The sequence below is a fragment of the Phreatobacter sp. genome, from assembly GCF_022843985.1.
Taxonomy (GTDB): Bacteria; Pseudomonadota; Alphaproteobacteria; order Rhizobiales; family Phreatobacteraceae; genus Phreatobacter.
In genome coordinates this window covers 55,568-96,269 of the sequence record NZ_JALHMP010000017.1, presented here as the reverse complement: position 1 = coordinate 96,269, position 40,702 = coordinate 55,568, and the positions used below count along the sequence as shown (strand labels likewise).

The window sequence follows — 40,702 nt, the reverse complement described above, 5'->3', positions numbered from 1 at the left end:
GGCGGGCGCGACGGCCGGCCGCGAGGCGGCGGCCGAGAGGACCGTGGCGGCAACCGGCGGCGGCGCCGTCTCTGCGCGGATGACCTGACGGTGCGGCTGGGCGCTGGCGGTGACCGGCGCTGCAGCGGAGGCACCGGTGGAGGCCCCGCCGCGGGTCTGGCCGGCGGTGATGACGGCAGCGGCCATCGGCGTGATCGGCATGGGCTCGGCCACCGGCTGGCGGCGGCCCGGCACCGGAACCTGGGCGGCGACGGCGATGCGGGTTTGAGTTCGCGCCGGCTCACTGGCGCGGGCGATCATCGGTGCCGTGCGGGCGCCGGCATAGGCGCGCGGGAAGGTCGCATCGACCAGCTGGCGCATGCGCGCGTCGCGGGCGCCACCGGTGCGTCCGCCCATCACCACGGCGACGATCTGGCGCTGGCCACGACGGGCCGAGGTCAGCAGGTTGAAGCCGGAGGCGCGGATATAACCGGTCTTGATGCCGTCGACTCCCTCGACGCGTCCGAGCAACCGGTTGTGATTGCGGTGGTTCACGCCGCGATAGGCGAAGGAGTAGGTCTGGAAGTAGCGAAAATAGGTCGGGAAATGGTCCTGGATGGCGCGACCGAGGGTGGCGAGGTCGCGGGCCGTGGTTACCTGGCTGGCGTCGGGAAGGCCGGAGGCGTTGCGGAAAGTGGTGCGGCTCATGCCGATGGCGCGCGCCTTGCGGGTCATGAGCTGGCCGAACGCCTCCTCCGATCCAGCGATGTTCTCGGCGACGACAACGGCGACATCATTGGCCGATTTGGTGACGAGGGCGCGGATGGCCTCCTCGACGGTGATGGTCGAACCGGCCCGGACGCCGACCTTGGACGGCGGCTGGCGCGCCGCCTCGGCCGAGACGCGCAGCGGCGACTGCAGCGAGAAGCGACCGGAATCGATCTGCTCGAACAGCAGATAGAGCGTCATGACCTTGGTGATGGAGGCCGGAAAGCGCTGGGCGTCGGCAGCCTCGGCATGGATCGTTTCGCCCGTCTTGGCGTCGACGACGATGGCCGAATAGGCGGGAGCATAGCCGCCATGGCGGCGAGGACGGGCCTCGGCCTGCGTCACGGCGAGGAGCGACAAAGTCGCTGCCATGCCGGCTGCCACCATGAAGGTCATGCGGCTCCACACCGCGCGACCGGCGCCGTTCATCGTCGCCATAGCGCCACCCCTGAACTCATCACTAGCGGGGTCCGGGAGCCTTCTGGCGACCGGTCCGCAACCCTGTCCCTGGCGCGCCGGACGGGCTGCGTTACGACCGGTCATGACAACCGGCGGCCCCTGAGGACCGCCGGCGACGCGACACCACAATCGGCGATACGCAGCCGTACTCGGCACTGCAGCTCCTGAACCCCAGGAGCCGTTGATCAGCACGGTAAGCGGTCGCGGTTGCCAGTTGGTTAAGCCATCATTCGTCGGCGCGCTTGGCGGCCCTGCGGGGGGAAGACCTCCGCCGATCGGGTGATGCTGCAGTGCAAAAGAGTTAATTGACGCACTGCAGCATAAGCCTTATCGAGAGGGCGTCAGTGCAGGTGCTCGGCGACCCCGGCCGGGAAACGAATGCGGCGGTTTCACGCGAGGAGAGCGACCATGGCCCAGAATTTCGACGACGTGCAGAAGCTCGGCAAAGACCATCTCGACAATGCCGTCAAGGCGATGACGGTGCTCACCAAAGGCTATCAGGCGATTGCCGCCGAGATGGTCGACTATTCCAAGAAGTCCTTCGAGGACGGCTCGGCGACCATCGAGAAGATCGCCGCGGTGAAGAGCCTCGACAAGGTCATCGAGGTCCAGTCGGACTATGCGAAGGCCGCCTACGAGGCCTCGGTCGCCCGTGCGACGAAGATCGGCGAACTCTACACGGACCTCTTCAAGGAGATCTTCAAGCCCTACGAGGCCGCTTTCGGCAAGCTCGTTCCGGCGAAGTGATCGTTGCAGGCCAAAGCCTGCGATCCCGGGGCCCGGCGCATCGCGCCGGGCCTTTGTCATTCCGCTCCCCGATTGGTCGATCACTGGGTCAGGCGCAACTGGCCGATCTCGGCGGCGATGCGCTGGAAGACCGGCACCAGTTCGGCGGCCGAACGGACATCGTAATACATCGACGGCGTCGTGGCGCAGCGGCGCAGCAGGGCAGCGTCGCCGTTGATCACACGGATCGTATAGAGCCGGATGCCGTTGGCCTTGGTGTTGGTGCAGGCGAGGTCCGTGCGGGCGTCAATAGAGGTGCCGTTGGTGGTCCAGCGGTTCTGGGTGTTGTCGCCGTCGGTGAGCAGGATGATGATCCGCTCGAGGTCCGGCTCCTGAACGAGGGTGCGCGCCGTTGTCAGCGGCTGGCTGGCGGTGAGCATGTGGAGGCCCCAGACCAGACCGATGGTGACATTGGTATTGCCGGCCGGCGACATGGCGTCGACCTTGGCCTTGAGCGCCGTCCAGTCGGTCGACAGCGGCATGATCGATGTCAGGTTGGAATTGGTACAGTTGCGCGCCGGGAACAGGGTTGCCGGGTCAGCGGTATTGGGGGTGGTGTCGGTGACATCATGGCTCTGGGTCCGGTCTGCGACGCAGCCGGTCCAGGAACTCGGCGTGATGCTGGTGCCCGCATAGGTGAGCCAGCTCTCGTTCTTGTAGGTGGTGCCGAGGCGGACCTGCACATCGAACGGCACGATGCCGATTCGCACGGCATCGGGTTTGTTGGAGACGATCGCCATCGTGTCGATCAGGTTCTTGGCCGCGGTCTTCAGCGCCGTCATTTTGCCTGAGCCGGACATCGAGCCGGTATTGTCGAGGACGAGAACCAGTTCGATCTTCTTCGTGCGCCAGGTCGCGCCTGCGTTGCCACGGATCATGAGATCGCCGGCGCTCAGGATATTGGCCATCACCGGGGTCAACTGGCCGCTGCCGGTGACGAAGACCTTGGTGTTGTCCATCGAGGCATTGATGACGAGGTTCGACATCTCCGACGGATTGATGTTGCCGATGACGAAGGCGCGGGCCGCGGCGGTGAGATCGACCGGGGGCTTGCCGTCGGCGACGAGCCGGGCGACGAACAGGGCGGCGGCGTCGAGGGCCGCCTGCAGGCGCGCCTGCTGCTGTCCGTGACGGCTGAGATCCACCGCCGCACAGATCATCATGAGGATGGGATAGATGGCGACAGCGAAGGCGACAGCGATGGCGCCGCGCCGATCGTTCTTGAACCTAAGGATTTTGTTCCACATGGCGTGGCGACCCCCAATCTGCGACCGGGGACGAGATTAGGCGACACGAAATAAGCATTCGGAATCGCGCGTGAATCAATTATTAACGTGTTTTCAGGGGAAAATTAGGGTTCTGTTTACTGTGATCTGCCGGATTTCGATGCAGGCGCAGCGGAAAGACACGGTCTTCGGGCTGGCGTTACGTGAGGAGACGCCTGGTTGCTTCCGTAACGTCCATTTGGCGCATCAAACTCTCGCCGACGAGCAGGGTGCGGATGCCCACCGCGCGCAGACGGGCGACGTCCGATGAGACGAAAATCCCGCTTTCGCCGACGACGATCCGGTCCGCGGGAATGCGCGGCGCGAGGCGCTCAGCGGTTTCCAGTGTCACCTCGAAGGTCCTGAGGTTGCGGTTGTTGATGCCGATCAGGCGCGACGGCAGGGCGAGCGCCCGATCGAGCTCGGGCTCATCGTGCACCTCGATCAGTGCGTCCATGCCGTAGTCGGTGGCGGCGGCGACGAGGTCGGCCGCCAGTGCGTCGTCGACCGAGGCCATGATCACCAGGATGCAGTCGGCGCCCCAGGCGCGGGCTTCTGCCACCTGATAGGTGTCGTGCATGAAGTCCTTCCGCAGGGCGGGCAGGCTGCAGGCGCCACGCGCCGCGGTGAGGAATTCCGGGGCGCCCTGAAAGGACGGCGCATCAGTGAGCACGGAGAGGCAGGCGGCGCCGCCGGCCTCATAGGCGCGGGCCAGGGCCGGCGGGTCGAAATCGGCGCGGATGAGTCCCTTGGAGGGGCTCGCCTTCTTGATCTCGGCGATCAGGGCCGTTGCGCCGGCGGCGATCTTGTCGGTGATGGCGCCGGCAAAGGACCGCACGGGCGCTGCGGCGCGGGCCTCGGCATCGACCATGGCGAAGGGACGCGCGCGCTTGGCCGCGGCGATCTCCTCCAGCTTGTAGGCCTCGATGGTCTTCAGGATATCGGCCATGGGATCAGGCCGCGCCGGAGATGGCGACGAGGCGGTCGAGCGTCTGCGCCGCAGCACCGCTGTCGATCGCCGCCGTGGCCATGGCGAAACCATCGGGCAGGGTGGCGGCACGGCCCGAGACGACCAGCGCCGCGGCGGCATTCAGGGCGGCGACGTCGCGATAGGCATTGCGGGCGCCGGTGAGGACGGCGCGCAGCTGCATGGCGTTGTGGGCGGCATCGCCGCCCTTGAGGTCGCCGGGCTGGCAGAGGCCGAGACCGACATCCGAGGGCTGGACCGTGAAGCGGGTGATGCGGCCGCCCTTGAGTTCGGCAACGGTGCTCGGACCGGTTCCCGTCAGTTCGTCGAGGCCATCCGAGCCATGGACCACCCAGGCATGAGTGGAGCCGAGATTGGCGAGCACGGCGGCCAGCGGGTCGACCCATTGGCCGGAGAAGACGCCGACCATCTGCCGCTTCACGCCGGCGGGGTTCGACAGCGGGCCCAGCAGGTTGAAGATGGTGCGGGTGCCAAGCTCCACGCGGGTCGGGCCGACATGTTTCATGGCGGGGTGGTGGGCCGGGGCGAACATGAAGCCGATGCCGGCCTCGCGGATGCAGCGGGCGATGCCGTCGGCGGCAAGGTCGATCTTGACGCCGAGGGCCATCAGGCAGTCCGCCGCGCCCGACCGGGACGACAGGGCGCGATTGCCATGCTTGGCGACGGGCACGCCGGCGCCGGCGACGATGAGGGCGGCGCAGGTGGAGATGTTCAGGGAGTGGGAGGCATCGCCACCGGTGCCGACCACGTCGACCGCGTCGGCGGGTGCCTCGACCCGGACCATCCGGGCACGCATGGTCGCGACTGCCGCGGTGATCTCGTCCACCGTCTCGCCGCGCACCCGCAGCGCCATCAGGAAGCCGCCGATCTGCGAGGGCGTGGCATTGCCCGACATGATCTGGTCGAACGCGGTGGCGGCCTCCTCGCGCGTCAGCGGCGTCCCGGTTGCCGCCTTGGCGATCAGGCTCTTGAACGGTTCCATCAGCGGCGTCCCTGGCTGCGGTTCCAAGCGGCCGCGATGTCGAGGAAGGTGGCGATCATGCGGTGCCCGTGCTCGGAGGCGATGCTCTCGGGGTGGAACTGCACGCCGTGGACGGGCCGCGAGCGATGCATCAGGCCCTGGACGACGCCGTCCTCGGATTCGGCGGTGATCGCGAGATCGTCGGGCCAGCAGGCACGGTCGACGGTGAGCGAGTGATAGCGCGTCGCCTGGAAGGGTCCGTTGATGCCGCGGAAGACGCTGTGGCCCTCGTGCGAAATGGTCGACATCTTGCCGTGCATCGGCTTCGGCGCGCGGATCACGGTCCCGCCAAAGCTCTGGCCCATGGCCTGATGGCCGAGACAGACGCCGAACATCGGGATGCGGTCGGAGGCCTTGGCGATCAGATCGAGGCATATGCCGGCCTCATTGGGGGTGCAGGGGCCGGGAGAGAGCACGATGGCGTCGGGATCGGAGGCGATGACGGCCTCGGCGGTGGTCTTGTCGTTGCGGATGACGGCAACCTCCGGCCTGACGCCGCCGATCTCCTGGCCGCCGATATAGTGAACGAGGTTCCAGGTGAAGCTGTCGTAATTGTCGATGAGGGTGATCTTCACTGGCCCCTCCCGACGCGGGCCGCCGTCTTCACCGCCTCGTCGGCGGCATGGACGAGGGCCTTGGCCTTGTTGACGCACTCGGCCTGTTCCATGGCGTTGACGCTGTCGGCGACGATGCCGGCGCCGGCCTGGACATACATCTGTCCGTCCTTGACCACGGCGGTGCGCAGCACGATGCAGGTGTCCATTGCTCCCGTGGCGGAGAAATAGCCGACACAGCCGGCATAGAGGCCGCGTTTCTCCTTCTCGAGCTCGTCGATGATCTGCATGGCGCGCACCTTGGGCGCGCCTGACACCGTGCCGGCGGGAAAGCCGGCGGCGAGGGCGTCGATCAGGTCGTGCTTCGGGTCGAGTTCGCCTTCGACATTCGAGACGATGTGCATGACGTGGGAATAGTGCTCGAGGAAGAATTTGTCGGTGACTTCCACCGTGCCAATCTGTGCGACCCGGCCGACATCGTTGCGGCCGAGATCAAGCAGCATCAGATGTTCCGAGCGCTCCTTCGGGTCGGCGAGCAGTTCCTCGCCGAGGCGCTTGTCGTCGGCGGGTGTCGCGCCGCGCGGCCGCGTGCCGGCGATCGGACGGATGGTGACGCGGCCGTCGCGCACCCGCACGAGGATTTCCGGCGAGGAGCCGGCGACCGAGAAGCCGTCGAAGGCGAGATAGTAGAGGAAGGGCGAGGGATTGACCCGGCGCAGTGCCCGGTACAGGGAGAAGGGCGGCAGGGTGAAGGGCGTCGAGAAGCGCTGCGACAGCACGACCTGGAAAATGTCGCCGGCCGCGATGTAGTCCTTTGCCCGGTCGACCATGGCGGAATAGTCCGCCTCGGGCGTGTTGGAGACGAGGCCCGCCATTATCTCGGCATGGTCGGGCAGGGGGGTCTGCTTGTCGAGCGGCCCGTCGAGGGCGTCGAGCACGGCGCCGAGCCGGTTGACGGCCTGGTCATAGGCCTGTTTCGCGGTCTGGCCGGCCTGCGGACGTACCGGCGTGACCACGGTGATCTGGTCCTTCACCGCATCGAAGACGAGGACGACGGTCGGGCGGATGAACAGCGCGTCGGCGAGGCCGAGCGGGTCCGGTGGCACGTTCGGCAGATGCTCCATCTGCCGCACCATGTCATAGCCGAGATAGCCGAAGACGCCGGCCGCCATGGGCGGCAGCGTCTCGGGAACGGCGATGCGGCTGTCGGCCAGCAGCTTGCGCAATTCGGTCAGCGGCGCCTCGGGCAGGGGCACGAAGGCGTTGCGGTCGGCGCCGGGGCGGCGGTTGATCTCGGCCACCGACCCGCGACACCGCCAGATCAGGTCCGGCTCCATGCCGAGGATCGAATAGCGCCCCTTGATCGCGCCGCCCTCGACCGATTCGAGCAGGAAGGCATTGGTTCGCGACCCGGCGATCTTCAGATAGGCGGAAACCGGCGTCTCCAGATCGGACACCAGCGTCGTCCACACCACCTGCGGCTGTCCCGCGGCGTGGAGGGGCTGGAAGGCCTCGAAGGCCGGTTCGATCTGCATGACGTCCTCGTTGTCGCTGCCGCCTCAGCGGGCATCGGCCGTACCGCCGACCGCCCGGTTGAGCAGCGTGCGGTTGACGCTGGAGCCGAAGTCCCGCTGCAGCCGGGCGATATACTGCGCGAGGACGTCGTCCTCGATCGATTGCGAGAGCTGGTCGCGCGTCCGCTCGTCGAGCGCGGCATCCGCCGGCAGGGTGACCTCGGTCGTCACGAAGACGATGCGGTCGATGCCGTCGGCAGCAGGGGCATTGGCGCTCTGGCCCTGGGGGGTGGCGAAGAGCATCTGGATGGCGCTGGCGCCCCAGACGCCGTCGGTGGCGCTGCGCCGGATGGCCGGGGTGGTCTTCACCTCAAGGCCCGCCGCCTGGGCGAGTTCGGCCAGCGGCTTGCCCTCGCGCAGGGTCGTCGCCATGAGGTCGGCGGCCTTGCCGATGCGGATCTTCACCTCATCCTCGCGCCAGCGCGCCTCGACCTGGGGGCGCACCTCGTCGAGCGTGCGGTCGCGGGCGGGGGTGACGGCGGAGACCTCGTACCAGACCCACAGGCCGCTGGTGCGGTTGTTCACCGGCTCGTTCTCCAGCCCGACCTCGGCGCGGAAGGCGGTGGGCAGGAAATCCGCGGCACCGGGCAGGTTGAGCTGCACTTCGGCAGGATCACGGCCCTGCAGGTCCACGGCATCGACGGTTGTGACGGTGAGGCCGACCTTGGCGGCGATGTCGGTGAGCGGCAGCCCGGAGGAGCGCTCCTTCTCGATACGGTCGTGCAGGTCGTTGACGGCGTTGCGAGCCATGGTCGTGGCGATGGTCATGCGCGCCTGTTCCATCGCCTGGCCCTCGTTGAAGGGCTCGATGGCGGTCACCCGCAGCAGTACAGTGCCGAAGCGGCCGCGCACCGGCTCGCTGACCGCACCGGCGGCGAGGGCGAAGGCGACGTCGCGAACGGCCGGGTCGGCGATCTGGCTGCGGGAGAGATTGCCCAGGGTCAGGTCGGTCTCGGCGACATTGCGTTCCTTCGCGAGGTCCTCGAACGAGACGCCGCCCTTGAGGCGGTCCGCGGCGGCCTGGGCCTCCTCCGGCGTCGGGAAGGCGAGTTGCTGGACGGTGCGGCGCTCGGCGACCTCCCGCAGGCGTGCGACCTCGTCGGCGACCTGCTCGTCCGGCACCTGCTGGAAGCCGAGCTGTTCCTGCGGCGACAGGGTGAGCAGCACGAGCTTGCGGAATTCGGGGGCGCGGAACATCGCCTTGTTGGCGTCGAAATAGGCCTGCAGCGTTGCCGCATCGGGCGCGGGAACCTCGCCGGCCTGGGCTGCGCCGAGCACGACATACTGGGCCTGGCGGGTTTCGTTCTGGAACCGCGTCATGGCATCTATCAGCACGCGCGGCGTACCGAGCTTTTCTGAAACGGCGCCAGCGATCTGCTGGCGCACGGCGAGCCGGCGCTCCTGCTCGATGAAGGTCTGTTCGGTAAAGCCGAACTGGCGCAGCACCTCGGTAAAGGCGGTACGGTCGAACTGGCCGGTCGGGCCGCGGAACTGCGGCGTCGCGACGATGCGGGCGCGGATCGTCTCGTCGTCGATGCCGAGGCCGAGCTGGCGGCCACGTTCGTCGAGCGTCGCCTCGGTGATGAGCTGGTTGAGCACGCGCTGGTCGATGCCGAACTGGCGGGCCTGGTCGGGCGTGATGCCGCGGCCGACCATGCGGCCGAGGTTCTGCACCTCGCGATTATAGGCGGTCTGGAAGTTCTGGACCGTGATCTGCGTCCCGCCGACGCTGGCGACGGTCGTCGCGGTGCCGCCACGGAAGATGTCGCCGATCCCCCAGACGGCGAAGGACAGGACGAGGATGCTCATCAGGGCGATGAGGATGAATCGGGCGAAGCCCTTCTCGAAGGCGCTGCGAAGGCCGGTCAACATGCCGGGCGGGTCTCCTGCGGGCGGCGACGCGGGCCGCTTGGGGGCTGAAAAAGTCGGCGGAGCATAGTGATGGCGCCCCTGAGGGGCAAGCATGGCAGGTGGTGCTGTTCTGCGCCTTCTGCTAGGCAGCCGGCCATTCCATTTTCATCACTCTCGGGGAGTTCGTCATGGGTGTGCGCCCGCTCGTTGCCGGCAACTGGAAAATGAATGGCAGTCGCGCCGCGCTGAAGGAGCTGGTGACTCTCGCCGAAGGCTACGACGCCAGCCTGCGCGGCAAGGTCGACCTGATGATCTGCCCGCCGGCGCCGCTGGTCTTCACGGCGGCGGCAACCGCCCTTGGCTCGCGCGTCGCCATCGGCGGCCAGGACTGCCATCCCGAAGCCTCCGGCGCCTTCACCGGCGAGGTCTCCGCAGAGATGCTGGCCGATGCGGGGGCGACGGCGGTGATCGTCGGCCATTCCGAACGCCGGCAGTATTTCAAGGAAACCGACGCACTGGTGGCCGCCAAGGCCGCGGCGGCGCTGCGCGCCGGCCTCGTCGCCATCGTCTGCGTCGGCGAAACGCGCGCGGAGCGCGAGGCTGGCAAGGCGCTGGCGGTGGTCGGGCGGCAGGTGGCGCGTTCGGTGCCCGAGCATGCGACGCCGGCGACCATCATCGTCGCCTATGAGCCGGTCTGGGCCATCGGCACGGGCCTGACGCCGACGGCGGCGGACGTCGCCGAGGTCCATGCCCTGATCCGCCGCAAACTGGTCTCGCGCCACGGCAAACAAGCCGCCGGCATCCGCATCCTCTATGGCGGGTCGGTGAAGCCGGCCAATGCCAAGGAGCTGATGGCGGTCGAGAATGTCGACGGCGCGCTGGTCGGCGGCGCGAGCCTCAAGGCCGCCGACTTCCTGGCCATCGCGGCCGCCTATCGCTGAGGTTGCCCGCATGACCCAGGCCGACGGCGGAAGTTTCAGGATCCTCCTTTGGATCGTCGCCGTCGGCTTCTTCATGCAGACGCTGGATTCCACCATCGTCAACACGGCGCTGCCGTCCATGGCGCGGGCGCTGGGCGAAAGCCCGCTCAGCATGCACGCGGTGATCATCGCCTATGCGCTCACCATGGCGATGCTGATTCCGGCCTCGGGCTGGCTCGCCGACCGTTTCGGCAGCCGCAACGTCTTCCTCGCGGCCATCGTGCTGTTCACGCTGGGGTCGGTGGCCTGCGCCGCCTCCACCTCGCTGACCCAGCTGGTCCTGTCGCGCATCGTCCAAGGTGCCGGCGGCGCCATGCTGCTGCCGGTGGGCCGCCTGGTGGTGCTGCGCAACGTGCCGCGCGACCAGTTCCTCGCGGCCATGAGCTTCGTCGCCATTCCCGGCCTGATCGGTCCCCTGGTCGGCCCGACGCTCGGCGGCTGGCTGGTGCAGACGGCCTCCTGGCACTGGATCTTCCTCATCAACCTGCCGGTCGGCCTTGTCGGTGTGGTGCTGACCGTCCTCTACATGCCGGACAGCCGCAATCCCGGCGTCGGGCGGTTCGACATGCTCGGCTATCTCATGCTGTCGCTCGGCATGGTGGCGCTGTCCTTCTCGCTCGACGGGCTGACCGATTTCGGCTTCGAGCGCGCCACGGTGCTGGTTCTCCTCGTCTTCGCCTTCGCGCTGATCGTCGGCTATTTCCTCCATGCCCAGCGCCATCCCGCCCCTCTTTTTCCGCTGAGCCTGTTCCGCATCCACACCTACACAGTCGGGCTTCTCGGCAACCTTTTCGCGCGCATCGGTTCGGGGGCCATGCCCTTCCTCATCCCGCTGCTGCTGCAGGTGGGCCTGGCGCGCAGCCCGCTGGAGGCGGGCATGATGATGCTCCCGGTCGCTGCCATGGCGATGACGGCGAAACGCGCCGTCACCCGGCTCATCAATCGCTATGGCTACCGGCGGTTTCTCGTCGTCAATACCCTGGCGCTCGGCGGCCTGCAGGCGGCCTTCGCCTTCATGCCGCTCCTGTCGCTGCCGGCGATGCTCGTCCTTCTCGGCTGTTACGGCGCGGTCAATTCGTTCCAGTTCACGGCGATGAACACGGTGACGCTGCGCGATCTCGACCCCGCGGGGGCGGGGAGCGGCAACAGCCTGTTCTCGATGGTGCAGATGCTGTCCATGAGCCTCGGTGTGACGGTGGCCGGGGCGCTGCTGGCGACCTTCACCCCCCATTTCGCCGCGGGAATCGCCGGCTCGGCGGTCACCGCCTTCCAGGCCACCTTCGTGACCATCGGCCTCCTCACCAGTGCCTCGGCCTGGATCTTCTGGCATCTCGATTCCGGGGTCTCGGGCGGGGGCAGGGGAGTGCCGGCCGACGAGGCCGGTTGACGGCGCGGAGCCTCCTTCTGTTCCCACCGGCGCGGCGGGGTAGGCAAGCCCCGCCCGATCGTGTAGAGACGCCCATTCTTTCGAGCCAAGGACAATTGCGCGGCCATGCAGTCCGTCATTCTCGTCGTTCACCTGATGATCGTGCTTGCACTGATCGTCGTGGTCCTCCTGCAGCGCTCCGAAGGCGGCGGCCTCGGCATGGGCGGCGGCGGCGGCAACTTCATGTCCTCGCGCGGCTCCGGCAACGTCCTGACCCGGGCGACGGCCATCCTGGCCACAGGTTTCTTTATCACCTCGATCACGCTGGCCTATCTGGCCACCCAGGCCCGCGGGCCGCGTTCTTTGCTCGATCAGCCGGCGACCTCGGCCCCGGCAGCGCCGGGCCCTCCGGCCGCTCCCGCCACGCCGCAGGTCCCGCAGTCCGGCGGCGGACAGGGCGGTACCGGTATGCTCGAGGGCCTGCGCGGCCTGTCTCAGCCGCCTGCCGCACCCGCGGCCCCCGCGCCGCGGCCGTAAGTGCCGACGTTTAATTTGGGGACGAGCGGTAGAAGTGCGGGTCCCCCCATTGCAAGCCGGCTGTCCCGGCGGCAAGCACATCGATCCGAGACAGGGCCGGGAAACCGGCCCTTTTTTGTGGGGGACAAGACGCGGGCCGTCTGTCGCCCCGCTGTCCGAATCGGTCATTGCGCCTTAAGGAAGAAGCCCCATGACGCGGTACATTTTCATCACCGGCGGCGTGGTCTCGTCCCTGGGCAAGGGTCTGGCCTCGGCGGCCCTCGGCGCCCTCCTGCAGGCCCGCGGCTATACGGTCCGCCTGCGCAAGCTCGATCCCTATCTCAATGTTGATCCGGGCACGATGAGCCCGACCCAGCACGGCGAGGTCTTCGTTACCGACGACGGCGCCGAGACCGATCTCGACCTTGGCCATTACGAGCGCTTTACCGGTCGTCCCTGCACCCGGGCCGACAACATCACCACGGGGCGGATCTACCAGGACATCATCACCAAGGAGCGGCGCGGCGACTATCTCGGCGCCACGATCCAGGTGATCCCGCATGTGACGGACGCCATCAAGGACTTCGTGCGCACCGGCAACGAGGGCTTCGACTTCGTCCTCGTCGAGATCGGCGGCACGGTGGGCGATATCGAGGGGCTGCCTTTCTTCGAGGCCATCCGCCAGCTCGGCAACGAACTGCCCGAGGGCGACAGCATCTATGTCCATCTGACCCTGCTTCCCTACATCGCGTCGGCCGGCGAGCTGAAGACCAAGCCGACCCAGCATTCGGTGCAGGAACTGCGCTCGATCGGCATTGCGCCGGACATCCTGCTCTGCCGCTGCGATCGTCCGATACCGGAAGGCGAGCGCAAGAAGCTGGCGCTGTTCTGCAACGTTCGGCCCTCGGCGGTGGTCGAGGCGCGCGATGCCGGCTCGATCTACGATGTACCGCTGGCCTATCATCAGGCCGGCCTCGACGACGAGGTGCTTCGCGCCTTCGGCATCGAGGTTCGCGGCGAACCGGACATGCGGCGCTGGGATGACGTGTCGGCGCGGGTCCACAACCCGGAAGGCGAGGTCAATATCGCCATCGTCGGCAAATATACGGGCCTCAAGGACGCCTACAAGTCGCTGATCGAGGCGCTCGCCCATGGCGGCATCGCCAACAAGGTGAAGGTCAATCTGGAGTGGATCGAGAGCGAGGTCTTCGAGCACGAGGATCCCTCGCCCTATCTGCAGGACGTGCACGGCATCCTGGTGCCCGGCGGCTTCGGCCAGCGCGGCGCCGAGGGCAAGATCCGCGCGGCGCGCTTCGCCCGCGAGCGCAAGGTGCCCTATTTCGGCATCTGCTTCGGCATGCAGATGGCGGTGATCGAGGCGGCCCGGAACCTTGCCGGCGTTCCACAGGCCAATTCCACCGAGTTCGGCCCGACGCCGGAGCCGGTGGTCGGCCTCCTCACCGAATGGCTGAAGGGAAACGAACTGCAGAAGCGGACGGCGGGCAGTGATCTCGGCGGCACGATGCGGCTCGGCGCCTATACCGCCCATCTGAAGGCGGATTCGCGCATCGCGGCCATCTACCGGTCGGATGTGATCTCCGAACGCCACCGCCACCGCTACGAGGTCAATCTCGACTATCGCAAGCGGCTGGAGGACAAGGGCCTCGTCTTTACCGGCCTGTCGCCGGATGGCGTTCTGCCGGAGACGATCGAATATCCTGACCATCCCTGGTTCATCGGCGTGCAGTATCACCCGGAGCTGAAGAGCCGCCCCTTCGAGCCCCATCCCCTGTTCCGCTCCTTCATCGAGGCGGCCAAGGCGCAGTCGCGGCTCGTGTGATGAAACCTGTCGCGGTCGTCGGCTCGGCCCTGATCCTGACGGCCGGCGCCATCGTCGCCTATGTCATCGCCACCGGCGGCGACTGTGCGGGCGCTCCCGTCTTCCGCTCCGTCGCGGCCTGCACCGCCGGTGGCATCGACGCGGCCCGCTGCGCGGCGCTCATGGGCGAGGCCGATCGGCGTCTGTTACAGAACGGCCCCGTCTTCGACATGCGGCAGCAATGCGAGGACCGCTACCTTTCCTGCCAGCCCGCCAGCGGCGCCACCGGATTCGTGCCGCGCGCCAGCGGCTTCTGCCTCAGGCCGGGGCCACCGGAGGTGGTGGTGCCGGTCTTCGGGCGAGGCTAGCGGGCGGCCCGGACCGGGGGTAGCCTGCGGCGGCATCGGTCTGGGAGGGGCTCGTGGTCATTGCTGAATATCTGTCGGGGTTTCCGGCCTTCTTGGCGCATTATGTGCTCGCCATCCTGTTCCTGGTCATTTTCGGGGCCATCTACACGAAGATCACCCAGCACAACGAGTTCGCGCTGATCCGGCAGGGCAATACCGCGGCGGCGATCGCGCTTGCCGGCAGTCTGATCGGTTTTTCCCTGCCGCTGGCGGCCTCGGTCGAGTTTTCCGTCTCGATCCTCGACAACACGCTCTGGGCCACGGTCTCGCTGATCGTGCAGATCGCCATCTATTACCTCGCGCGGCTCATCATCGACGACCTCAGCGGGCGCATCGAGCGGCAGGAGATCTCTGCCGGGATCTGGTTGGGTGCGGTCTCGATCACCGGCGGCCAGCTCGCCGCCGCCTCGATGACGACGTGAGGAGGATCTCATGGCGGATCCCAAGCCTCCCTTCGGCAAGCGGCAGAGGCGCAATCTCCCCAAGCCGCAGGTGAGGGTGGAGGCTGCTGCGGCCCCGGCGCAGAAGCGCTCGGTGCTGCTCGGTCCCGTCGGCATCGGCGCAGCGGCCCTGCTCGGCATCGGTGCCATCACGGCCACCAACGGTTTCGGTCTCGGCGGCACCCGCCCCGACTGCACGGCGAGCCAGGTGGCGACATCCGTGGCCCAGTGCGAGGCGATTCAATCGGGACCGCAATGCGCGGCGGCTTTCGCAGGGGGTGCTCGGGCCGTCGGCCTGAGCCGCAGGGGATCGTCCGGACCCTGGTCCGTGGAGACCCTGACCGCCGGGGCGGGATCGGCCTATCTCACGGCGCTCGGCCAGCCTTTCACACCCCGCAACACCTGCCGGTCGTCGAGTTCCACCCGTTCGGTGTTCTGGGGCGGCGGCTGGTCTTCAGGGCGCAGTTCGTCCGGTACAGCCTCAAGCCAGAGCCAGGGCGTCAGCCGTTCGGGCTTCGGTTCGACGGCCCGAAGCTTCTCCAGCTCATCCAGGGGGGGATGACATGCAGCGGATCGCCATCGCCGAGCGGCCCAACTGGCAGGCGCTCGCCGACGAATATGGCTTCGCCTATGCCATGCCGGGCGGGGAGCGCTACTGGGACGAGCGGGCCCATTACCGGTTCACGCTGCGCCAGATCGAGGACGATATCGAGGCGGGCACCAGCGAGCTCGTGGCGCTCTGCGGTGAATGGGCCGGCCGCGCCGTGCGCGATGAGGAATATCTCAAGCGCCTCAACATCCCCTCGACCTACTGGGACTGGATCGCACAGAGCTGGGACCGTCACGATCCGAGCCTCTATGGCCGCTTCGATCTCGTCTATGACGGCAAGAGCCCGCCCAAGCTGCTGGAATTCAACGCCGACACGCCGACCTCGCTCTACGAGGCCTCGGTCTTCCAGTGGTACTGGCTTGAGGACCGGATCAAGGCAGGCGTGCTGCCGCAGGGCGCCGACCAGTTCAACAGCCTGCATGACAAGCTGATCGCGCGGTTTTCGGCCTGGCCGACGGCCGATCTGCTGCACATGACGGCCTTTTCCGAGGAGCTAGAGGACCGCAAGAACGTCGAGTACATGGCCGAATGCGCCGGCGGGGCCGGTCACCAGGTCGTGCTCCTCGACATTGCCTCGATCGGCCTCGACCGCATGGGGCGCTTCGTCGACGAGGACAACCGCGAGATCAAGACGCTGTTCAAGCTCTATCCGTGGGAATGGCTGATCCACGAGGAGTTCGGGGCGGCCATGCCCGGCTCGCCAACGGTGTGGATCGAACCGCCGTGGAAGATGCTGCTGTCCACCAAGGCGATCCTGCCCGAGCTGTGGAAGATGTCGCCCGGCCATCCGAACCTGCTCGAGAGCTATTACGAGGGCGATCCGGCAGCCTCCGCCATCGGCCGCGACCATGTCGCCAAGCCGATCTTCTCGCGCGAGGGCGCCAATGTGGAGATCCGCCGGGACGGCGTGACGGTGGTGGCGCCCGAGGGCCCCTACGACACCCTGCCGCGGATCATCCAGGCGCTGGCGCCGGATGTGGTTTTCGACGGCATGCGGCCGGTGATCGGTTCGTGGATCATCGACCAGGACCCGGCCGGAATCGGCATCCGCGAGGATGCCGGCCTCGTCACCGGCAATACCTCCTGCTTCATCCCGCACGCCATCGTCGATTGACGAGGAGCGGCGGTCATCCCATCTCGGGTTGATCGGCCCGGGCGGGTCTGCGAGAACCCGCCCGGGCAGACCAGCCTCGCCGATGCGGCGCGAGAAGGGACACAGTCGTGATTGCAGCTCTCGAACAGGCGACCGTCGATGTCGGCGGCGTGCGCTTCGGCAACCGCCTGCCGCTGACTCTCATCGCCGGCCCCTGCGCCATGGAAAGCCGTGATCACGCCCTGGAGGTGGCTTCGGCCCTCAAGGAGATCACGGCGCGGATCGGCATCGGCCTCGTCTACAAGTCCTCCTTCGACAAGGCGAACCGTACCTCCGGCAAGTCCTCGCGCGGCATCGGTCTGTCGGCGGCGCTGCCGATCTTCGCCGAGGTCAAGGAGCGGCTCGGCCTGCCGGTCCTCACCGACATCCACGAGATCGACCAGTGCGCGCCGGTGGCGGAGGTGGTCGACATCCTGCAGATCCCCGCCTTCCTGTGCCGGCAGACCGATCTTCTGGTGGCGGCAGCCGAGACCGGCCGCGTCGTCAACGTCAAGAAGGGCCAGTTCCTCGCCCCCTGGGACATGGCCAATGTGGCCGCAAAGATCCGCGAAGCCGGCAATTCCGGCGTCATGGTGACCGAGCGTGGCGTGTCCTTCGGCTACAACACGCTCGTCTCCGACATGCGGGCCTTGCCGATCATGGCCGAGACGACGGGCGCCCCGGTCATCTTCGACGCCACCCATTCGGTCCAGCAGCCCGGCGGCAAGGGTTCGTCTTCCGGTGGCCAGCGCGAATTCGTGCCGGTGCTGGCGCGCGCTGCGGTGGCTGTCGGCGTCGCCGGCGTCTTTATCGAGACCCATCCGGACCCGGACAAGGCGCCCTCCGACGGCCCCAACATGGTGCCGCTGAAGCAGATGGAGGGGCTTCTCGCGACACTCGTCGCCTTCGACCGGCTGGCGAAGGGCCTGGGGTGATCGGCCCGCATGGGCTTCATGCCGGTCGCAAAAGCCCTAGACTGCCGCGGATAGCCCGAATCGGACTTCACCCATGACCGAGCGCACCTGCCTCTCCATCGTGCTCGCCGCCGGCGAGGGGACGCGGATGAGGTCCGCGAAGCCGAAAGTCCTGCACGAGGTCGCGGGCCTGTCGATGGTCGGCCACGTGCTCCGCGCCGTGGCGGCGGCCGGCGGCACGGCGGCGGCGGTGGTGGTAGGGCCTGACCGCGACGACGTTGCGGCCGAGGCACGGCGGGTCAAGGCGGACGCGACGATCCATGTCCAGACCGAGCGGCTCGGCACCGCCCATGCGGTGCTGCATGCCGAGGCCGACATCGCCCGCGGCTTCGACGATGTCATCGTCGCCTTCGGCGATACGCCGCTGGTGACGCCGCAGACCTTCGGGCTGCTGCGCGCGGCGCTCGCGTCGGGCGCGGCGGTGGCGGTGCTCGGCTTCGAGGCGGCCGATCCCCTCGGCTATGGCCGGCTCGTGATGGAGGGCGGGTCCCTTGCCGCCATCGTCGAGGAGAAAGAGGCGAGCGAGGCCCAGCGCGCCATTACGCTCTGCAATGGGGGGCTGATGGCGCTCGCCGGCGGCACGGCGCTGGCCCTCCTGAAGCGCATCGGCAAGGCCAATGCGAAGGGCGAGTACTATCTGACCGATGCCGTGGCGCTCGCGCGTGCCGATGGCCTCGCCACTGCCGTCGTGCTGGCGCCGGAGGCCGAGGTGAGGGGGGTCAACGACCGCGTCCAGCTCGCCGAGGTCGAGGCCATCGCTCAAGGGCGCCTGCGCGAGACGGCGATGCGCGGCGGCGTGACCATGGTGGCTCCCGAGACGGTGTTCCTCGCCTTCGACACGGTGCTCGGCCGGGATGTCACGCTGGAGCCGCATGTGGTCTTCGGACCGGGTGTCACCATCGCCGACGATGTGACGATCCGGGCCTATTCGCATCTGGCGGGCTGCGTGGTGGACCAGGGCGCCATCCTCGGCCCCTTCGCGCGCATCCGGCCGAAGAGCCGTATCGGTGCCAAGGTCCATATCGGCAATTTCGTCGAGGTGAACCGCACCACCATCGCGGCGAAGGCCGAGGCGAACCATCTTGCCTACCTCGGCGATGCCACCATCGGCGAAGGCACCAATATCGGGGCCGGCACGATCACCTGCAATTTCGACGGTGCCGACAAGCATCCGACCATCATCGGACGCGACGTCTTCGTCGGCTCGAACTCAACGCTGGTGGCGCCGCTCGCCATCGGCGACGAGGTGCTGATCGCCGCGGGCTCGACCATCACGCTCGATGCCAGGGACGGGGCGCTGGTGTTCGGCCGGGCCAAGCAGGCCGGCCTGCCCGGCCGAGGCGCCGAGATGATCCGCGCCAACAAGGCGAGGCGCGCGGCGCGCAAGGCGCGGGAGCAGGGGAAGGGGTGAGGCCAGGTCCGCGCGCGCGGCAGACGGCACGCGTGCCGGCGCACCGCGACGGCCGCCCTTCCACGATGCAGGCTCTCCCTGTCTCACATCGTCACAGCAATTCATTCGCGACTGCGGGGGCCCGCCGTTAAACCCGCCTTGGTTTCTGCCGGCGTATAAGCGGCGGATTCGGACATCGTGCGGCGAAGCGCGGTGGCGGGACGTGGAGAACGACACGCATGTGCGGGATCATCGGCATTCTCGGCAAGGAGCCCGTGGCGGGCCAGCTCGTCGACAGCCTCAAGCGTCTCGAATACCGCGGATACGATTCAGCCGGCGTGGCGACGCTGGAGGGCGGGGTGCTCACCCGCCGCCGCGCCGAGGGCAAGCTGAAGAACCTCGAAGCCGTGCTGGCGAAGTCGCCGCTCTCCGGGACGATCGGCATCGGCCATACGCGCTGGGCGACCCATGGCGCGCCGACCGAGACCAATGCCCATCCGCACGCCTCCGAGGGGGTCGCCGTCGTCCATAACGGCATCATCGAGAATTTCCGTGAGCTCCGGCATGAACTTGAGGCCAAGGGCGTCGTCTTCTCCACCCAGACCGACACCGAGACGGTGGCCCATCTGGTCGGCCAGGGCATGAAGGAAGGCCTCAGCGCCGTCGAGGCGGTCGGCGCCGCCCTGCCGCGGCTGCGCGGCGCCTTTGCGCTCGCCTTCGTCTTCGAGGGCAACGAGAACCTTCTGATCGGCGCCCGCAAGGGCTCGCCGCTGGCGGTCGGTTACGGCGACGGCGAGATGTATCTCGGCTCCGACGCCATCGCGCTCGCTCCCTTCACCTCGGCGGTGGCCTATCTTGAGGAGGGCGACTGGGCCATCCTCGACCGCAATTCGGTGGAGATCCGTGACGAGGCCGGCCAGGTGGTGCAGCGGCCGGTGATCCGCTCCTCGGCGACCGCCTTCCTGGTCGACAAGGGCAACCACAAGCATTTCATGCTCAAGGAGATCTACGAGCAGCCCGAGGTCGTGGCCCGTACCACCGCCCACTATCTCGACATGGCGGCCGGCAAGGTGCGGCTGCCGGCGGATCTCCCCTTCGACTGGGCCGCCCTGCCGCGCATCTCGATTGCCGCCTGCGGCACGGCCTATCTCGCCGGCCTGACGGCCAAGTACTGGTTCGAGCGCTTCGCGCGCATCCAGGTCGACATCGATATCGCCTCGGAATTCCGCTACCGCGAGACGCCGATGGTCCCGGGTGGCCTGATGATCGTCGTCTCGCAGTCGGGCGAGACGGCCGACACGCTGGCCTCGCTCCGCTACGCCAAGGAGAACGGTCAGCACGTGCTCGCCGTCGTCAATGTGCCGACCTCGACCATTGCCCGGGAGAGCCACATCGTCATGCCGACGCTGGCGGGGCCGGAGATCGGCGTCGCCTCGACCAAGGCCTTCACCTGCCAGCTCGCCGTGCTCGCCTCGCTGGCGATCGCCGCCGGCAAGGCGCGCGGCTTCGTCAATGCGACGGAAGAGGACAAGCTCGTCCGCGCCATGATGGAGGCGCCGCGCTACATGAACGAGGCACTGCGGCAGGAAGACCATATCGCCGGCATCGCCAAGCTGCTGTCGAAGGTGCGCGACGTGCTCTATCTCGGTCGCGGCACCTCCTATCCCATCGCCATGGAGGGCGCGCTGAAGCTCAAGGAGCTCTCCTATATCCACGCCGAGGGCTATGCGGCGGGCGAGCTCAAGCACGGGCCGATCGCGCTGATCGACGAGGACATGCCGGTCGTCGTCATCGCGCCCTTCGACAAGGTCTACGAGAAGACCGTGTCGAACATGCAGGAGGTGGCGGCCCGCGGCGGCCAGATCATCCTCGTCACCGACGCGAAGGGCGCCGAACACGCCGAGGTGGAGACACTGGCGACCATCGTCATGCCGGACGTGCCGGCGACCATCGCGCCCATCGTCTATTCGGTGCCGATCCAGCTCCTCGCCTATCACACGGCGGTGGAGATGGGCACGGATGTCGACCAGCCGCGCAACCTCGCCAAGAGCGTGACGGTGGAGTGAGGTTCAGGCGCCCCGGCGGGCTCCGGCCATCCGGGCCACCACCACGGCCACATAGATCAGGAACAGGCCTGCGAAGGTCGCCATCAGCCCGTGCGGCGGCCACAGGTCCATACCGAAGCCGGCGAGCGGCGGGCCGATCATCAGGCCCGCCGAATACATGACCACGAAGGCGGCATTGGCCTGGGCGAGGTCGGCACCGCGGAAACGGCTGCCGAGATGGGCGAGGCCGACCGTGTAGAGGGCCGCGACGATGCCGCCCCAGACGAAGAGCAGGACGCGGAGCCAGCCGATCGGCAGCGTCACGAAGGTGGCGATCAGCATGCCCGCGGCGCCGACGATGCCGCAGGCGAGCAGCACCTTGCGGCGGTCGATGCGGTCGGCGATCAGGCCGATGGGGATCTGGAAGGCGAGGTTGCCGAGCGCCATCAGCGAGACCAGCGTGGCAGCCCCGGCAACGTCGAGGCCGATGGCCGTGCCATAGAGGGGCAGGAGGGCGAAGGCGCCGGTCTCTGCCGAGCCGAAGACCAGGGCGGCGAGGGTCGCGGCGGGGGCCGCCCACAGGAAGGTGACGAAGCCGGACGAGGGCTGGTCCTCGATCACCGGGATCATGGCGCGGGCCAAAAGGACCGGCAGCATGGCGAGGACGAGAAGGGCCGCTCCGGCGAAATAGGGGGCAGGACCGGCGGCGCCGAGCACGATCAGCACATAGGGACCCGCGGCGAAGCCGATCGACAGGGCGCTGGCATAGACGCCGAGCACGAGGCCGCGCCGGTGTTCGGGCGCCGCCGCATTGATCCAGTATTCGGAGAGGACGAAGAGCACGGTGAGGGCGAGGGAGAAGACGAAGCGCAGCGGAAACCAGGCCCAGATCGGCTCGACGACGAGAAAGGCCAGAAGGCTGACGCCGGCGAGGATCGTCGCCCCGACGAGCAGCGTATGGACGCCGAAGCGCCGGGCCCAACCGGAGATGAAGGGGGCGCAGACGATGGTGGCGACGCCGGCCATGGCCGTGTTCAGCCCGATCAGCGTGCGGGAGGCGCCCTTGGCATCAAGCGCGAAGGACAGCAGCGGAATGGACAGCGACAGGCCGATGCCGACGCTGGCGATGCAGGCGATCGCCGCGCCGAGGGAGACGAGGGTCTGACGCGTGAAGAGATCAGGGGCGGGCGCAGCGGTCATCAGGCCGCCTCCCATGAAGGCAAGACGCCTCGATGACAAGCGCCGATTGGCGGGATCAGGCCGGCGTGCCGACCGGAGCCGCGCTTGCCCTGAACGACCGCGGCCGGCGCTTGCGGAAGCGGCGGCGGGCCCAGATGACCAGGTCGGTCGCCATCAGCGCCACGAACGCGGTGGAGATGACGACATTCATCAGCGCCGACCACATGCCGGCGAAATTGCCTTCGTGCAGCAGACGGACCCAGTTGCGCGGGCCCGGCACGAGACCCTCGCGCGTCACCGCGAAGACGCGGTATTCGCCGCCGTCGACAACCCGGGCGAGGAGCCGGCCGGCCCGGCCACGGATCCAGACAAGGCCTGTCAGGTCGTGGGCGGCGCCGACCTGGCGGACCGCCTCGACCATGGTCATCGGAGCTGCGGCGGGCGTGGCCGGGGGCGTGCCGGTAAAGCTGATGCCCCAGGCGAGGAAGAGCCCGGTGAGCGGGCTGAGGACGAGCAGCGGCAGGAGGCCCCAGGCGACCCCCTTGTGCCAGCCCGAGACCGAGTTGGCGAAGCGCGGCCAGCCCATGGCGATGCCGAGCGCCATGAGCAGGATCATCGCCATGGTCGAGACATGGACGAGCCAGCCGAGGTCGAGCATCAGCGTCTCGTGCAGGACGCGGGAATAATAGAAGAGATTGGAGAGCGCGCCGTCCTCGGTGAGTTCGGCACCGCTGCTGACGTCGACGTCGATGATGTCGTCGGAACGCACGCCGCCGATCGACAGCCGCCCCTCATAGGCGCGGAAGGTGAGGGAGCGCGCCTAGCCCTCGGGATCGTGGCGGGCGAGCAGGTCGACCATCCGGTCGGCGGACAGCGTGCCGGGCGGGGCGGCGCCGATCTGCGCGGCCGGTTCGACGGACAGGATCAGCCCGGTGAGGATGATCACGGCGAGCGGCACCGCGAAGACGAGCGTGAGCCAACGGTGGAAGCGCAGCAGCCACGGCTTGACCATGTCAGACCCCATCTGCGGCAGGTCGCCGCAGCCATTCCCTGGATCACTTCTGATCAGGGGCCTTGCGTTGCCTCAAATCACGACTTCGCGATGATCAGGCGATGAGCTCGCGTCGGAATTCCTTGCGCACCATGAAGTAAAAGGGGACCGGAAGGAACTGCGAGAAGCCCTTGGCGATCCGGTCGCCGAGTTCCTCCAGCACGACGGTGGTGATGGTCGGCAGGTCCTCGTGCAGGGCCTCGTCGAGGGTCAGCCATTTCAGTTCGGTCAGCTCGGCATGGGGCCCGACGACGCCTTCCAGCCTGTGGGCGATCTGGTCGGCGTCGCAGGCGAAGAACCGTGTGTCGAAGCGCTTCGGTCGCCGCGGTGGGGTGATGGCACGGGCGACGAAGTGCAGAGATTCGAGGTCCGGAAAGACGCCATGGTCGGCGAAGGCCTCCCAGCCCTTGGGCACGCCGTCCGGTGCACCGGCGTCGCGGGTTCCGAGCAGAAGGCCGGTCTCTTCGAAGGTCTCGCGGATGGCGGTCAGGGCCAGCGAGCGGGCGCGCGACATCGAGGGCCGCTGGACGCGGGCCATCAGGCGGGCCTGGGCAAGGTCGTGCAGGGTGCCGAAGACCGGCATGGCCCGGTCGTTGGGATCGCGCCGGCCGCCGGGGAAGACGAATTTGCCGGGCATGAACTTGAGGTCGTCGCGGCGCTTGCCCATCAGCACCTTGGGTTTGGTGCCGGCCCGGTCGATGAGGATGAGGGTCGCCGCATCCACCGGTTTCTGGTTGGCCCAGCGCTGCTCGCGCTCGGTCTTGGTCAGGCGCTCGGCGAGAGCGATGCCCTTGTCACTCACTGGTTCTGTCCCTGCTGGCGTTCGTCGCCGAACTCGTCGAAGCCGTGCATGCGCATGGCCCACTGGTATCCCACGACGAGCCCCTTCAGGGGAGGCAGCAAAAGGAGGGACATGATCACGGTCAGCGGCAGCCAGATGGCGGCGTGGATCCACAGCGCCGGCTCATAGGCGAGCTCGAACCACATGAGCAGCGGGACGATGACATGGCCGACCACCATGATGGTGAGGTAGGGTGGGGCGTCGTCGGCGCGGTGGTGGTGCAGTTCCTCGCCGCAACGGTCGCAGACCGGCGCGACCTTCAGGTAGGAGGTGAAAAGCCGCGCCTCACCACAGGCCGGGCAACGGCAGCGCAGACCGCGTTTCGCCGCCGTCCAGAGGTTGCGTGACGGGCGCGCGACCTCGACGACAGGCTGACCGGTGAGGATCTGAACCGTCATTTGCGGCCCTTCTTCTTCCAGGGCGGCCTGGAGGGCTTGTCGCCCGGCCGCGCGCGCCGTCCGTCTGAAAAGCCGTCGTCGCGCTTCTTACGGCTTATGTGCGCTCCCCGTCCTGCCGCTGCAAGGCCGCTGCGGCCATCGCTCATCAGCTCGAATCGCAGGGCTCCGGCCACCGGAGCTGCCTCGACCAGCCGCACGGTCACCGTGTCGCCAAGGCGCCAGGTCTCGCCGGTCCGCGTGCCGACAAGGGCCTGCAGGCCCTCCTCGTAGCGGTAATAGTCGCCGCCGATGGTCGAGGCGGGCACGAAGCCGTCGGCGCCGGTATCGTCCAGCTTCACGAAGAGGCCGGAGCGCGTCATCCCGGAAATGCGGGCGCTGAAGACATCGCCGACCCGCTCGGAAAGATGGGCGGCGATGAGCCGATCGATCGTCTCGCGCTCGGCCGCCATGGCGCGGCGCTCGGCGGCGGAGATCTCGGCTGCGATCTCGGCGAGGGAGGCAGCCTGGCCGTCGGTCAGGCCGTCCGGGCCGAAACCGAGGGCGCGGATCAGGCCGCGATGGACGATGAGGTCGGCATAGCGGCGGATCGGCGAGGTGAAATGGGCGTAGCGGCGCAGGTTCAGGCCGAAATGGCCGATGTTCTCCGGATCATACTGGGCCTGCGACTGCGACCGGAGCACCACCTGGTTGACCAGTTCGGCGGATTCCGAGCCCCTGGCGCGCGCCAGGATCTGGTTGAAATTCGAGGGCCGGAGCAGTGCCGCCTTGGGCAGAGCGATGTCGAGCGTCTTGAGAAACTCCTTCAGCGACAGGAGCTTTTCCATGCTCGGTGCGTCATGGATCCGGTACATGCAGGGCGTGCGGTGCTTCTCCAGCGTCTCGGCGGCGCAGACATTGGCGAGGATCATCATCTCCTCGATAAGCCGGTGCGCATCCAGCCGCTGCGGGATCACCACCCGGTCCACTGTGCCTTCCGGCGTCAGCACGATCTTGCGCTCGGGCAGGTCGAGGTCGAGCGGCTCGCGGTCGTCGCGGGCGCGCTTCAGCGCCGCATAGGCGTCCCAGAGCGGCCTGAGGACCGGCGCGACGAGCCCGTCGGTGGTCTCGTCGGGATGGCCGTCGACGGCGGCCTGGGCCTGGGCATAGGCGAGCTTGGCGGCCGAGCGCATCATGATGCGGTGGAAGCTGTGTGTCTTCCGCCGGCCGTCGGCGCGGATGACGACGCGGCAGGCGAGGGCGGGGCGGTCCTCGTGGGGCTTCAGCGAGCACAGGTCATTGGAGATGCGCTCGGGCAGCATCGGCACGACGCGGTCGGGGAAATAGACCGAGTTGCCGCGCACTGCCGCCTCGCGGTCGAGCGCGGTGCCGGGACGCACATAGGCGGCGACGTCGGCGATGGCGATGGTCAGGATGAAACCGCCGGCATTGTCTTCGGACGCATCGGGCTCGGCGTGGACGGCGTCGTCGTGGTCCTTGGCGTCCGGAGGGTCGATGGTGACGAGGGGGAGCTTGCGCCAGTCCTCGCGCCGCCCGACGGCCACGGGCTCGGCCTTTTCGGCTTCCGCCAGCGTGTCGGCGCGGAAGACATGGGGGATGCCGTGCACCTCAAGCGCGATGAGCGAGACGGCGCGCTCCGACTTCAGGTTGCCGAGGCGCTCGCGCACCTTGGCGACCGGCGGGCCGAAGCGGGAGGTGCGCACGATGTCGACGGCGACGAGATCGCCGTCCCGGGCATCGCCCGAGGCCTCTTCGGGGATGGCGAGTTCGCGGCCGACACTCTTCTTGTCGATGGGAAGCAGCCGGCCACCATGGCCGGGAACGGCGCGGAAGACGCCGATGGTGCGCGAGCGCCCGCGTTCCAGGATCTTCATGACCCGGCCGACGGGTCGCGGATCGTCGCTGGGGGCGCCACCGTCCGACAGGCGCAACAGCGCCCGGTCGCCGAGGCCGGGCACCGGATCGCCGGGGCGCGGGCGATGCGGCACGGCGATGACGATGGCGGGAGGTGCGCCGTGCTCGTCCTCGTCCCATTCGGCGGGCGTACCGACGAGGTCGCCGTCGGCGTCCCGGGTGAGGATGTCGACGAGGATGACCGGCGGCAGGGCGCCGTGTTTCGACAGCCTGCCGCGGCCCTTGGCGACGAGGCCTTCGTCGACGATGTCTTTCAGCAGCGCCTTCAGCGCCGTCTTCTCGGCGCCGTGCAGGCCGAAATGGCGGGTGATCTCGCGCTTGCCCACCCGGCCCGCCTGACTGGCGATGAACGCCAGCACCTCGTCGCGCGAGGGCAGGGTGGAGGGCGATCCGGTCTTGGCTCTGCGGGGCAAATGACGTCCAGGTCAGGCCGACGCGACAGCGGACGGCGTGGTCAGGCTAGCCGATCGGCGGATTCGGGGAAATGCCGAAGGCGCAGGCCCATCCCTACGCCTTCGGCCTGGCGGCCTTGGGCTTCGAAGCCGTCTTGGTCGTGGCCTTGGCCTTGGCGTCGGACGCCTTGGCCGCGCCCTTCGCCGCGGTCTTTGGCTTGGCCGGTGCCTTGGCGGCCACCTTGCCGCGGGCTGGCGGCTTCTTGCCGGATCCGGCGGTTTCGGCGCGCGCCGCGAGCAGCGGCACGGCCTCCTCCATGGTGAGAGCAGCGGCGTCCTTGCCCTTGGGCAGTGTGGCGTTGACCGAGCCGTGTTTCACATAGGGGCCATAGCGGCCGGCCATGACGGTGACGAGGCCGCCGAGGGTCGGGTGCTCGCCGAGCTCGCGGCCGGCCGGGGCGCTGCCGCGGCCGAACCGGCTCTTGGCGCCGCTTTCCTTGGCGATGACGAGATCGATGGCGCGGTTGGCGCCGATCGCCAGCACGTCGTCGTCCTTTTCGAGATTGGCGTAGGTCTTCTCGTGCTGGACATAGGGTCCATAGCGGCCGATGCCGACGAGGATCGGATTACCGCTTTCGGGGTGCCTGGCCACTTCCTTCGGCAATTCAAGCAGGGCGAGCGCCCTTTCGAGGTCGAGGCCGGCCGGTGTCATGCCCTTGGGCAGCGAGGAGCGCTTCGGTTTCTCGCCCTCGCCGAGCTGCACATACGGGCCGAAGCGGCCGTCGCGCACGGTCACTTCGAGGCCACTCACCGGGTCGGCGCCGAGCTTGCGCGTGCCGTCGGCGCCGGCTGAGGCCGGACCCTCGCCGTCGGAATCCGGACCAGGGGCGGCGAGCTGGCGGGTGAAGCGGCATTCGGGATAGTTCGAGCAGCCGATGAAGGCGCCGAACTTGCCGAGTTTCAGCGACAGGGCGCCGGTGCTGCAGGCCGGACAGGCGCGCGGATTGGTCCCGTCGCCCTTGTCGGGAAAGATGTGCGGGCCGAGGCTGTCATTGAGCGCGGAGAGCACGTCCGAGACGCGCAGTTCCTTGGTCTCGTCGATGGCGGCGGCAAAGTCCCGCCAGAAGTCGCGGAGCAGAGCCTTCCAGTCGAGCTCGCTGTTGGAAACGAGGTCGAGCTTCTCCTCCAGCGCGGCGGTAAAACCGTATTCGACATAGCGCTCGAAGAAATTCTCCAGGAAGGCGATGACCAGGCGGCCCTTGTCTTCCGGGACGAGGCGCTTCTTGTCGATCTTCACATAGTCGCGGTCCTGCAGGGTCTGCAGCGTCGAGGCATAGGTGGAGGGCCGGCCGATCCCGAGTTCCTCCATCCGCTTGACGAGGCTCGCCTCGGAATAGCGCGGCGGCGGCTCGGTGAAATGCTGGGTCGTGGCGATGGCCCGGCGGGCGAGCTTCTCGCCGACGGTCATGGCCGGCAGGCGCTTGGCGTCGTCGTCGTCGCTGTCGTCGTCGCGGTCCTCGGTGTAGAGGGTCAGGAAGCCGTCGAATTTCACCACCTGGCCGGTGGCGCGCAGCTCCAGCTTGCGACCCATGGACGACCCGAGGCCGCCGACGGTGGCGTCGATATCCACCGTGGTGCGCTCCAGTTCGGCGCTCTCCATCTGCGAGGCGACGGTGCGCTTCCAGATGAGTTCGTAGAGGCGCGCCTGCTCGGGCTCCAGGAAACGGGCGACATCGCGCGGATGGCGCCGGGCATCGGTCGGGCGGATGGCCTCGTGGGCCTCCTGGGCGTTCTTCTGCTTCGACGAGTACTTGCGCGGGGAGCCCGGCACGTAACGGCCCCCGAAATCCTTACCGATGAGATCGCGGATCGCAGCGACCGCCTCCGGGGCGACGTCGACGCCGTCGGTTCGCATGTAGGTGATGAGGCCGACCGTCTCGCCGCCGATATCGGTGCCTTCATAGAGGCGCTGGGCCACCTGCATGGTGCGCGCCGGGGCGAAGCCAAGCTTGCGGCTGGCCTCCTGCTGCAGCGTCGAGGTGGTGAAGGGCGCGTAGGGGTGACGCCGGGCGGGCTTGGCCTCGACGCCCGACACGGCGAAATGGGCCTCCGCCAGGGCCTTTTCGAAGGCCCGCGCCTCGGCCTCGGTGCCGACGTCGAGCCGCTGGATCTTCTGGCCGTCGGCGCCGACGAGGCGGGCCTCGAAGCCTTCGCCCCGCGGTGTCGCGAGCGTCGCGACCAGCGACCAATATTCCTTTTTGCGGAATCGCTCGATCTCGGCTTCGCGCTCGCAGACCAGCCGCAGCGCCACCGACTGGACGCGGCCGGCGGAGCGGGCGCCTGGGAGCTTGCGCCAGAGCACAGGGGACAGGCGGAACCCGACGAGATAGTCGAGGGCGCGGCGGGCGAGATAGGCTTCGACCAGCGCGGTGTCGATCAACCGCGGCGCCGCCATCGCCTCCTGGACCGCCTGTCTGGTGATCGCGTTGAACGTCACGCGCTCGACCGGCATGTCCTTGATCACGCGCTTTTCCTTGAGCGCCTCGAGCAGGTGCCAGGAAATAGCCTCTCCCTCGCGATCGGGGTCGGTGGCGAGGATGAGTTTGTCGGCGCCCTTCACCAGCTTGGCGATCTCGCCGATGCGCTTGGCGCCGCGGCCGTCCGCTTCCCAGATCATGGCGAAATCGGCATCGGGATCCACCGACCCGTCCTTCGGCGGCAGGTCGCGCACATGGCCGAACGAGGCGATGACCTCGTAGTCGGATCCCAGATATTTGTTGATCGTCTTGGCCTTGGCCGGCGATTCGACGATAACGACGTTCACGGCCACGCGCCTTTGCCCCTCGGAAATGTCGGCTCGCCGATGATGCGGTGCCACAAGTCGGCCGGAACATGGGCACAAGGCCGCGCCAAGTCAAATGGCCGTCGGAATGCACGTTTATAATGCATCTTTCATTGACATAAACTAAAGGTTGTACATACCGTCCGTTACACAGGTGGACGTCTCGGGGCGGGAGTGGTGCATGTCGAGCCGTGGCGGACGGCGCTGGACCGGATCGCGCGATGTCCGGGATGGGGGCTCTGCAAATGCGCCGCCGCATGTCCGACGGGAGGAGCTTGCCGCCTATCTGGCCAAGCTCGCTGGGGAAATGGTGGACCTCGCCCGCGCCGCCGACCTGCATCTTCTTGCCTATCTCGCCGATATGACGCGGCTTGAGGCCGAGCAACAGGCGCGGCTGATGCGTCGCGACGGCCGTGCCGGACTGCCGCCTCAGAGCAGCGAGACCCGGCCACCGGGATCGCGGTGAAGGCGGCCGGCCAGTTCGAGTTCCAGAAGCGCCACGCGCACCGCCGCCGCGCCGAGCCCCGAGGCCCGGACGATGTCGTCGGGCGTCACCGGCACCGGCCCGAGCAGGGCGAGAATGCGTTGGCGGCCGTCGTCGCCGGGATCGGCTTGCTGCATGTCGTGCTCGTCCTCCTCCAGCGCCGCGTCGTCGGGCGGGCGGGCGAGAATGGGGTTAAGCACGGCAAGGACATCATCGACCTCCGTGACGAGCGTCGCGCCCTGCTTGAGGAGACGATTGGTACCTTCGGCCCGCGGGTCGAGCGGCGAACCGGGGACGGCAAAGACCTCGCGGTTCTCCTCCAGCGCCAGGCGCGCGGTGATGAGCGAGCCCGAGCGCTCCGCCGCCTCGACCACGATGACGCCGATGGACAGGCCGGCGATCAGACGGTTGCGACGCGGGAAATCACGGGCGCGCGGCTCGTGGCCCATAGGCATTTCGCTGATGGCCGCGCCGGCATGCAAGAGCCGCGTCAGGAGCGGTTCGTTGTCGGCGGGGTAGACCTGGTCCTGCCCGCCGGCGAGGACGGCCACCGTACCGGTGGCCAGGGAGGCCTCGTGGGCGGCGGCGTCGATGCCGCGGGCGAGGCCCGAGACGGTGGTGAAACCGGCCTGTCCAAGGCCGCGGGCGAGGAGCGCTGCCATCTTGATCCCGGCGATGGAAGCGTTGCGCGAACCAACGAGGCCGATCATCGGCCGGGACAGGCAGGCCAGGTCGCCGCGCAGGGCGATCAGCGGCGGGGCGGAGGCGATGCGGCGCAGGCGGTCGGGATAATCGCGCTCGCCGATGGCGACGATGCTGACGCCGAAGGCCGCGGCACGGGCCATTTCCCGTTCCGCCTCGGCGAGGCTGACGATACGGATGGAACGCCCGCCGCCGCGGCGCGAGAGTTCCGGGATGGCCTCCAGCGCAGCGCTGGCGCTGCCGTAGATATTGATCAGTTCGCGGAAGGTGCGGGGGCCGACATTTTCGGACCGGGCGAGGCGGAGCCAGTCGAGTCTCTGTCGATCCGTCAGGCGGATCGCGGCGGTGGGGCGTGCGAAGAGGTCGTCGCCCGGCGTGTTCATCCCGGCGGTTTCTCGCTTTTGGCGCCGATGCGGCTCTCGGTGCCGGCCAGGAGCCTGCCAATATTCTCGTGATGTTTGGCAACGAGAAGGACCGTCATGGCGGCAACAACGGCGACGGTGGGCCAGCCGAGGCCGGCGACGAACAGGATCACCGGTGTGGTGATGCTGGCGGTCAGCGCCGCCAGCGAGGAGAAGCGGAAAGCATAGGCCATGGCGATCCAGATCGCTGCACAGACGAGGAAGGTCGGCCAGTGGATGGCGACGAGAATGCCGAGGAAGGTCGCCACGCCCTTGCCGCCCCTGAAGCCGAGCCAGACCGGGAACACATGGCCGAGGAAGGCCCCGAACCCGGCGGCCAGCGCCGCGGCGGGATCGAACATGCCGGCGATCAGCACGGCCGCCGTGCCCTTGAGCCCGTCGAGAAGGAGCGTCGCCGCCGCGAGCTTGCGGTTGCCGGTGCGTAGCACGTTGGTCGCGCCGATATTGCCCGAGCCGATGGCACGGATGTCGCCAAGACCGGCGCTGCGGGTCAGAACCAGGCCGAAGGGGATCGAGCCGAGGAGGTAGCCGAAGCCGAGGGCGGCGATGAGCACGGGGAGGGATGCGGCGGCGAACATGGGGCGGGCACCGGAACGGGGAGGACAGGCTAGAGCCAATTTGTAGTCAAAGGCCATGCCTTCGGCGCGCGGAGACAGGGCTTTGCACGAAAAAAGTGTGGCCGCATGCCTTCCGCGACCGTCCGGCGTCAGTCGGCGAGGGCGTGGACGGTGCGCCCGCCGACGATGGTGCGCAGGACACGGCCGCTCATGCGCGCCTCGTCGAAGGGCGAGTTCTTGCACTTCGACCTGAGGTCGTCGCGGTCAAGCACCCATGGCGTGTCGAGGTCGAGGACGATGAGATCGGCGGGCGTGCCCCTGGACAGCGTGCCGCCGGGCAGGCGAAGCAGCGCGGCAGGCGCCGTCGACAGGGCCTTCAGCAGGGCTGCGAGCGGCACCAGCCCGGCATGGACCAGACGCAGGGCCGCCGGCAGCATGGTCTCGACGCCGACCGCCCCGGGCATCGCCTCGGCAAAGGGCAGGCGCTTGGTCTCGACATCCTGCGGATCGTGGTCTGAGACAATAACATCGATCGTGCCGTCGGCGACCGCGTCGGCAAGGGCGAGGCGGTCATCCTCGGTGCGCAAGGGCGGCGTGAGCTTGCAGAAGGTACGGTAGCTGCCGATGTCATTCTCGTTGAGGGTGAGGTGGTTGATCGTCACCGCCGCGGTCACGGGCAACCCCTCATTCTTCGCCCGGGCGATGATGGCGAGCGAGTCGCGGCAGGTGATCGCGGCGGCGTGGTAGCGGGCGCCGGTGAGCTTGACGAGGCGCAGGTCGCGCTCGAGCATGATCGTCTCGGCCTCGACCGGGATGCCGGTGAGCCCCAGTCGCGAGGCGAATTCCCCTTCGTTCATGACGCCTTCGCCGACCAGGGCCGGGTCCTCGGTGTGATGGACGATGAGGGCGTCGAAATCGCGCGCATAGGTCATGGCCCGGCGCATCACCAGGGCGTCGGTGACCGAGCGCGCCCCGTCGGTGAAGGCGACGGCGCCGGCCTCCTGGAGCAGGCCGAATTCGGTCATCTCGCGGCCGCCGAGCTTCTTGGTGATGGCCGCCATGGGATGGAAATGGACGATGCCGGTGTCGCGGGCGCGGCGCAGCAGGAAGTCGACGATGGCGGGATCATCGATGGCCGGGTCGGTCGCCGGCTGGCAGACCAGGGTGGTGACGCCGCCCGCTGCCGCGGCCGCCGTCGCCGAGGCGATGGTCTCGCGGTATTCGTAGCCAGGCTCGCCGACGAAGCAGCGCATGTCGACGAGGCCGGGCGCCACGACGCGGCCGCCGCAATCGACGATCTCGGTGCCCTCGGGCGCGGTTCCGGCGGCGAGGTGCGGGCCCGCATCGGCGATCAGGCCGTCCCTGACCAGAAGGCCGCCGTGACGTTCGGTGCCGGCCGCCGGATCGATCAGCAGGGCATTGGCGAGAAGGAGAGGGCGCTGTGCGGTCATCGGCAGGGCCCTCACGCGTTTGGCAGGTTGCGGGCGAGGGCTTCCAGCACAGCCATGCGCACCGCGACGCCCATCTCCACCTGCTCGCGGATCAGCGACTGGGCGCCGTCGGCGACGGCGGTGGAGATCTCGACACCGCGATTCATCGGGCCGGGATGCATCACCAGCGCGTCCGGTTTGGCGTAGCGGAGCTTGGCCTCGTCGAGGCCGAAATAGTGGAAATATTCCTGGACCGACGGCACGAAGGAGCCGTTCATCCGCTCCCGCTGGAGGCGCAGCATCATGACGATGTCGACGTCCTTCAGGCCTTCCTTCATGTCGCGGTAGACCTCGACGCCGAGGCGCTCGACGGCGGCGGGCAACAGCGTCGAGGGGCCGATCGCGCGCACGCGCGCCTGCATGGCGTTGAGCAGGATGATGTTGGAGCGCGCCACGCGCGAATGCAGGATGTCGCCGCAGATGGCGACCGTCAGCCGCTCGATCCGGCCCTTGTTCCGGCGGATCGTGAGGGCGTCCAGCAGGGCCTGGGTGGGATGTTCATGGGTGCCGTCGCCGGCATTGACCACCGAGCAATCGACCTTCTTCGCCAGCAGTTCGACGGCCCCCGACGCGGCATGGCGCATGATCAGGATGTCGGGATGCATGGCATTGAGGGTGAGCGCCGTATCGATCAGCGTCTCGCCCTTCTTGATCGAGGACTGGGCCACCGACATGTTCATGACGTCGGCGCCGAGGCGTTTGCCCGCCAGTTCGAAGGAGGACTGGGTCCGTGTCGAGGATTCGAAGAACAGGTTGATCTGCGTACGGCCGCGGAGCGACGTGCGTTTCTTCTCGACCTGTCGGTTGAGGGTGACGAATTCCTCGGCAAGGTCGAGGAGGCCGGTGATCTCGGCGGGGGAAAGCCCCTCGATCCCGAGCAAGTGCCGGCGCTTCAGCACGAAGGACGAAGGATCCTGGGTCATAAGCCCCGGGCTTTAAGCGGAGTCGGACGACCCCGCAAGCGCCGTCTCACTCCGCCGCGTCCTGTTTCCCCAGCCGCTTGTCGAGATAACCGCCGACGATCTCCATCAGCGGGTCGACGGTGTTCTCGAAGAAGTGGTTGGCGCCGGGCACCACCTGCTGCTCGATGATAATGCCCTTCTGCGTCTTCAGCTTCTCGACGAGGCCCTGGACGGCCGTCAGCGGCACCACCGCATCCTTGTCGCCATGGACGATGAGGCCGGAGGAGGGGCAGGGCGCGAGGAAGGAGAAATCGTAGAGGTTGGCCGGCGGGGCGATGGAGATGAAGCCCTCGACCTCGGGACGGCGCATCAGGAGCTGCATGCCGATCCAGGCGCCAAAGGAGAAGCCGGCGATCCAGCAGGTTCGTGCCTCCGGATTGATCGCCTGGGCATAGTCGAGCGCCGCGGCTGCATCCGACAATTCACCGACGCCGTGGTCGAAGGCACCCTGGCTGCGACCGACACCGCGGAAATTGAAACGCAGAACGGAGAAGCCGCGGTTCACGAACTGATAGTAGCAATTGTAGACGATCTGGTTGTTCATCGTGCCGCCGAACTGGGGGTGCGGGTGCAGCACGATGCCGATGGGGGCGGAACGGACCTTGGCGGGATGATAGCGCCCTTCGATCCGGCCTGCCGGACCGTTGAAGATGACTTCAGGCATGGATAATCCTCGTCATGGGGCCCCATTCGACATTGAAACCCTCCGGTTGACGGCGATTTCGATGGAGTTCCGACCTTGACAGGGCGGCAGGGCAACTCTAGAGTTTAGAATAATTCTAAACGCCTTCCCGCCGGCCCTCAGGGGGTCTGGCCGAGTTTGGCGGTTCGGGGACGGGCCTATAGCACGAACCCGACATCCAATGCCAAGTTTTTCCGACAGGGCCTCTCCCCGATGACCCGCGTCTATCTCGACCACAATGCCACGACGCCGCTTCGCCCCGAAGCGCGCGCGGCCATGGTTGCGGCGCTGGACGTCACGGGCAATGCCTCTGCGGTGCATCGGGACGGGCGCGCGGCCCGTCGCATCGTCGAGGAGGCGCGCCGATCGGTCGCGGCCCTGGTGCAGGCCGATCCGCGCTGCGTCACCTTCACCTCCGGCGGCAGCGAGGCCGCCGCTACCCTGCTGACACCCGGCTTCGTCGCGCCTCATGGCGCGCCGGATCCGTTTTCTCGCCTGATCGTGTCGGCCGTCGAGCATTCCTGCGTGCTGGCCGGTGGCCGGTTCGCCGCCGGGGCCATTTCTGTCTGTCCGGTGGACGGCACGGGCCGCGTCGATCTTGCCCGTCTCGCCGATCTCCTCGCTGCCGAGGGGGGGCGGGCCCTCGTCGCCGTGATGGCGGCCAACAACGAGACCGGCGTCGTCCAGCCGCTGGCGGAGATCGCCGCGCTGTGCCGCGCCCACGGAGCGGCGCTGGTCGTCGATGCCGTGCAGGCGCTCGGCAAGATGCCGCTCGATCTCGCCCGGCTCGATTGCGATGCGTTTTTCGTGTCGGCCCACAAGATCGGCGGTCCGCAGGGCGTCGGTGCCATCGTCACCGCGTCGGAGGCCGTCCTTTTCCCGCCGCTGGTGCGTGGCGGCGGCCAGGAGGGTCGCCGGCGGGCCGGGACCGAGAATATCGTCGGCATTGCCGGCTTCGGTGCCGCGGCCGCGGCGCTGGTCCCGGACATGGCTGCCGAGCTGCAACGTCTTGCCGCACTCCGCGACTGGCTGGAACGCGAAATCGTCACTATTTCGGAGTCGAGCCGGGTCGTCGGCTTGTCAGCGGAGCGTCTGCCCAATACGAGCCTGACGGTCCATCCGGGCCTTGATGGCGAGACCACGGTGATCGCCCTCGATCTTGCTGGTCTTTCGGTGTCGACCGGGTCGGCCTGCGCCTCCGGAAAAATCGCTCCCAGCCACGTGCTGGCGGCGATGGGACTTTCGGTGACGGAAGTCCGCTCGGCGCTCAGGGTGAGCCTTGGCTGGACGACGACGCGCGTTGATGTGGAACGGTTCGTGACGGCTTTCGCCGCTCACGCGAGAACGATCGCGGCACGCGCCGCGTGACGGAATGCCAACCTGCGGCCCTTGAAGCCGCGTGGATGTGAGGAGAAGGCCATGCCCGCGGTTCAAGAGACCGTCGAACAGGTCCGTGCGATCGATGTCGACCAGTACAAGTACGGGTTCTCGACCGATATCGAGATGGAGCTCGCCCCCAAGGGCCTGTCCGAGGACATCGTCCGCTACATCTCGGCGCGCAAGAACGAGCCGGCCTGGATGCTGGAATGGCGGCTCGACGCCTATCGCCGCTGGCTGACCATGCGCGAGCCGGACTGGGCGCGCGTCGACTATCCGCAGATCGACTTCCAAGACATGTATTATTACGCCGCGCCGAAGTCGAACGCGGCGCCGAAGTCGCTCGACGAGATCGACCCGGCCATCCTCGAAACCTACAAGAAGCTCGGTATCCCGCTGCGCGAGCAGGAGATTCTCGCTGGCGTCGCGCCGGAGAACCGCATCGCGGTCGACGCCGTCTTCGACAGCGTCTCGGTGGTAACGACCTTCAAGGAGGAACTGAAGAAGTCCGGCGTGATCTTCAGCTCGATCTCCGAGGCGCTGCACGAGCACCCGGAACTGGTGAGGAAATATATCGGGTCTGTGGTGCCCACGACCGACAACTACTACGCGACGCTGAATGCCGCGGTCTTCTCCGACGGCTCCTTCGTCTATATTCCGCCGGGCGTGCGCTGCCCGATGGAACTGTCGACCTATTTCCGCATCAACGAGCAGAAAACCGGTCAGTTCGAACGCACGCTGATCATCGCCGACAAGGGCTCCTATGTGAGCTATCTGGAAGGCTGCACCGCTCCGATGCGTGACGAGAACCAGCTTCATGCGGCTGTGGTCGAGCTGATCGCCCATGACGATGCCGAGATCAAATATTCCACCGTCCAGAACTGGTATCCTGGCGACTCCCAGGGCAAGGGCGGCATCTACAATTTCGTGACCAAGCGCGGCGACTGCCGCGGCGCCCGGTCAAAGATCTCGTGGACGCAGGTCGAGACCGGCTCGGCGATCACCTGGAAATATCCGAGCTGCATCCTGCGCGGCGACGACAGCCAGGGCGAGTTCTATTCGATCGCCGTGTCGAACGGCGCCCAGCAGGTCGATTCCGGCACCAAGATGATCCATCTGGGCAAGAACACCCGTTCCCGGATCATCTCCAAGGGGATTTCTGCCGGCCGCTCGCAGAACACCTATCGCGGCCTCGTCTCGGCCCATCGCCGCGCGACCAATGCGAAGAACTTCACCAATTGCGACTCGCTGCTCATCGGCAATGCCTGCGGCGCGCATACGGTGCCCTATATCGAGAGCAAGACGGCCTCGGCGGTCTTCGAACACGAGGCGACCACCTCGAAAGTGTCCGAGGACCAGATGTTCTACTGCATGCAGCGCGGGCTAACGCAGGAAGAGGCCATCGCCCTCATCGTCAACGGCTTCGTCAAGGACGTGCTCCAGCAGCTCCCGATGGAGTTCATGGTGGAGGCCCAGAAGCTGATCGCCATTTCGCTCGAAGGCTCGGTCGGCTGATCCAGCCGACCCACCCCCGCTCCTTTTCGCCGCGCCGGCGCGGCCCGTCCGTGATCGCAAGGACCACCCCATGTCGCTCCTCGAAATCAAGAACCTGACCGCCAAGCTCGCCGAAGAAGACAAGCAGATCCTCAACGGCCTCAATCTGACCGTCGAAAAGGGCCAGGTCGCCGCCATCATGGGCCCGAACGGTTCGGGCAAGTCGACGCTGTCCTATGTCCTTGCGGGACGCGAGGATTATGAAGTGACGAATGGCGAGGCGCTGCTCGACGGCGAGAACATTCTGGAGCTCTCGCCCGACGAGCGGGCCGCCAAGGGCCTGTTCCTGGCCTTCCAGTATCCGATCGAGATCCCCGGCGTCGGCCAGATGACCTTCCTGAAGGCGGCCTTGAACGCGCAGCGCCGCAAGAACGGCCTCGACGACATGCCGACGCCGGAATTCATGAAGCTGGTCAACGGGCGCGCCAAGGAACTCGGCATCTCGCAGGACATGCTGCGGCGTTCGGTCAATGTCGGCTTTTCCGGCGGCGAAAAGAAGCGCAACGAGATCCTGCAGATGGCGCTGCTTCAGCCGAAGCTGGCCATTCTCGACGAGACTGATTCCGGCCTCGACATCGACGCCTTGAAGATCGTCGCCGACGGCGTCAACGCCATGCGCTCGCCCGACCGCGGCTTTGTCGTCATCACGCATTACCAGCGCCTGCTCGACTACATCAAGCCGGACGTGGTCCATGTGCTGTCGGCCGGGCGTATCATCAAGACAGGCGGCCCGGAACTCGCCCTCGAACTCGAGGCCAAGGGCTATGCCGATATCGTCGGCAAGGCCGCGTGAGCATGGTCATGAACGCCATTACCCCCATCCGAACCCCTGCCGAACAGGCTCTGATCGGTGCTTTCGGTGCCCTCCGCGACAGCAGGCCAACCAGCGCCGCGCTCGAGGGCCTGCGAATCGACGGTTTTGCGCGCTTCGAGGCCAGCGGGCTGCCGCATCGGCGCGTCGAGGACTGGAAATATACCGACCTGCGCGTCCTCATGCGCGAGGCGCGGCCGCTGGCCGTCGCACCTGACGCCTCAGTCCTGCTGGCGGCGAAGGTCGCCCTCGGCCGGCTAAAGCGGGTCGGCGGCAGCCGCATCGTCCTGGTCGACGGCTTCCATGTGCCGGACCTCGCCGATGGCGGGGCGCTCCCCGAGGGCGTCACCGTGTCGGACCTCGCCGCGGCCATGGCACAGCGGCCGGAGATCGCGGCGCTGGTGACCGGGCAGCCGGCGACGCGCGCCAATATCGCCTTCGCGCTCAACAATGCCTTCCTCACCGACGGCCTGCTGATCGAGGTGGCGCCGGGCACCGAGCTCGGCCATGCCCTAGACCTCGTCTCGATCACCTCGGACGGCGCGCCGCGCCTCGTCACGTCGCGCGTCGTCGTTGTGGTGGGGGCCGGGGCCTCGGCCGGGATCGTCGAGACCCATTGCGGGCCGGCCGGCGTCGAGTACCAGAAGAATGTCGTCATGCAGGTGGTGGTGCACGACGGGGCGACGCTCGAGCACGGGCGGCGCCAGGTCGAGGGCGACCAGGCCCTGCACCTCGCCACCCTCGAGGCGAGCGTCGGTGCCGAGGCGCATTTCGACTCGCTGACCCTCACGACAGGTGCCGCGGTGTCGCGCAGCCAGCTCTTCGTGCGCTTCGCCGGAGAGCATTCCAACGTGACGCTGCGCGGCGTGTCGATGCTCAAGGGCCGCCAGCATGCCGATACGGCGCTGGTGATGGAGCACGCCGTGCCTCATTGCCAGAGTCGCGAGACCTTCAAGCACATCCTCGACGGCGAGGCCCACGGCGTCTTCCAGGGCAAGATCATCGTCCAGCCGGTCGCCCAGAAGACTGACGGGCGGATGATGAGCCAGACGATCATGCTGGCCGAAGGTCCGTCGATGGACAACAAGCCCGAACTCGAGATCTTCGCCGACGATGTCGCCTGCGCCCATGGCTGCACCTGCGGCGAACTCGATGCCGACCTGATGTTCTACCTGAAGGCGCGCGGCATCCCGCACAAGGAGGCCGAGGCACTGCTGGTGGAGGCTTTCGCCCGCGAGGCGATCGAGGATTTCGGCGCGGGACCGCTCGCCGTCGTCGAGGAACTGCGCGAGGCCATGCTGACCTCGGTGACCGACTGGATGCGCGCGAGGAGCTGAGCCATGACCCCTTCAGGCCAGCATCCGGCGGTCGCAAACGGCGGCTATGATGTCGATCTCATCCGCAAGGACTTCCCCGCCCTGGCGCTGAAGCCCTACGGCAAGGACCTCGTCTATCTCGACAATGCCGCCTCGGCGCAGAAGCCGCGGGCGGTGATCGACCGCATCTCCCATGCCTACGAGAGCGAATATGCCAATGTGCATCGCGGGCTCCACTACCTCGCCAATGCGGCGACGGAGGCCTATGAAGCGGCACGCGAGAGCGTGCGCGCCTTCCTGAACGCGCCGTCGGTCGACCAGATCGTCTTCACCCGCAACGCTTCCGAGGCGATCAACCTGGTGGCAGCCTCCTTCGGCGGGCTGGTGATTGGCGAGGGCGACGAGATCGTCCTGTCGATCATGGAGCATCACTCCAACATCGTCCCCTGGCACTTCCACCGCGAGAAGCGCGGGGCGAAGCTGGTCTGGGCCCCGATCGATGAGGAGGGGAATTTCCTCATCGACGAGTTCGAGAAGCTGCTTGGCCCGCGCGTCAAGATGGTGGCGCTGACCCACATGTCGAATGCGCTTGGCACCGTGGTGCCGATCAAGGAGTGCATCCGGCTGGCGCATGCGCGCGGCATCCCGGTGCTGGTCGACGGGTCGCAGGCCTGCGTCCATATGGAGGTGGACGTCCAGGACATCGACGCCGATTTCTACGTCTTCACCGGTCACAAGGTCTATGGGCCGACCGGCATCGGTGTTCTCTACGGCAAGAAGGAGCTGCTGGAGCGGATGCCGCCCTAC

At 67.7% G+C, this 40,702-nt stretch carries 37 protein-coding genes (1 of these 37 only partly in view); 18 read left to right on the top strand and 19 right to left on the bottom strand.

Going from position 1 to position 40,702, the window contains the following annotated elements:
* Positions 1-1,176 (bottom strand): D-alanyl-D-alanine carboxypeptidase family protein (locus tag Q0C57_RS13310; protein WP_296576919.1); only part of this gene is annotated, 1,176 nt, incomplete at its 3' end.
* A 438-nt stretch (positions 1,177-1,614) separates the two neighbouring features.
* Here Q0C57_RS13310 and Q0C57_RS13305 point away from each other — a divergent pair.
* Entirely contained in the window at positions 1,615-1,953 is a 339-nt protein-coding gene (locus tag Q0C57_RS13305) for a phasin family protein (protein WP_296576916.1), read from the top strand.
* 80 nt (positions 1,954-2,033) lie between these two features.
* Here the strand turns inward: Q0C57_RS13305 and Q0C57_RS13300 are convergent, their stop codons facing one another.
* From Q0C57_RS13300 to Q0C57_RS13275, 6 genes are all read right to left on the bottom strand, one after another.
* Positions 2,034-3,239 carry a VWA domain-containing protein gene (locus Q0C57_RS13300; RefSeq protein WP_296576915.1) on the bottom strand — a complete coding sequence of 402 codons (1,206 nt, stop codon included), beginning with the start codon at positions 3,237-3,239 and terminating at the stop codon, positions 2,034-2,036.
* 178 nt (positions 3,240-3,417) lie between these two features.
* A complete protein-coding gene (gene trpC / locus Q0C57_RS13295) occupies positions 3,418-4,206 on the bottom strand; it encodes an indole-3-glycerol phosphate synthase TrpC (RefSeq protein ID WP_296576914.1) in 789 nt (262 codons plus the stop codon).
* A 4-nt stretch (positions 4,207-4,210) separates the two neighbouring features.
* Positions 4,211-5,227 (bottom strand): anthranilate phosphoribosyltransferase, encoded by a 1,017-nt coding sequence (gene trpD, locus Q0C57_RS13290; RefSeq protein WP_296576913.1) that lies wholly within the window; start codon positions 5,225-5,227, stop codon positions 4,211-4,213.
* Positions 5,227-5,841 carry an aminodeoxychorismate/anthranilate synthase component II gene (locus Q0C57_RS13285; protein WP_296576912.1) on the bottom strand — a complete coding sequence of 205 codons (615 nt, stop codon included), beginning with the start codon at positions 5,839-5,841 and terminating at the stop codon, positions 5,227-5,229. Before Q0C57_RS13285 ends, trpD begins: the two co-directional genes overlap by 1 nt.
* Positions 5,838-7,355: an anthranilate synthase component I gene (trpE, locus tag Q0C57_RS13280; RefSeq protein WP_296576911.1), complete on the bottom strand. Its 1,518-nt coding sequence runs from the start codon at positions 7,353-7,355 to the stop codon at positions 5,838-5,840. The genes Q0C57_RS13285 and trpE overlap by 4 nt, the downstream gene beginning before the upstream one ends.
* A gap of 24 nt (positions 7,356-7,379) precedes the next feature.
* The gene (locus Q0C57_RS13275; RefSeq protein ID WP_296576910.1) at positions 7,380-9,266 is read right to left on the bottom strand and encodes a peptidylprolyl isomerase; all 1,887 of its coding nucleotides are present in this window, start codon (positions 9,264-9,266) and stop codon (positions 7,380-7,382) included.
* 167 nt (positions 9,267-9,433) lie between these two features.
* On the opposite strand from Q0C57_RS13275, the gene tpiA reads away from it, so the two are divergent.
* The 11 genes from tpiA to glmS all read left to right on the top strand — a co-directional run bounded on the left by tpiA (position 9,434) and on the right by glmS (position 20,945).
* Positions 9,434-10,186, top strand: a complete 753-nt coding sequence (gene tpiA / locus Q0C57_RS13270) for a triose-phosphate isomerase (protein WP_296576909.1) — start codon at positions 9,434-9,436, stop codon at positions 10,184-10,186.
* A gap of 10 nt (positions 10,187-10,196) precedes the next feature.
* Positions 10,197-11,612: a multidrug transporter subunit MdtD gene (gene mdtD, locus Q0C57_RS13265; RefSeq protein ID WP_296576908.1), complete on the top strand. Its 1,416-nt coding sequence runs from the start codon at positions 10,197-10,199 to the stop codon at positions 11,610-11,612.
* Positions 11,613-11,717: 105 nt separating this feature from the next.
* The gene (gene secG, locus Q0C57_RS13260; RefSeq protein ID WP_296576907.1) at positions 11,718-12,128 is read left to right on the top strand and encodes a preprotein translocase subunit SecG; all 411 of its coding nucleotides are present in this window, start codon (positions 11,718-11,720) and stop codon (positions 12,126-12,128) included.
* Positions 12,129-12,318: 190 nt separating this feature from the next.
* Positions 12,319-13,947, top strand: coding sequence for a CTP synthase (locus Q0C57_RS13255; RefSeq protein WP_296576906.1), 1,629 nt, complete (start codon positions 12,319-12,321; stop codon positions 13,945-13,947).
* Complete coding sequence (locus Q0C57_RS13250; RefSeq protein WP_296576905.1) at positions 13,947-14,294, top strand: DUF1190 domain-containing protein; 348 nt, start codon at positions 13,947-13,949, stop codon at positions 14,292-14,294. Before Q0C57_RS13255 ends, Q0C57_RS13250 begins: the two co-directional genes overlap by 1 nt.
* Before the next feature lie 53 nt (positions 14,295-14,347).
* The gene (locus Q0C57_RS13245) at positions 14,348-14,755 is read left to right on the top strand and encodes a DUF350 domain-containing protein (RefSeq protein WP_296576904.1); all 408 of its coding nucleotides are present in this window, start codon (positions 14,348-14,350) and stop codon (positions 14,753-14,755) included.
* A gap of 10 nt (positions 14,756-14,765) precedes the next feature.
* Positions 14,766-15,335 carry a hypothetical protein gene (locus Q0C57_RS13240; RefSeq protein WP_296576903.1) on the top strand — a complete coding sequence of 190 codons (570 nt, stop codon included), beginning with the start codon at positions 14,766-14,768 and terminating at the stop codon, positions 15,333-15,335.
* A gap of 1 nt (position 15,336) precedes the next feature.
* On the top strand, positions 15,337-16,497 hold the full coding sequence (locus Q0C57_RS13235) for a glutathionylspermidine synthase family protein (RefSeq protein ID WP_296576902.1): 1,161 nt from the start codon (positions 15,337-15,339) through the stop codon (positions 16,495-16,497).
* A 107-nt stretch (positions 16,498-16,604) separates the two neighbouring features.
* The gene (kdsA, locus tag Q0C57_RS13230) at positions 16,605-17,450 is read left to right on the top strand and encodes a 3-deoxy-8-phosphooctulonate synthase (protein WP_296576901.1); all 846 of its coding nucleotides are present in this window, start codon (positions 16,605-16,607) and stop codon (positions 17,448-17,450) included.
* Positions 17,451-17,523: 73 nt separating this feature from the next.
* On the top strand, positions 17,524-18,900 hold the full coding sequence (gene glmU / locus Q0C57_RS13225) for a bifunctional UDP-N-acetylglucosamine diphosphorylase/glucosamine-1-phosphate N-acetyltransferase GlmU (protein ID WP_296576900.1): 1,377 nt from the start codon (positions 17,524-17,526) through the stop codon (positions 18,898-18,900).
* Positions 18,901-19,118: 218 nt separating this feature from the next.
* A complete protein-coding gene (gene glmS, locus Q0C57_RS13220; protein ID WP_296576899.1) occupies positions 19,119-20,945 on the top strand; it encodes a glutamine--fructose-6-phosphate transaminase (isomerizing) in 1,827 nt (608 codons plus the stop codon).
* Positions 20,946-20,948: 3 nt separating this feature from the next.
* On the opposite strand, the gene Q0C57_RS13215 is transcribed toward glmS, so the two are convergent.
* The 7 genes from Q0C57_RS13215 to topA form a co-directional block, all read right to left on the bottom strand.
* Positions 20,949-22,124 carry an MFS transporter gene (locus tag Q0C57_RS13215; protein WP_296576898.1) on the bottom strand — a complete coding sequence of 392 codons (1,176 nt, stop codon included), beginning with the start codon at positions 22,122-22,124 and terminating at the stop codon, positions 20,949-20,951.
* A gap of 55 nt (positions 22,125-22,179) precedes the next feature.
* On the bottom strand, positions 22,180-22,872 hold the full coding sequence (locus tag Q0C57_RS13210; protein WP_296576897.1) for a PepSY domain-containing protein: 693 nt from the start codon (positions 22,870-22,872) through the stop codon (positions 22,180-22,182).
* A gap of 51 nt (positions 22,873-22,923) precedes the next feature.
* A complete protein-coding gene (locus Q0C57_RS13205; protein WP_296576896.1) occupies positions 22,924-23,115 on the bottom strand; it encodes a hypothetical protein in 192 nt (63 codons plus the stop codon).
* A 94-nt stretch (positions 23,116-23,209) separates the two neighbouring features.
* Positions 23,210-23,956 carry an NUDIX domain-containing protein gene (locus tag Q0C57_RS13200; protein ID WP_296576895.1) on the bottom strand — a complete coding sequence of 249 codons (747 nt, stop codon included), beginning with the start codon at positions 23,954-23,956 and terminating at the stop codon, positions 23,210-23,212.
* Positions 23,953-24,393 (bottom strand): DUF983 domain-containing protein, encoded by a 441-nt coding sequence (locus Q0C57_RS13195; protein WP_296576894.1) that lies wholly within the window; start codon positions 24,391-24,393, stop codon positions 23,953-23,955. The genes Q0C57_RS13200 and Q0C57_RS13195 overlap by 4 nt, the downstream gene beginning before the upstream one ends.
* Positions 24,390-26,717, bottom strand: coding sequence for a ribonuclease R (gene rnr, locus Q0C57_RS13190; RefSeq protein WP_296576893.1), 2,328 nt, complete (start codon positions 26,715-26,717; stop codon positions 24,390-24,392). The genes Q0C57_RS13195 and rnr overlap by 4 nt, the downstream gene beginning before the upstream one ends.
* Before the next feature lie 94 nt (positions 26,718-26,811).
* Positions 26,812-29,520 (bottom strand): type I DNA topoisomerase, encoded by a 2,709-nt coding sequence (gene topA, locus Q0C57_RS13185; RefSeq protein ID WP_296576892.1) that lies wholly within the window; start codon positions 29,518-29,520, stop codon positions 26,812-26,814.
* A 199-nt stretch (positions 29,521-29,719) separates the two neighbouring features.
* Here topA and Q0C57_RS13180 point away from each other — a divergent pair, with 199 nt between their 5' ends.
* On the top strand, positions 29,720-30,004 hold the full coding sequence (locus tag Q0C57_RS13180; RefSeq protein ID WP_296576891.1) for a hypothetical protein: 285 nt from the start codon (positions 29,720-29,722) through the stop codon (positions 30,002-30,004).
* Here Q0C57_RS13180 and dprA read toward each other — a convergent pair.
* From dprA to Q0C57_RS13155, 5 genes are all read right to left on the bottom strand, one after another.
* On the bottom strand, positions 29,968-31,107 hold the full coding sequence (gene dprA, locus Q0C57_RS13175; RefSeq protein ID WP_296576890.1) for a DNA-processing protein DprA: 1,140 nt from the start codon (positions 31,105-31,107) through the stop codon (positions 29,968-29,970). The two genes, Q0C57_RS13180 and dprA, sit on opposite strands and share 37 nt — an antisense overlap.
* Positions 31,104-31,724, bottom strand: a complete 621-nt coding sequence (gene plsY / locus Q0C57_RS13170; protein ID WP_296576889.1) for a glycerol-3-phosphate 1-O-acyltransferase PlsY — start codon at positions 31,722-31,724, stop codon at positions 31,104-31,106. The genes dprA and plsY overlap by 4 nt, the downstream gene beginning before the upstream one ends.
* 128 nt (positions 31,725-31,852) lie before the next feature.
* Positions 31,853-33,154, bottom strand: coding sequence for a dihydroorotase (locus tag Q0C57_RS13165; RefSeq protein WP_296576888.1), 1,302 nt, complete (start codon positions 33,152-33,154; stop codon positions 31,853-31,855).
* A gap of 11 nt (positions 33,155-33,165) precedes the next feature.
* Positions 33,166-34,116 (bottom strand): aspartate carbamoyltransferase catalytic subunit, encoded by a 951-nt coding sequence (locus tag Q0C57_RS13160; protein ID WP_296576887.1) that lies wholly within the window; start codon positions 34,114-34,116, stop codon positions 33,166-33,168.
* 46 nt (positions 34,117-34,162) lie between these two features.
* Complete coding sequence (locus Q0C57_RS13155; RefSeq protein WP_296576886.1) at positions 34,163-34,819, bottom strand: alpha/beta hydrolase; 657 nt, start codon at positions 34,817-34,819, stop codon at positions 34,163-34,165.
* Between the two features lie 231 nt (positions 34,820-35,050).
* Here Q0C57_RS13155 and Q0C57_RS13150 point away from each other — a divergent pair, with 231 nt between their 5' ends.
* From Q0C57_RS13150 to Q0C57_RS13130, 5 genes are all read left to right on the top strand, one after another.
* On the top strand, positions 35,051-36,205 hold the full coding sequence (locus Q0C57_RS13150) for a cysteine desulfurase family protein (RefSeq protein ID WP_296576885.1): 1,155 nt from the start codon (positions 35,051-35,053) through the stop codon (positions 36,203-36,205).
* Positions 36,206-36,256: 51 nt separating this feature from the next.
* Complete coding sequence (sufB, locus tag Q0C57_RS13145; protein ID WP_296576884.1) at positions 36,257-37,729, top strand: Fe-S cluster assembly protein SufB; 1,473 nt, start codon at positions 36,257-36,259, stop codon at positions 37,727-37,729.
* Between the two features lie 70 nt (positions 37,730-37,799).
* Positions 37,800-38,561, top strand: a complete 762-nt coding sequence (sufC, locus tag Q0C57_RS13140) for a Fe-S cluster assembly ATPase SufC (RefSeq protein WP_296576883.1) — start codon at positions 37,800-37,802, stop codon at positions 38,559-38,561.
* Positions 38,562-38,569: 8 nt separating this feature from the next.
* Positions 38,570-39,916, top strand: coding sequence for a Fe-S cluster assembly protein SufD (gene sufD / locus Q0C57_RS13135; RefSeq protein WP_296576882.1), 1,347 nt, complete (start codon positions 38,570-38,572; stop codon positions 39,914-39,916).
* A 3-nt stretch (positions 39,917-39,919) separates the two neighbouring features.
* Positions 39,920-40,702, top strand: the 5' portion of a protein-coding gene (locus Q0C57_RS13130) for a cysteine desulfurase (protein WP_296576881.1). The gene runs 474 nt beyond the window's last position; the window shows 783 of its 1,257 coding nt (coding positions 1-783); its start codon is at positions 39,920-39,922; its stop codon lies off the right edge, out of view.

Coding starts and splice junctions, on each gene's coding strand:
- sufB (WP_296576884.1), top strand. CDS start 36,257: ATGCCCGCGGTTCAAGAGACCGTCGAACAGGTCCGTGCGATCGATGTC.
- tpiA (WP_296576909.1), top strand. CDS start 9,434: ATGGGTGTGCGCCCGCTCGTTGCCGGCAACTGGAAAATGAATGGCAGT.
- Q0C57_RS13250 (WP_296576905.1), top strand. CDS start 13,947: ATGAAACCTGTCGCGGTCGTCGGCTCGGCCCTGATCCTGACGGCCGGC.
- trpD (WP_296576913.1), bottom strand. CDS start 5,227: ATGGAACCGTTCAAGAGCCTGATCGCCAAGGCGGCAACCGGGACGCCG.
- glmU (WP_296576900.1), top strand. CDS start 17,524: ATGACCGAGCGCACCTGCCTCTCCATCGTGCTCGCCGCCGGCGAGGGG.
- Q0C57_RS13165 (WP_296576888.1), bottom strand. CDS start 33,154: ATGACCGCACAGCGCCCTCTCCTTCTCGCCAATGCCCTGCTGATCGAT.
- Q0C57_RS13180 (WP_296576891.1), top strand. CDS start 29,720: ATGTCGAGCCGTGGCGGACGGCGCTGGACCGGATCGCGCGATGTCCGG.
- Q0C57_RS13305 (WP_296576916.1), top strand. CDS start 1,615: ATGGCCCAGAATTTCGACGACGTGCAGAAGCTCGGCAAAGACCATCTC.
- trpC (WP_296576914.1), bottom strand. CDS start 4,206: ATGGCCGATATCCTGAAGACCATCGAGGCCTACAAGCTGGAGGAGATC.
- trpE (WP_296576911.1), bottom strand. CDS start 7,355: ATGCAGATCGAACCGGCCTTCGAGGCCTTCCAGCCCCTCCACGCCGCG.
- mdtD (WP_296576908.1), top strand. CDS start 10,197: ATGACCCAGGCCGACGGCGGAAGTTTCAGGATCCTCCTTTGGATCGTC.
- Q0C57_RS13205 (WP_296576896.1), bottom strand. CDS start 23,115: ATGGTCAAGCCGTGGCTGCTGCGCTTCCACCGTTGGCTCACGCTCGTC.
- dprA (WP_296576890.1), bottom strand. CDS start 31,107: ATGAACACGCCGGGCGACGACCTCTTCGCACGCCCCACCGCCGCGATC.
- Q0C57_RS13240 (WP_296576903.1), top strand. CDS start 14,766: ATGGCGGATCCCAAGCCTCCCTTCGGCAAGCGGCAGAGGCGCAATCTC.
- Q0C57_RS13275 (WP_296576910.1), bottom strand. CDS start 9,266: ATGTTGACCGGCCTTCGCAGCGCCTTCGAGAAGGGCTTCGCCCGATTC.
- secG (WP_296576907.1), top strand. CDS start 11,718: ATGCAGTCCGTCATTCTCGTCGTTCACCTGATGATCGTGCTTGCACTG.
- Q0C57_RS13300 (WP_296576915.1), bottom strand. CDS start 3,239: ATGTGGAACAAAATCCTTAGGTTCAAGAACGATCGGCGCGGCGCCATC.
- glmS (WP_296576899.1), top strand. CDS start 19,119: ATGTGCGGGATCATCGGCATTCTCGGCAAGGAGCCCGTGGCGGGCCAG.
- sufC (WP_296576883.1), top strand. CDS start 37,800: ATGTCGCTCCTCGAAATCAAGAACCTGACCGCCAAGCTCGCCGAAGAA.
- Q0C57_RS13255 (WP_296576906.1), top strand. CDS start 12,319: ATGACGCGGTACATTTTCATCACCGGCGGCGTGGTCTCGTCCCTGGGC.
- sufD (WP_296576882.1), top strand. CDS start 38,570: ATGAACGCCATTACCCCCATCCGAACCCCTGCCGAACAGGCTCTGATC.
- Q0C57_RS13160 (WP_296576887.1), bottom strand. CDS start 34,116: ATGACCCAGGATCCTTCGTCCTTCGTGCTGAAGCGCCGGCACTTGCTC.
- Q0C57_RS13195 (WP_296576894.1), bottom strand. CDS start 24,393: ATGACGGTTCAGATCCTCACCGGTCAGCCTGTCGTCGAGGTCGCGCGC.
- plsY (WP_296576889.1), bottom strand. CDS start 31,724: ATGTTCGCCGCCGCATCCCTCCCCGTGCTCATCGCCGCCCTCGGCTTC.
- Q0C57_RS13155 (WP_296576886.1), bottom strand. CDS start 34,819: ATGCCTGAAGTCATCTTCAACGGTCCGGCAGGCCGGATCGAAGGGCGC.
- Q0C57_RS13235 (WP_296576902.1), top strand. CDS start 15,337: ATGCAGCGGATCGCCATCGCCGAGCGGCCCAACTGGCAGGCGCTCGCC.
- Q0C57_RS13150 (WP_296576885.1), top strand. CDS start 35,051: ATGACCCGCGTCTATCTCGACCACAATGCCACGACGCCGCTTCGCCCC.
- Q0C57_RS13215 (WP_296576898.1), bottom strand. CDS start 22,124: ATGACCGCTGCGCCCGCCCCTGATCTCTTCACGCGTCAGACCCTCGTC.